This is a genomic window from Rhizobium sp. CB3171, assembly GCF_029714265.1.
In the GTDB taxonomy this organism is placed as follows: Bacteria; Pseudomonadota; Alphaproteobacteria; order Rhizobiales; family Rhizobiaceae; genus Rhizobium.
Genome location: NZ_CP121652.1, coordinates 513,543 through 567,562, shown reverse-complemented (window position 1 = coordinate 567,562; position 54,020 = coordinate 513,543). Strand labels below are relative to the sequence as shown.

Genomic DNA, 54,020 nt, shown 5'->3' with positions numbered 1-54,020 from the left:
GGCGCATCCTCTAGTTCGATACGGGCATTTTCATCTTGCACCGCCACCTCTTCCATCTGCGCCTGCAGATGGCTGGCAGCTTCCGTGATGACATCGCGACGGCGGATCAGATCGCCGGAGGCGCGCTCGGCCATCGCCAATGCTTCGCGAGCTTCCGCAAGGTGGCGGGCAGCGAGCCGGCTGGTATCACGCGCAACGACAAGACGGGATTCCTCGGCCCGGATCGCGTCGCCGGCAATCGCCAAACGCTCCTCAGCCTCAGCCAGGATATCGCGCGCCACCTCGGCTTCGGCCTCAAGCTCCGCAAGACGATTCTTCTGTGCCAGCCGCAGAGCCGCCGCGCTGGGAGCGTCTGCCCCGGTCACATGCCCGTCCCAACGAAATACGGCGCCGTCCTTCGTCACCAGCCGCTGGCCTGGCTTCAATGCCGGCATGAGGCGCATAGCGTCTGCGGCAGTGACAAGGCCGATCTGGCGCAAGCGTCGCGTCAATGCCGCCGGTGCGCCCACATACGAAATCAGTGGCACGACATCGTCCGGCAGGGCAGGATCGGCCGCGCCGCTGCCATTGTCGGACCAGTGGGCGGGCGCTTGCGGATCCAGCGGCGATTCCAGATCGTCGCCAAGAGCTGCGCCGAGCGCGGTCTCGAAGCCACGGTCGACGCGCAGCTCTTCCGCAACGGGTGCAAATGCGCCCGAGGTGGCTCCCGCCGCGAGCATATTGGAGATCGTGCGCGCTTCCGTTTCCAAGGCATTCAGCCGCGAACGGGCTTCATCGACCGGCGCGCGCGATAAAGCCTCCGTCTCGCGAGCTTTGGAGAGGGCCGCCTCAACGAACTGGATCGCCACCTCAGTATCGGCGACGACATTTTCAGCGGCTTCGACCACGTCGCGCTTTTCGCCAGGATCCGGCAGGGCGGCTATCTTTTCATCGATCGCAGCGAGCTCCCCGTTGGCCTCATCCATCTGCCGTTCCAGCCGCATCTTCCGGTCGGCAAGATCGCGGATGGCGCGCTCGAGCTGATTGCGGGCGGCGGCGGCCTCGGCGCGCTCGGCAGTCAGCGCGGTAAAGATACGCTCGCTATCGGCTAGCTTCGCGGCAGCCTCCTCGAAAGCCTCGCGCGTTTCCTCGGCAAGCCGGCCGGAATCGGCGAGAATATCGGCAATATCGGCCTCCTCCGCATCGAGCTTTGCCAGGATTTGGGCATTATCGGCAACGAGGCGCTCTTCACGGCTGATGTCTTCGGCCAGTTGCGCCAACCGCCGGGTCAGCTCGTCTCGACGCCGCAGAATGCGATTGGCATCCTCTTCAAGCTGGGTGCGAGCAATTTGCAGACGCTGCAATGCGGCGGCGGCCTTCGCCTCTTCTTCGCGCAGGTCCGGCAGCTTGAAGCTGGCAATGCCCTGCGTCTTCGCCGCCTCCATCTGTATCTGCGCCTTTTCAGCGACCAGAACGGTTGCCTGCTTGAGCGCGTTGTCGGCCTCCGCTTCCGCCTCCTTCGCCTGCACCCAATGAATATGCAGGAGCATCGCCTCGCGGGCGCGGATGTCGGCGGACAACATCTTGAACCGGTTGGCCTGACGCGCCTGGCGCTTCAGGCTTTCGATCTGGCTTTCAAGCTGCGAGGTCACGTCGTCGAGACGCTCGAGGTTGCCTTCGGCAGCGCGCAGACGAAGCTCCGCCTCATGCCGGCGCGAATGCAGGCCGGAGATACCGGCCGCCTCTTCCAAAAGCTGGCGCCGGGCCTGTGGCTTGGCCTGGATCAGCTCGCCGATGCGCCCCTGCCCGACCATCGACGGCGAACGCGCGCCGGTCGAGGCATCGGCGAACAGCAGTTGCACATCCTTGGCACGGGCCTCCTTGCCGTTGATGCGATAAAGCGAGCCCTGCTCGCGCTCGATGCGGCGGGTGACCTGGATTTCGTCGCTGTCGTTAAAGGCGGCGGGTGCAGTGCGGTCGCTATTGTCGAGATAGAGGCCGACTTCCGCGGTATTACGCGCGGGACGATTGCCGGAACCGGAGAAAATGACGTCGTCCATGCCGGAAGCGCGCATGTTCTTGTAGGAGTTCTCGCCCATCACCCAGCGCAGCGCTTCGACCAAGTTGGACTTGCCGCAACCGTTCGGGCCGACGACGCCGGTCAAGCCGCGTTCGATGACAAATTCCGCCGGCTCCACGAAGGATTTGAAGCCGACGAGACGAAGCCTGTTGAACTTCATAAGCGCCACTCCCCCTCTCCGCGACAGCGGGGGAAGGAAGAAACCCCTTTAGAAGTGAGGCACAAAAAAACGGGCGCGCGGGTTTCCCCGCCGCCCGCCGTTTCGAAAAGGCACGGATCAGAGAAGGCTATCGATGAGCTTCGACATGGCACCAACCGACATGTCCCCTGCATAACGCTTGCCGTTGATCAAGAAGGTCGGCGTAGCATTGACGCCGAAGTCTTTGGCTGCGCGTTCCCTAACTGAGTTGACATCATCCAGAAGCTTCTGGTTCGTCAAGCATTTCGTAAAGCTATCCTCAGTAAAACCGGCAAGTTTCGACATTTGCAGCAGCGCGGCACGGCCATCGACATCCGGCGAAGCCCAGGCGATTTGCTGTTTGAACAGCATATCGACCATCGGCAAGTACTGTTCCTGCGGCGCGCAACGGGCCAGCATGAAGGCGGCGGCAGCGCGCGGATCGAAGGGGAATTCGCGGATGATGAAGCGAACCTTGCCGGTGTCGACGTATTTCTGCTTGATCGCGTCGAAGGTGGTAACGGCGAAATGCGCGCAGTGCGGGCAGGTCAGCGACATGTATTCGACGATCTTGACCGGCGCGTCTTCCTTGCCGAGTGCGATTTCCGGCAAGGGGCCGGGCTTCAGCACCTCGTTCATGTCGACATTGCCTTCCGACGACGGGACTTCATCCTCCGGCGAGGCAGCGGTATTGGTGGTCTCCTGCGCACCACCGACCGTGGTGGCGTTTGCGGCGGATGCGGTGTCGGCAAAGGCAGCGAACGCCATAGAGAGGGCCGCAACGGCGGTGCCGCCCAGCAGGTGGCGTTTGGTCAAGAGCATGTCGGACATCGGCATATAGTCACCCGTCGTTTAAGAGGTCTTTGAATGGTTCACTGCGATATAACGGCTAGTTGCTGCGAACAAGGCACGGTTGACCAACTTTCTTCAAAGAATTGTGACCTACCGAAGACAACGAGGTTAAATTATCGTCAGAATTCGCAGGGATGGGCAGACGGCCGTGAAGATGAGCCACTATGCGGCACTATCTTCGATAAATCTCACGGCGATTTTCGATTCGAACAATCAGAATTCGTATAGCGCTATCTTCGATGTGCGCGATTACCCGGCAGTCTCAGACCCGATATTTCCAAAAGTCACCAAGATCAGAACCTTTCAAGGCCTCGCCGATGGAGCGCGGATTGTCCAGCTTGGAAACACGCTCATGGAGAAATTTAAGAATGCGTCGCGAAGTCTCATGTCCGAGCTTTTCGAGTTCGCGCTCCGCAGATCGCTGAAACTCAATCGTCCACGCCATAGCGCGCCATTAACTCAGCCAAAGAAACAGTATCGCTCTCGCCCCGGCGAAACTCTTCCAGGCGTTTCTCCGCAAGATAGATATCCTCAAGATCGTCCAGGTGCTCGAGGATTGCCTCACGAGCATAAAAGCTTTTGCTGCGCCCGGTGCGCTTGGCAAGCGCATCGAGCCTTGCTTCAATTTCCGGCGGAAGCCGCAGGGCCAACATCATCTTATCTCCCAAAATAGAGCTATCTTTTACCCCGCTTCCAAACCATCGCGGTGCCCAATCTCTGAATTGCCGCACGCAGTTTGTCGTCCTCGATCCCGTCCATCATGTCTTCCAGCTTTCGCGCCGCCTCGCCCTTTAGCGGCGGGGGAGTGCGGGAGCGTTTTGAAGTGATGGAAACAGGCTTTTGGACGATGCGGATCTGGCTGACGGCATGGAAGCCGAAGAAGCCGTTGATGCGCTGGATCAGTTCGCCCTGCGCATGGGTCAGGAACAGGGCGCGGGCGCCCTCGCAGGCGACGGTCAGCACGCCGGGCTGGTAACCGCCGTCCTCGCCCGAACCGCCGCGTTTGGCCCAGGCAATCTTTTCCGGCCGCGTGCATTCGGCAAAATCCTCGCCTGCGATCTCGTCCCAGGAGCCAAGCAGCGCCGTGTTGATGCCAGCGCGCTTGGCCAAGACGGGATCGACGATGCCGTTGGTCAGCTCGGAAATCTGCTTTTCGCCACGACGCGGCATTTTTGACAGGCGATATTCGCTCATTTTGAGGCTATAGTTCGCTCCCCAGCGTCTCAACGAAGCATTGGCGCAGCAGGAATGTCAAAGAGAACCGCCTTTTCTGTTCTGTAAAAGAGCGTGAAATGATCTCCACTCCTGCACTGCATTGTTACGCATCAGCCCCGCTACAACAAGACCAAGAAGGAAAAACCCCAAAGCCAATAGCTGTAGAGGGAACACATCCTTCTGACCGGTATGCCAGGCAGCAACGAGCAATACGACCGAGGAAGCGGCATATACGCATACCGCCATCATGAGGAAGAAAAACACACCAAATGCATGATAAATCAACTGCGAACGACGAGAGCGCTTCGTTCGTTGCGGCTGAAATTCCTGCTTGAGATAGACGGTAAGAAATTTGAATGGCTGCGTGTGCAACAACTTCCACATCGCGTAGTAGACAAGCGACAAGAAAAGAATTTCCGCTGCGCAGATATTCAGAAGCCCCAGGTTGGGACTCGCATTCAGTAGACGATCGAAAAGCTCGATAAGCATGATGAATTCTCCTTGATGGCTGACTTCTAGGCAGCCCAATATTTTCCGACTTCCGTTTCCAGCATAGTTGCGTCTAGAGAGTTGGATGTAATCGCTTGATCGAAGGAAATTATGGACCTTTCATCGCAAATATCCTCCCTGTCTGGAAAGCTGCTTGCCTGGTACGACCGCCATCACCGCGACCTGCCCTGGCGCGTCTCGCCGCCGATGGCAGCGCGCGGCATCCGGCCCGATCCCTATCATATCTGGCTCTCCGAGGTAATGTTGCAGCAGACCACCGTGCCGGCGGTCAAAGCCTATTTCGCCAAATTCCTGGAGCGCTGGCCGACGGTTGATGATCTTGCGGCGGCGCCCACCGACGATGTCATGGCCGCCTGGGCCGGGCTCGGCTATTACGCCCGCGCCCGCAACCTGAAGAAATGCGCGGAGGCTGTGGCGGCGGAACATGACGGTCGGTTTCCCGACACCGAGGACGGGCTGCGGGCCTTGCCCGGAATCGGCGACTATACCGCAGCGGCGGTCGCGGCCATTGCATTCAACCGGCGGGCGGCTGTCATGGACGGCAATGTCGAGCGGGTTATCTCCAGGCTGTATGCCATTGCCATGCCATTGCCCACCGCGAAGCCATTGATGAAGCAGAAGGTGGCGTCGCTGACGCCAGCCGATCGTCCCGGCGATTTCGCGCAGGCGATGATGGATCTGGGGGCGACGATCTGCACGCCGAAACGGCCGGCCTGTTCGCTCTGTCCCTTCAACAATGCTTGCGAGGCCTTGCGGCTGCACGATCCCGAACATTTTCCGGTCAAGGCGGCAAAGAAGGAAAAGCCGGTACGCCAGGGTGCCGCTTTCGTGGCGGTGAATGACGATGGCGAGATTTATCTGCGCCGGCGCATCGCCAGCGGCCTGCTCGGCGGCATGACCGAAGTGCCGACCACCGGCTGGACAGCACGGCTTGACGGCGAGACCAGTGCTGCGGCCGCCCCCTTCCCGGCCGACTGGCAGGCGGCGGGGAGCGTGACGCATGTCTTTACTCACTTCGAACTGCGGCTATCGATCTATCGCGCTCAAGTGGCATCGAACACTACCCACAATGACGGATGGTGGGAGCCGGTTACAAATCTTGAAGCCCAGGCGCTGCCCACCGTCATGAAAAAAGCGATCATTCAGGCTATTCCACGCGCATTCACAAAGACCAAGACATTCGAAAAGGCAGGACATAATTCATGACGACGGAAATCCGGCACATTGTCTTCGACATCGGCAAAGTGCTTCTTCACTATGATCCGAGCATTCCTTATGGCCGCCTCATCCCCGATGAAGCAGAGCGAACCTGGTTCTTCGCCAATGTCTGCACAAATGAATGGAACATCGAGCAGGATCGCGGCCGGACGTGGGAAGAAGCCGAAGCGCTGCTGATCGCCGACCATCCCGAGCGCGAGGAACAGATCCGTGCCTTCCGCAAATATTGGCACGATATGGTGCCGCATGCCTATGACGATAGCGTCGCCATCATGGAGAAGCTGATTGCCGAGGGCCGTGACGTCACCATGCTGACCAACTTTGCCTCCGATACGTTTCGTGAAGCGCAGACGCGCTTCGATTTCCTCTCCAAGCCGCGCGGCGTCACTGTGTCCGGCGACATCGGCCTGATCAAGCCGGACGTTGCAATCTATGAGGCGCATGTGAAAAGTTTCGAGCTCGATCCGGCCTCGACCATCTTCATCGACGATTCGCTTGCCAACGTCGAAGGTGCGAAAGCTGCGGGTTGGAATGCAGTCCATTTCACCGGCGCCGCGAAGCTGCGCAGCGATCTCGCCGCCTACGGCATCCAGGTTTGAGCCCATGATTTTCGATCCGGCAGAACGCATCACCCTCTTTCATGACGCGATCAACAGGCTCGATTTCGAAGCAATCGAGGATTTCTTCGCGGAGAACGCCACCTATGTCTCGAACGGCGTCGGCAGCCTCGCAGGTCGCGAGGCAATCATGGAGGCCTTCCATGGCTATTTCGATACCTATCCGGATCAAACCGCAATCAATTCATTGGTGGAAACGCTGACGCCGCTTTCCGGCCGGAGTGTCTGGTCCGTACGGGCAACGAACAGCAAAACCGGTAAGCCGCTGATCCGCGAGGGCGAAGAGACGATCACCTTCGACGAAGACGGACGCGTCGTCCGGGTCGAAGTGACGGACTATCAGGAATTCTAAGCCGTCAGGCAAAAAAATGGCGCCCAGGATTCGAGAATCCTGGGCGTCTCGCCTTCCTCCCTAACTGGAGGTACTCGACGGAAGAAGGCGGATATGCGGATCCGGCCGCGGCACGATCCCGATAGTCGGGAAAGGCTCTCGGAGAAGATTATGCCGCTGAAATAGTTGGAATTATTCCACCTTGGCCAGATCATTGCGGACGATCGAACGCAGGTCGTCGATCGGGCGCAGGGAATGCCCATCGTCGAAGTGCCAAAACGTCCATCCGTTGCATGCATCAAGGCCCTGGACTTTCGCACCGAGGCGATGAATGGAGCCCGCTTCGCCACCGGAGGCGACCGTGCCATCGGCGCGCACGATGGCACTGTAGCGACGCCTCGCATCCGTCAGCACCTGGCCGGGCTTGATGAGGCCACTTTCGATCAAAACGTTGAAGGCAACGCGAACTTCAGCCTTCTTGCCTGTCATGACGGTCAGTTCCGCCTTACCGAGCGGCTCGACGGCGGCGATGCGGGCGCTGGCCGCATCGATGTAATCCTGCTCGCGTTCGATGCCGACGAAGTGACGGCCGAGACGCTTGGCGACGGCACCGGTGGTCCCAGAGCCGAAGAAGGGGTCGAGGATGATGTCGCCGGGCTTGGACGATGCCATGATGACACGGGCAAGCAGGGCTTCTGGCTTCTGCGTCGGATGCGCCTTCTTGCCGTCCTGATCCTTCAACCGCTCGCCGCCGCTGCAGATCGGGAACAGCCAATCGGAGCGCATCTGCACATCGTCATTGGCAGCCTTCATGGCGTCGTAGTTGAAGGTGTAGCCCTTGGCCTTGGCGTTCGGGCTCGCCCAGATCATCGTTTCATGGGCGTTCTGGAAACGACGTCCCTTGAAATTCGGCATCGGATTGGTCTTGCGCCAGACGATGTCGTTGAGGATCCAGAAGTTCAGATCCTGCATCGTAGCGCCGACGCGGAAAATATTGTGATAGGAGCCGATGACCCAGATGGTGCCCGTCGGCTTCAGCACGCGACGGCAGGCGAGAAGCCAGGCGCGGGTAAAGGCATCATAAGCCTCGAAGGAGGCAAACTGGTCCCATTCGTCGTCAACGGCGTCGACAAGCGATTGATCGGGGCGATGCAGCGTACCGCCGAGCTGCAAATTGTAAGGCGGGTCCGCGAAGATGACGTCGACGGAATGGGTGGGCAGTGCTTCAAGAGCGGCTACGCAATCGCCCTTGATGATCGTGTCGACCCAAGAGCCCGGCGTTGCGGAAGTCCTGAGGTCGGCAAGCGGGAAAACTGACGCCATGTGATACTCGCTGTTACACTTACTCGATACGATTAACTGAGTGTTATGGTTACCTAAGTTGGTTACCAAAGGCTAAAGCGGCGGGCGATTTGAGAAATTATTCGCGGCATAGAAAAATAACAGCGAATGCGATAGAACATTCTCATGGACCGAAACGAAACGATAACGCGGCTTAAAAACAACGCGGACGCCATCCGGGCGCTCGGTGCAACGTCGCTTTACCTTTTCGGCTCTGTTTCCCGGAATGAGGCGCAACCATCGAGTGATGTGGATATTTTTGTCGACTATGACCCGGCTAGTCGTTTCAATGCTTTCGATCTGATCAGTATCAAGTTCTTGCTCGAAGAAGATCTTCATGCGCCCGTCGACATTACGACCAGAGATGGGCTACATCCCCGCCTGAGACCGGCGATCGAACGCTCGGCGACGCGGGTATTTTGATGCCGCGGGAATTTAGACACGCGCTCGAGGACATACGCGCAGAACTCCGCGGTATCAGCAAAGCCGCCATGGGAAAAACACTGGACGACTACCGTAGCGATTGGCTGTTTCAACACGCCGTCCAGCGCGCCATAGAAATCATTTCGGAGGCAAGTCGGGCCATGCCCGACGATATCAAAGCTCTGAGGCCGGAGATTCCGTGGCAACAAGTCAAGACCATAGGAAACATATTGCGTCATCAATATCATGGCCTATCCGACCAGATCATCTGGGGCGTGGTCGTCGACGAGCTACCGGCCCTAGAAATTGCTATTGATGCCCTTTGCCTGCGGTTCGGTGTTGATTAGCTCGTCATGCACCGCGCGGCTATCCGCCGGTGCCTCTTCCCTCTCATTCATTCCGTAATCACGCACCACATGGGCTATGCGCAGCCGATAGTCGGCAAATATTACCCCTCGCCCGGCCTTTTGCGCCGCCCGGTGCGTTTCACGATTGCGCCATTCCTTGACCGCCGCCTCATCGCGCCAGAAGGAAAGCGAGAGAAGCTTACCGCGTTGTGTCAGGCTCTCGAAGCGTTCGATGGAGATGAAACCGTCGATCGTTTCGAGTTCTGCGCGCAGCTTGCCGGCAAGATCAAGATAGTGATGACGCTCGCCGAGATAGGGAATGACTTCGAAAATGACGGCGATCATGGCGTCACCTTTGGGCCGTGCGGTAGAGACACGTTTTTCAGGAAGATGCGATCTTCCCTGATGATGAAGCGTTCGTGGCGGGAGAAATCGTAATTCGCCTTGCCGAGCGGATCGGCTGCGAGGCGGGCGCGATAGGCTTCATAGGCAGCCAGGCTCTCGACATTGTAGACACCATAAGCGGTCGTCGCCGAGCCCTCGTGCGGGGCAAAATAGCCAATGAGGTCCGCGCCGTTGCGTGGGATGACCTGGCCCCAGGCCCTGGCATATTCGGCAAAGGCGTCCTTTTTGAAGGGATCGATCTCATAGCGGATGAAACAGGTGATCATGGTTGTCTCCTTTGGTGATGGAGATGTTGTCGCACATTGCGCGACGTCTATGCTTCGGTTACGATCGAAGTATGAAGGAAGGTCCTGACATCGCGCAGATAGGTGCGCTCATTGGCGATCCGGCGCGGGCGAATATGCTGACCGCGCTGATGGGCGGCCGTGCCCTGACTGCAACGGAGTTGGCGGCGGCCGGCGGTATCACGCTGCAGACGGCGAGCACGCATCTGTCGAAGCTCGAAGCAGGCGGGTTGCTCGCGCAACGCAAACAAGGCCGGCACCGCTATTTCGCGCTGGCCGATGACGGCGTCGGCAAGCTGCTCGAAAGTATCATGGGCTTCGCCGCTACGCGAGGGCACCTGCGCCACCGCCCCGGTCCGAAAGAGCCGGCCCTTCGCAAGGCACGCATCTGCTACGACCATCTCGCCGGTGATTACGGTGTACGCATGCTCGACAGCCTGATTGCGGCCGGTGCGATCTCGGCTCTCGATGACGGCTTGAGCCTGACGGAGCGCGGCGAAAAGCATCTCACCTCGATCGGCATTGATGTGAATGGGCTGCGCTCGACGCGGCGCCCGCTCTGCCGCTCCTGCCTCGATTGGAGCGAACGCCGGGCGCACCTCGCCGGCAGCCTCGGCAAGGCGCTGCTTTCCAACTTCTTCGACAAGGGCTGGGCGCGGCGATCGGAAAACAGCCGCTCGATCCTGTTTACATCAGAAGGCGAACGCCGGTTTCTGGCGCTTTTTCCCATCGACGCGGATGCGACGAACCAAGAACGCGACGGTGTCGACGCCTGAGTGTTGAGACGTCGCTCCAATGAAGGGCGCAACATCATCGGCGCCAGAACATCCAAACTATGATTTACCCAACGATCGCAAAAGCTTCGCGCGTCGAACCCGAAGGCGTCCGTACGGGGGATCGGCCGATCCACTGCACATGTTTCTGCAGGATAGACGCCGCCTCCTCCGTCCGCCCCTGGCGCAGGGCCGCAAGGATGGCGCGATGGTCGTGGTCGGTGCGTTTTTCCCAGCCCGATTGCCAGGCGGAGAAGAGGAAGCGAGCGCTGGCGGCATGCAGATCGTCGATCGATGCGAGCAGCCGCGGCATGCCGCAGGGCGCGAGGATCAGGCGGTGAAAGCGGCGGTTCGCCTCTTCCCAGGCGCGGACATCGGCAGCCGCATCCCCTTCCCGCGTCGCCTCTTCGGCGGCATCGAGAATTGCCGGCGTCAGGTGCTGCGCGGCATGCTTCAGCGCCAGCCCCTCGAGGGCAGCCCGCATTTCCGCGACTTCGCGAACTTCCTTGAGATCGAAGGAGGCGACGCGAACACCACGGCGGGGCACGTTGATCGCCAGGCCTTGAGCCTCCAGCCGCCGGAATGCCTCGCGCACCGGCACATGGCTGGCACCGAACTCCTCGGCAATATGATCCTGCCGCAACCGCGCATCGGGTGCGATCTCGCCGCGGATGATGCGGTCGGCAAGCACCCGGCTGATACGGCTGGCAATCGTGTCGTCGCGCTCTTTGGCCATGGCCGATCCTTAAAGATGACGATCGGCCTTGTCGAGCCATCCTGATCAAGCGCGGTGACAACTTGACTTGGTGCATATGCACAAGCATAGTAAGTTCATGCAAACCGAAGACGATCTTGGTCCCCTTGCGTGCCATTGCCTGGCGACTCGGCAACTGGCGAGGCACGTCTCGAAACTCTACGAGCGCCATATGGCGCCAACCGGCATAACCAGCACTCAGTTTTCACTCCTGAATTTCCTCCGCCAGAATGAGCGGATGACCATGAACGAACTGGCGGCAGCAATGCTAATGGACCGCACGACCCTGCTGCGGGCCGTAAAGCCGCTGCAACAACAGGGGCTGATCATCAGCGCGCCCGAAACAGAAGGGAGCCGTCGGCTGCTGTTGGAGCTATCGCCGGCCGGGGAAAGCAAGATTGCAGAGGCGGAGCCCTGCTGGCGGGCGGCTCAAGAGGAATATGAGTCGCAGGTTGGCCAACTGCACGCAAAAAGCCTGCGCAGCGACTTTTTCAACATGACCCACCACGGTTGACCCTTCAAATCACGCCCGAGCCCCGGCCATCCTTTCCGCCAATGCATTACTGCCATGTCTGCTCATTGGTTGAGCTTTGCCGGAGCATCGTGTAAAGCCGCACGATCCATTTCAGAGCAGGCCCCAAAAAGTGCGAAGCGGTTTTGCACAAGGCCATGCCAATCAAGAGCCCCTTCAAAGGCAGTGTATTCTCATGAGCAATGGCTTCGATCTCATCATCTTCGACTGCGACGGCGTTCTGGTCGATTCGGAAATCATCGCAGCGGATGTTGAATCCAAGCTCCTGACGGAAGCGGGTTACCCGATCAGCGCCGAAGAAATGGGCGAGCGTTTTTCCGGCATGACCTGGCAGAACATTTTGTTTGAAGTCGAGCGCGAGGCGAGCATTCCGCTGTCGGCATCGCTGCTCGACAAGTCCGAGAAGCTACTCGACTTGCGGCTCGCCAATGACGTCAAGGCTATCCCGGGCGTTCCTCTGGCCCTGTCGCGCTTGCCGATGCCGCGTTGCATCTGCTCGAATTCCAGCTCCGCACGGATCGACATGATGCTTTCCAAGGTCGGCTACAAGGAGCTGTTTGCGCCACATATCTATTCCGCCAAGGATCTCGGCGCAGATCGCGTCAAGCCGAAGCCGGATATTTTCCTGCACGGTGCCAAGCAGATGAACGTTCCGCCGGCCAACGTCATCGTCGTCGAAGACTCGGTCCATGGCGTCCAAGCAGCGCGTGCCGCCGGCATGCGCGTCATCGGCTTCACCGGCGCTTCGCACACCTACCCTTCGCATGCCGACCGGCTGACGGATGCGGGTGCAGAAACAGTCATCGCCCGGATGATGGATCTGCCCGGCGTGGTCATGGCGCTGGCGGAGTGGGAAGGGGTTTTGTGAGGCAATAGGCAATAGGCAATAGGCAATAGGCAATAGGCAATAGGCAATAGATGTTGCAGCTATATTGCCGGCAGCAGCAAGGACAAGGTGACCTTTTACTACTGCCTACTGCCTACTGCCTACTGCCTACTGCCTGATCCCAACCCTACTGATGCTTCTTGCGAACGGGCTTCTGGCCCTTTTCGGCCTTCTGCGGCCCCTGATCGAAGCTGATCTGAACAACCGTGAAGCCACCGGAGCCGCCGGCGACGTTGATGTCGTTGTCGGTGAAGAGGAACTGCGTCGTGGTTTCGCCCGGCGGGATTTCGGCGGTGAAATTGACGGTCTTGCTATAGAGCGCGGTGTTGTTGTCCATGACGGCGACATGGATCGGCATGGTCACCTTGCCGGGGCCGCCCACCGGGCCGGCGACAAGACGGCCCTGCGCAACGATATTGATGCTGAGGCTGGTGCCGTCGGTCGTGCACTGGCGCGTCGCCTGGGCGAGCGATGCCTGATAGGTCAACTGGTTCGGATCGTCCTTGGCGCCCTTGGCGTAGGTGCGGTAGCTGGACGCCTCATCGCGGATGACGACTTGTGGGCATTTGCCGGCGACATAGGATTGGCCGCCGGTCACCTGCGGCGCGGGGCTGGCGGCGGATGGATTGCCCGCCGCTGCCTGCGGCGCCACCGTCACATCCGTTCCGGACTGCTTGTCGCTACCGCCGAAACCAAGAGAACTACAACCAGCCAACAATGCCAGAAGCGAAGCGGAAAAAAGACGACGCGAAACCCTGCCAAACACTATATATTCCACCCTCTGCAATAATTTACATTATCGGCCTGCAGCCTGTTCGACGGGCCTTTTATGACACTTGGCGATGGTCTATACCAGCGGCGCAGCGAAAAATCGATTGGGTAGGCACCGTTTTGGCTCACTTTTCGACCTCGACAGATTGGCGCAAGCCGCCGCCCACCGGACGGGGCCGGGCGGGCATTGCGCAAACGCGAAAACCACGCGGCTGATCCGACGCAAAAAGACGGGCTGCCATCGCTTCGTTCTTTTACTCTCTCACCTCACCACTCCGGCAATTTTGCGACCAAAGGAATTCTAGACCGTGGACTATATCTCAACGCGGGGAGAAGCCCCTGCCCTTGGCTTCTGCGACGCCCTTCTGGCCGGCCTTGCTCGTGATGGCGGGCTCTATGTACCCCGTGAATGGCCGACGCTTAAGAAAAAAGAGATTCGCGCTTTCCGTGGCAAGAGCTATCAGGACGTCGCCTTCGCCGTGCTGTCGCCTTTCACCAACGGCGAAATTCCGGATGACGTCTTCCGCGGCATGATCGATGAAGCCTATGCCACCTTCCGCCATCCCGCCGTGACGCCGCTGGTGCAGACAGGTCCGAACAGCTTCGTGATGGAGCTTTTCCACGGCACGACGCTTGCCTTCAAGGATGTCGCCATGCAGTTGCTCGCACGGCTGATGGATTATGCCCTGGAAAAGCGCGGGCAAAGGGCAACCATCGTCGGCGCCACCTCGGGCGACACCGGCGGAGCGGCGATCGATGCCTTTGCCGGACGCGAACGCACCGACATCTTCATCCTCTTCCCGCATGGCAAGGTCTCGCCGGTGCAGCAACGGCAGATGACCACCTCGACGGCGGCCAATGTGCATGCGCTGGCGATCAACGGCAATTTCGATGATTGCCAGAATCTGGTCAAAGCCATGTTCAACGACACCGCCTTCCGCGACCGCGTCAAGCTTTCGGGCGTCAACTCGATCAACTGGGCGCGCATCATGGCGCAGGTGGTCTACTACTTCACTACTGCCGTCGCGCTCGGCGGCCCCGACCGGAAGATTTCCTTCACCGTTCCGACCGGCAATTTCGGCGATATTTTCGCCGGCTACGTCGCAAAGCGCATGGGCCTGCCGATCGACCGGCTGGTGATCGCCACCAATGAGAACGACATCCTAGCTCGCACGCTGAAAACCGGGCGCTACGAGATGCGCGAGGTCAAGGCCACCACCGCGCCGTCGATGGACATCCAGATCTCCTCCAACTTCGAACGGCTGCTGTTCGAAGCCCATGACCGCGACGCGTCGAAGGTGCGCGCCGCGATGGAAAGCCTGAAACAATCGAAGGGCTTTTCGATCAGCGAAAGCGCTCTGAAGACCATCAAGAAGGACTTCCGCGCCGGCCGCGCCAGCGAAAAACAGGTCGCCGCGACGATCCGCAAAACACTCGACAACACCGGCTATCTGATCGACCCGCACACCGCCATCGGCGTCTTTGTGGCGGAGAAAAACGAGAAGCCGGCGAGCCCGATGGTGACGCTCGCGACCGCACATCCGGCAAAATTCCCCGCCGCAGTAAAATCGGCGTGTGGTATTGACCCGGCGCTTCCGACGTGGCTTGCTGGACTGATGAACAGGGAGGAGCGTTTCGACGTCCTCGATCCCGAGCTGAAAGCCGTTGAAACTTTCATCGGCAAACATGCCCGGGCGGGGGAATGATAAACGCAGAAAGACAGACGATGACAGTGGAGTGCACCCGGCTTGCGTCCGGGCTGACAGTAGCGACCCAGACGATGCCACACCTCGAAAGCGTGGCACTCGGCGTCTGGATCAAATCGGGTTCGCGCAATGAAACCGAAGCGGAACACGGCATCGCGCATCTGCTGGAACACATGGCGTTCAAGGGCACGGCCCGTCGCACGGCGCGTGAGATCGCCGAGGAAATCGAGAATGTCGGCGGCGAGGTCAATGCCGCCACGTCGACCGAGACAACCTCCTATTATGCCCGCGTGCTGAAGGATCATGTGCCGCTCGCCGTCGATATCCTCGCCGATATCCTGACCGAATCCGCTTTCGACGAGGATGAATTGCAGCGCGAAAAGCAGGTCATCCTGCAGGAAATCAACGCTGCAAACGACACGCCCGACGATGTGGTCTTCGACAAATTTTCCGAAGTCGCCTATCGCGGCCAGACGCTCGGCCGGGCGATTCTCGGCACGCCGGAAACCGTCGTCTCCTTCACGCCGGGACAAATCCGCGGTTATCTCAGCCGCAACTACACGACCGACCGCATGTTCGTGGTGGCCGCGGGCGCTGTCGATCACGAAAGCTTCGTGCGCCAGGTCGAAGAGCGCTTCTCCACCCTGCCGACACAGCCGTCGGCGCCGCCCGTCATCGAGCCTGCGCGTTATATCGGCGGCAATATCCGCGAGACGCGCGACCTGATGGATGCGCAGATCCTGCTCGGCTTCGAGGGACGCGCCTATCACACGCGCGATTTCTATTGTTCGCAGATCCTTGCCAACATCCTCGGCGGCGGCATGTCCTCGCGGCTGTTCCAGGAAGTGCGCGAATTCCGCGGGCTCTGTTACTCCGTCTATGCCTTCCATTGGGGCTTTTCCGACACCGGCATTTTCGGCATCCATGCCGCGACCGGCGGCGAAAACCTGCCGGAGCTGCTGCCGGTCATCGTCGACGAGCTGCACAAATCCTCCCACAAGATCGAACAGCAGGAAATCGAGCGTGCCCGCGCCCAGATCCGCGCGCAGTTGCTGATGGGTCAGGAAAGCCCGGCGGCGCGCGCCGGCCAGATCGCGCGACAGATGATGCTCTACGGCCGACCGATCCCGAACCAGGAAATGCTGGAACGGTTGCAGGGCATTACCATCGATCGGCTGACGGATCTTGCCGGCCGCCTGTTCTTCGACACGGTGCCGACGCTGTCGGCGATCGGGCCTTTGGAGCAGTTGGCGCCGATGGAAGATATCGTGACATCCTTATCATCGTCGACCCCAGCCTCCATAAGCGCGAGCGGCTAAAACCGCATCGCGCGCCGATGGGTTCAATCTTCCGGGGAGTACTGGGCGGAATGCAAAAATCGGTCTTTCGGTTTCTGTCACGTCATCCGGACGCGGTTGAACTCGAAAACGCGACCTATCTGCTGCGTCTGCCACGCTATTCCGATTTCAATCAATGGCACCGGTTGCGAGCCGAAAGCCGGCGCTTCCTGGAACCCTGGGAGCCGACCTGGCGACATGACGAACTGACCGAGGGCGCCTACCGCGCCCGTGTTATCAGGGGAAAACAGGAATACAGTTCCGGTCAGGCGATTCCACTTTTTATTTTCCTTAAAGAGAATATGACCTTGCTCGGCGGCATTACGATTGGTTACATCCGTCGTGGCGCTGCACAAAGCTGCATGATTGGCTATTGGATGGGTGAGCGGCATTCAGGCCAGGGCCATATGTTCGCCGCACTTCAGTTGGTTATACCCTATATCTTTTCCGGACTTGAGTTGCACCGTATTGAAGCAGCCTGTATTCCGGATAATGAGCGTAGCATGCGGCTTTTGGAAAAGGCCGGTTTCCAGCGAGAAGGTCATTTGCGCGGTTATCTAAAAATTAACGGTCAGTGGCGTGATCACGTGATGTTTTCCCGGTTGGCGTCCGACGCCGACCCGATTAGAAAATCCGACAAGCGATGACGGCCGATCTCCCGCCTGCCCCGCCGTTGACGAAATGGTTGTCCGCGATCGTCGCGACGCTCGCGGCTGCCATGCTGTTCCTTCTTGCAGGCATGGCGCATGCAGCCGAACCCGTGAAGATTTCACGCGACGATACCGCGCTTGACCTGACGGCGACGACCGAGATCTACACCAATCAGGGCGAGGCCTTCCAAGTCTCCACCGCTGCCGGCGCCGACGGTATTCGCCGCCGTATTGAGGTACGATCCTCGTCGCCGAACCATCAGGGCGACTGGGCCGTCTTTGCGCTCGCCAATGTCTCGGAAGAACAGCTCGAACGCGTCATCGTCGCGCCCCACTTCCGTCTGGTGAATTCGAAATTGTTCTGGCCGGATCTCGGCTCGCAACGCATCATCGCGATTACGCCGAGCGAAGGCTTTGCTCTCGACCGGCAGCCGAGCGACGAGGCGGATGTCTTCCGCATCACACTGAACCCCGGCGCAGTCGTCACCTTTGTCGCCGAACTCTCCTCGCCGAACCTGCCGCAGCTCTATCTGTGGGAGCCGAACGCCTACAAGGACACGGTCAACGCCTTCACGCTCTATCGCGGCATCGTGCTTGGCATTGCCGGTCTGCTGGCGGTGTTCCTGACCATTCTCTTTGTTGTCAAAGGCACTTCAATGCTGCCAGCGACAGCGGCGCTTGCCTGGGCGGTGCTCGGCTATATCTGCGTCGATTTTGGTTTTCTCGGCAAACTCATCAGCATCACCTCCAGCGATCAGCGAATATGGCGCGCCTGTGCGGAGGTGGCGCTCGCATCGAGCCTGGTGATTTTCCTGTTCACCTATCTGAACCTCAATCGCTGGCATGCGCATCTGGGCTATGTGACCCTTGCCTGGGTGCTCGGCCTTGCCCTTCTCTTCGGCGTTGCGATCTATGATCCGTCGATCGCAGCCGGCGTCGCGCGGCTATCGCTGGCACTGACAGCAACTGCGGGCCTGCTGCTGATCATCTATCTCGGCTTCAGCCGCTATGACCGCGCCATTCTGCTGGTGCCCGCCTGGGCGCTGATCCTGGTCTGGCTGTTCGGCGCCTGGATGACAATTACGGGCAAGCTCGACAACGACATCATCCAGCCGGCGCTTGGCGGCGGCCTCGTTCTGATCGTGCTCCTGATCGGTTTCACGGTGATGCAGCATGCCTTTGCCGGCGGCGCCTTTCAGCAAGGCCTGTTTTCCGATCTCGAGCGGCAATCCCTGGCGCTCACCGGCTCCGGCGATACCGTTTGGGATTGGGACGTGGCGCGCGACCGTGTGGTGACGACGCCGGATATCTCGATGAAACTCGGCCTGTCGCCCGGCACCATGCATGGCGCGGCGCGTAACTGGCTGCCGCGCTTGCACCCCGACGACCGTGATCGTTTTCGCGCGACGCTCGACGTGCTCCTCGAACACCGCCGCGGCCGGCTGAATCATGAATTCCGCATCCGCGCCGAGGATGGGCATTTCCACTGGTTGTCGATCCGCGCCCGGCCGGTGCTTGGCTCGAACGGCGAAATCATCCGCTGCGTCGGTACCGTCGTCGATGTCACAGAGCAGAAGAATTCGATCGAGCGCCTGTTGCACGATGCGCTGCACGACAATCTGACCGGCCTGCCGAACCGCCAGGTTTTCATCGACCGTCTGCAGGCCGTTCTCACTTTGGCGCCGGAAGGCAATCAGGTGCGTCCGACGGTGATGGTGATCGACATCGACCGCTACAAGCTGGTCAACGATACGCTCGGCGTCGCTGCCGGCGACAATATCCTGATCGCGCTGACGCGGCGCCTGCGCCGCCTGATGAAGCCGCAGGACACGCTGGCGCGGCTCTCCGGCGATCAGTTCGGCCTAATCCTCGTTTCCGAGCGCGACCCGGCCAAGGTCGCCGATTTCGCCGATGCGATCAGCAAGGCGATCATGGTGCCGATCAATTTCGCCAACCGCGAAATCATCCTGACGGCGTCGATCGGACTGACGTCCTGGGTCGACCAGCAGGAAAGCGCTATGGGTCTCTTGAGCGATGCCGAACTCGCTATGTACCGCGCCAAGCGCGCCGGCGGCAATCGTGTCGAGCCTTTCCAGCCTGCATTCCGCAGCTTCGGCACCGATCGTCTTCAGCTCGAGACGGATCTTCGCCGCGCCGTCGAGCGCAAGGAACTGTCACTGGTCTATCAGCCGATCGTTCGGCTGGAAGACGCCGAAGTCGCCGGTTTCGAGGCGCTGATGCGCTGGGAGCATCCGAAACGCGGCAATATTCCGCCATCGGAATTCATCCCGATCGCCGAGGCTTCCGACATCATCGGCCCGCTCGGCATGTTCGCGATGGAGCAGGCAACCAACGACCTGATGGCCTGGCAGCGCCAGACCGGCGACCTGCCGCTCTTCGTTTCCATCAACCTGTCCAGCGTGCAGCTCCTCAATAACGAGCTCTACGATGATGTTCGCGCCCTGCTCGCCAAAACCCATTGCGAGCCGAACCGCATCAAGCTCGAATTGACGGAATCGCAGGTGATGGAGAATCCGGAACAGGCCCGCCTCGTGCTCGGCAAACTGCGCGAAGCCGGCATCGGCCTGGCGCTCGACGATTTCGGCACCGGCTATTCCTCGCTCTCCTATCTCACCCGCTTCCCGTTCGATACGATCAAGCTCGACAAGGCGATGGTGCGTGATGAAAGCGACAAGAAGGCCGTACTTTTGCGTTCGGTGATTTCCATGGCGCGCGAGCTCAACATGCGCGTGGTCGCCGAAGGCATCGAGTCGGAAGAGGATGCGCTGGAGCTCGCCAAGATGGGCTGCGCCTATGGCCAGAGCTTCATCTTCGGCCCACCCATGGGCTCGGACTCGGTGCTGCGGCTGCTGAAGGAACGCTTTCCGCTGACAAAGCGCGCATAGCCGATAACCTCCCCCTGGGAAAGGTTGTGCGGCGCTCGCGCATCAGACGCCCTCCTCCTTTGGAGAGAAGGCAGAATCATGCCTCGCCAATCACTCGCCGTATATATTCCAGCTTGGTCACGACCGGCGGCGACAGGATGAAGGGATAGGAATCCGGCTGCCCCATGCTGCGCTGGATGGAATTGATCGCGACGCTCAGCGGTATCCAGGCGCTGACGAGCTGTTCGGCGCTTTCGGCTTTATAAGGATTGAAATCCACCTCCGCCGCCATTTCGTGATAGCCACGGGGATCGACCGCCAAGCCGAAGGAACGGGCGGTCTCCAGCGTATCGACGATGTGAAGATAGTGCGCGAAACATTCGGCAAAATCTTCCCAGGGGTGGGCGCTGGCATAAGCGCTGATAAAACTTTCCTGCCAATTCGGCGGCGGGCCTTGATCGTAGTGTTGCTGCAGGGCCGCGCCGTAATCTACGCGCTCATCGCCGAAGACGGCGCGGAAGGCGTCGAACCGATTGCGGTCGCGGATCAATTTGTTCCAGATGAAATGGCCGGTCTCGTGGCGAAAATGGCCGAGCAGCGTGCGGTAAGGCTCGTTCATCGACGTGCGTGCCTGTTCGCGCGTCACATCATCGGCCTCAGCGGCGCGGATGGTGATGAGCCCCTCCTCGTGGCCGGTCGTCGCCGGCACAACGGTGCCGCCCTGCACCTCGTCCTCGAGGAAATCGAAAACCAGCCCACCCTCGGAATCCTGTTGGCGATTGGGATGCGGCAGGTTCCAGCGCAACAGTGAATAGAACAGATGCCGCTCGGCCTGGCCGATGCGGCGCCAGCGGTCTATGCCCTGCTGGGTATCTGTATTCGGCACCAGCCGGTTATGACGACAGGCAATGCAAAAGGGTTCGGGATCTCCGGCTTCGACCATCCAATTGCAGATATCGAGCGCGGCATTGGCGCAGAAGCGGACGATAAACGTCGGCTCGGCAACAAGACGCCAATTCGGCGCCTCATCAACCTCCAGCGCATGCATCGCAAGACGCTCGGGAACAAAGCCGAGCTGATAGCCGCAGCGCACGCATTGCCGGTTATCGAAATGCACTGGCTGGCCACAATGGTCGCAGGCGAAAAGCCTCATGGAAAGCTCTCCAAAACTTGGCCACGACGGGTATAAAAGACGAGCATAAAAAGAGCCTGTCGCGAATTCGTGACAGGCTCTTTTACTGCGCCGCGCGTTTGACGGCACGCGAAAGGGCGCAGCACTTGACTTGTCGCATACCGAACCGCTGGATTACATGCGGTCTACTGCGCCCTTGGCTTTATCCTTGGCCTTGCCAACAGCTACCTGGGCCTTACCTTTGGCCTTCTGGGCCGTGCCTTCGGCGCGCATGCTCTTGCTCTTCGTAGCCTTGCCGGCAACCTGTTTGGCCTTACCAGCCGCCTCGTTGGCTTTGCCGGATACCTTGTCACTCATGCTGCCCATAGCGAACGCCTCCTCATTCGGCACCGGCGGAGTTGTCGGTGCGGTGACAAGGAAACGTCATTAACAATATTTCGTTCCACAAGGGCGTGGACGGCTCAGGCATGCCCCGCATGCGGCGACAACATGGCGGCATTGATGCCCATCAAGGCCAGGGCACGTTCATACTTATCGTCAAGGCTGCGATCGAAGATCAGCTCCTCATTGGCCGGGCAGTTGAGCCAGCCATTATTGCTGATTTCCGCTTCCAACTGACCCGCGCCCCAACCGGCATAGCCGAGCAGCATGGTAGCGCGCCGCGGCCCGCCACCCTTGGAGATGGCGCGCACGATGTCCAAGGTCGCCGTCAGGCTGATATCGTCGCTCACCGGAATGCTGCTGTCGCTGATATAGTCATCGGAATGCAGGACGAAGCCGCGGCCGCTTTCGACCGGGCCCCCGGTCTGGATCGGGAAATCACGAGCGACCGGCGGCAGAAGAATAGCGTCGTCATCCTTGATCATTTCGAGATGCAGCAGCACGTCGGTAAAGGTCAGGTTCTGCGCACGATTGATGACGAAGCCCATGGCGCCGGCGGCGGAATGAGCACAGATATAGATCACTGTGCGATTGAAATTCCGGTCTTCCATACCAGGCATGGCAATCAGGAACTGGCCGTCGAGAAAACCTCTTTCGCTTCTATTCTTCAGCGTCGATAGGGACATCGTACCTCCTGACTGCAGTCTGTAACTGCGCCCCTCGAAAAGAAGATGGGGCAATGTCATAAATCAATCAACTGAAAATGATCATTTCTTTTTCGCGCCGTTCTGGCACAGGTCTGCGCCATCCGGTAAATCCTTGTTCCATGATCGGAAAACTCTCTTTTATCCCATTGTTGACAATGCTGGCCGCCGCAACGCTGACCGACGGCACCGCCCATGCCGCCATGAGCGACTGGGCCGACAACGAGGGCGGCCGCATGCGATTGGTGGCGCTGGCGCCGGATGCTCTGGGCCATATCCGCGCCGCGCTGCAGATCGAGCCCGCACCCGGCTGGATCACCTATTGGCGCGAACCAGGCGAAAGCGGAATTGCGCCGCAGGTAAGCCCAGCGCCCGATAGCGGCATTACGCTGGAAAAGACCAGCTACCCCACGCCCAAGCCGATCACCGTCGGTAAGGTCCAGGAAATCGGCTATGATGCGCCGGTGACATTGCCGCTCGATTTCCGTGTCAACGGCAAACAGCCGGCGACACTCTACCTCACCGCCTTCATCGGACTCTGCAAGGACATCTGTATTCCCTTCCAGACCCAATTCTCTCTGCCGTTATCGGCTGCCGGCCAATCGACGCCGCACGAACAAGCCCTGTTGGATGCCGCCGATGCGTCGCTGCCGCAGGCTCCTTCCTCGGATTTTGCCGTCGAAAATCACCAACTTTCGCCCGATGCAAAAACTCTTTCACTGCGCCTGACGCTGCCGGAGGCAACAGGAAGCACTCCATTGATCTATGTCACCGGCCCGTCCGGGTATGTCTTTTTCAAACAGGCCAACGGCACACGCGACGGCAGGACTTTTGCGACCGACATCGCGATCGGCAAGCTTCCGAAGAATTACGATATTAAAGGCAAAAGCTGGGGCATCCTCGTCATCGACGGTGAACGCGCCATGGAAACCACGCTTGCGTTCGAATAGCGCGGATCTATAGTTTCGCCCAACCATTTTCACTCAAAGGGCGGCGGTTCAGCCGCTCCAAATTGCGACCCAAGGAGAGTGCCATGACCATCGCTATCGGCGATAAACTGCCTGCAGCCACCTTCAAGGAAAAGACCGCCGACGGCCCGGTGGAACTGACCACCGAACAGCTTTTTGCCGGCAAGCGTGTCGTGCTTTTCGCCGTCCCCGGTGCCTTTACGCCGACCTGCTCGCTGAACCATCTGCCGGGCTATCTGGAAAACCGTGATGCCATCCTCGCCAAGGGCGTCGACGACATCGCTGTCGTTGCCGTCAACGATTGGCATGTCATGGGCGCGTGGGCGCAATCCTCCGGCGGCATGGGCAAAATCCACTTCCTCGCCGACTGGGACGCCTCTTTCGCCAAGGCGCTCGGCCTCGATATCGACCTTTCCGCCGGCGGCCTCGGCATCCGCTCGAAGCGCTATTCTATGCTGGTGGAAGACGGCGTGGTGAAGACGCTCAACATCGAGGAAAGCCCCGGCCAGGCAACCGTGTCGGGCGCGGCAGCAATGATCGAGCAGCTTTAAACGAAAAAACAAAGGGCGCCATGCGGGCGCCCTTTGTTCGCACTAGCGATCCCCGTCGAAATGACTTTCAAGGTCTCGATGACCTTCGATGATGTTCACAACTTCAAAAACATCATCCACGTAGCGGAAGAAGATCACATAGCCGCGAAATGCAAAACTGCGAACATCGGTAAGCAATTCCGGTCTTGCACGACCCATTTGACCAGGTAGCTCTGCCAAATTACGACATTTGCCACGAAGTCTGCCGATAAAATTTCGAGCGCTTTCTGCGCTCCCGCCTTCTTGTCTGATATATCGATAGATACTATCGAAATCGGCTCTGGCGCTCGCTAGATACCGAATGCGCAGCACATCAATAGCCTTCTTGTTTTAGCTGGGCTTCCACCGCATCCAGCGATGCATCCAGCTCCTCATCAGATATGTCGCCCCCGCTCGCAATTGATGCCTCCAGGGTGAGCCGTAACGATGCGATTTTCGCCTCACGCTCCTCTACGAGACGGAGACCTTCGCGGACGACCTCGCTGGCAGAGCTGTAGCGCCCTTCTTCGACTGTTTTTTCGATGAACTTTTCCCAACGATCACCAATCGAGACGTTCATAGGGATCATCCTTCTTGCAGTTTCGGTCCTTAGCCAAATAACACATAATGCGCAGTATATAGCATTCGGCTGCATCGGTGCAAATCGCAACACATTTGCCAGCGATGAATGACATATGCTCACCACCCGCCTCTTTTTCGCCGCATTCTGCCCTTTACAAGCGTAATGTTATTACATTATGGAAACCACCCATGCCCTTTAACAACAATCCCTTCGCCGCATCCCTGATCGGGCGGTCGGCCTTGATGCGCCTCGCCTTCGTTGCAATCGGCATCGCAATTCTCTGGGCCACGATCGGCTGGGCGGTGGCGTTGGCATGAGTGCTCAGATCCGTCTCGACAACCTCACCGTCACCTATGAACGCCATCCAGCCGTGCATCACGTTTCTGGTGCCTTCCAGGCCGGCAGCCTGACGGCGATTGCCGGACCGAACGGGGCGGGCAAGTCGACGCTCCTGAAGGCGATCATCGGCGAATTGAGACCGGCGGAAGGCTCGATCGATCGAGGCGCGCTGACGCGCAATGATTTCGGCTATCTGCCGCAGGCGGCCGATATCGTCAGACGTTTTCCGATCTCGGTGGCCGATACCATCATGCTCGGCGCCTGGAAAAATTCCGGCGCCTTCAGGCGTTTCTCACACGCGGATGCCGAGCGTGCCCGTGATGCGCTGGCGGTCGTGGGCCTGGCGGGCTTCGAGCGTCGGCACATCGGCTCACTCTCGGCCGGGCAATTCCAGCGCGTACTTTTTGCGCGGCTGCTGCTGCAAGATGCCCGCGTCATCCTTCTCGACGAGCCCTTTACCGCCATAGACCAGCGCACGACACGCGACCTGCTCGATATTGTCTTACGTTGGCACAGTGACGGGCGCACGGTGATTGCGGTGCTGCATGATTTCGATCAGGTGCGCGCGCATTTTCCGGAGACGCTGCTGATCGCCCGTGAACTCGTCGGTTGGGGCCGGACAGAGGATGTGATGAGCTCCGATAATCTCATCAAGGCGCGGGCCATGGCGGAGCGTTGGGACGAGGACGCCGAAGACTGCTTGCCGGAGCGGGCGCCTACCCATCGGGGGTTAGCGAAGCGGGAGCCGGCCGAATGACGGCCTATGACATCTTCCTCGCGCCCTTTGCCGATTACGGTTTCATGCGGCGCGCGCTCATCGCCTGCCTTTGTCTCGGGCTCGGCTCCGGACCGATCGGCGTCTTCCTGATGCTTCGGCGGATGAGCCTGATGGGCGACGCCATGAGCCATGCCGTGCTGCCGGGCGCGGCCATCGGCTATCTGATTGCCGGCTCGTTGTCGCTGACGGCCATGGGTCTTGGGGGGCTTGTCGCCGGCCTGTCGGTGGCGCTGCTCTCGGGACTCGTCAGCCGCATGACAGTGCTGCAGGAGGATGCGAGTTTCGCCAGCTTCTATCTGACGTCACTCGCGCTCGGTGTGCTCATCGTATCACTGCGCGGCTCCAATATCGATCTTCTGCATGTGCTCTTCGGCACCATCCTCGCGATCGACGCCCCTGCCCTCTACCAAATCGGCGCAATCACCACGGTGACGCTCCTGGCGCTCGCCGTCATCTATCGGCCATTGGTGGTGGAATGCTTCGATCCCGGTTTCCTCCGCGCCGTCGGTGGCCGGGGAGCGGTCTATCATTTCCTCTTTCTGCTGCTGGTGGTGCTCAATCTCGTCGCCAGCTTCCAGGCACTCGGCACGCTGATGGCGGTCGGGTTGATGATGCTGCCGGCGGCGATCGCGCAGCTTTGGTCGCGCAGCCTGCCGGCGATGATGGCGATCGCAGCGGCAACCGCGACGGCGTCGGGCTATATCGGGCTGATCGCCTCCTATCACCTCGAATTCGCTTCCGGTCCGACCATCATCATCACGGCGAGCCTGATCTACGGCTTTTCCATTCTCTTCGCACCCTCGGGCCTCGCCCGCCGGTTTATTCCCCGTCCCCATCTCAGGGGCTAATTTTGATCAAGGAGATTATCGTGACCAGACACAGACTGCTTCTCTCCGCTGCGCTGCCGGCCTTCATCGCCTTCGGCATCGCGGCGCCCGCTTCGGCGGAAACCTTGGACGTCGTCGCCTCCTTCACCGTGCTTGCCGATGTCGTCAAGCAGGTTGGCGGCGAGCATGTGAAGGTGTCGAGCCTTGTCGGCCCGAACGGCGACCCCCATGAATTCGAGCCTTCGCCGACCGATGCCAAGAGGCTCAATGCCGCCAAGGTCACCTTCGTTAGCGGCGAAGGTCTGGAAGGCTGGATGGATCGGTTGATCAAGGCTTCCGGCTACAAGGGCACGCCGATCGTCGTCTCTGACGGCATCAATACCCGCACCATGGTCGACGACGGCAAGACCATCACCGATCCGCATGTCTGGAACAGCCCGGTCAATGTGAAGATCTGGGTCGCCAATATCGAAAAGGCGCTATCCGCCGCCGATCCGGCCGACGCCGCCGATTTCAAGGCCAATGCTGAGCGCTATACCAAGACGCTGACGGATCTCGACGCCTATGCGCACAGCAAGTTCGACAAGATTGCAGAGGATCGCCGTAAGATCCTGACCAGCCACGACGCGTTCGGCTATTTCGGGCGTGAATACAACGTCACCTTCCTGTCGCCGCTCGGCGTCTCGACAGAGACCGAAGCCTCGGCCGCCGGCGTCGCCAAGCTGATCGAGCAGATCAAGACCGAGCATGTGAAGATCTACTTCTTCGAGAACTCGAACGATCCGCGCCTGGTCAAGCAGGTCGCCAAGGCCACCGGCGCGCAGCCCGGCGGCGAACTCTATGTCGAGGCCCTTTCCAAGGCCAATGGGCCGGCTGCGACATATGAAAAAATGTTCCGTTATAACGTTGATCAACTTGCCGCGGCGATGGCGAAATCGAGCTGAGGAAACCGGATAAATATAGCCGCGGGCGTGTGCCTGCGGCCTCTTTTCATTCCAAGATCGAGAGCGAAGACCAGCAGGACGGGGACGCGCCGCTTGACCACGATTTCATAACAATTTATATAACTAGTTATGCAAATTGAAACAGGAAAGCGGCGTGGCTGAAGATATCGTGAAATCGCTGGGTTTCCTCTGCCTCGGCAGCCGCTTTCGCCGCATCGGCGAGCGCCTTCAGGCCGATACCCAGCAGATTATGGGAGAGCTCGGCGTCTCCCTCCAATCCGCCCAATATCCCTTCCTCGCGGCGATCGACCGCGCTGGCCCGCTTACCATCGGTGAGCTTGCCCAGGCTGTCGGCATCACCCAGCCAGGGGCCACGCGGACCGTCTCGCAGCTTCTGGAACTGGGTTACGTCGACATGCAGGCCTCACCCGAGGATCAGCGCCGAAGACTGGTTTCCCTAACACCGGAAGGACAGGAACTCGTCGATTACTCGAAACGATCAGTCTGGCCGCGCATCGAACAGGCTGTCATCGAGCTCTGCGGCGAGAGTTCCGGGCCGATCCTGGAACAGCTTACTGCAATCGAGAACGGGCTTGCCGAAGCGCCGCTTGCCCGTCGAGGCAAACTCGACAAGGAGCAGAAACCATGAGCCATATTCTCGACCGCCCGGCTTGGAACGCCCTTCGAACTGCCCATGCGACACTGGCGGAAGGCAACGAGCGCGCCCGCCGCTATCCGCCCTCCATCGTGCCCTTCGCAGCCCCCGCCGATGATACGGCGGAAAGCCTCGAGGCTCTGGAAAATCTGCCGGCCGCCGACGAGGCCATGGCGCTCGTCGAAGCCAATCCCATTGCGATCCCACCGGGACTGATGGTCGTCTCCGAAGGCAAGCTGGTGCAGATGATCGCCGAACGGCCTTATCAGCAGATCTCGGACAGCAGGATCGAGCCGCTGACTGAAGCCGATGCAGCGGAGATGCTCGCCTTGGCCACGCTGACCAAGCCCGGTCCCTTTACCCTGCGCGCCCAAAGCCTTGGCACCTTTTGGGGCGTGAAGACTGACGGCCGCCTCGTCGCCATGGCTGGCCAGCGCATGCGCCAGCCAGGTTTTGCCGAACTCAGCGGCCTTTGTACCCATCCCGATTTTCGGGGACGCGGCCTCGGCACCCTGCTCTTCCGCTTCGTTGCCGGCGAGATCTCCGCGAGGAACGAAACCGCTTATCTGCATGCATATGCAACGAACGCGCCGGCCATCTCGCTTTACAAGGCGATGGGTTTTCGCCTGCGTTCCGAGATGAATCTCACCATCGTCACGCCCCGGCAGTCAGCGTGATCAGGGCCTGTCCCTCTAGTTAAATATTGAGATCGAAGACCAGCAGGCCGGCAAGTCCGCCATCGGTCGAGGAGACGAGACGCTCACCGACGGCAACGTGTTCGGGATGCACGAGATAGGCGTCGCGCGCTTCAGGGCTCTCGAACGTCACCACAAAGCCATCAACGAAGCCGCCATGCAGCCCCTCCGGCGAGACATTCGGCCCGTATTTGACATCGAGAATGCCGGGAATGACCTGCTGCAAGGCGGCGACGGATTCGAAAAGCTCCTTTTTCTCATCCTGTGTCATGGCGGATTTGAGCCGCAGGAAAACGCAATGCAGGATCATATTTATCTCCCTAGCTGTTTTGGCGCAGCATAGAGGGAAAGGATCGATGGGCAAGGCATCGCGTTCGGCAATTTAGCGATTTGGGCGGCGACCACCATGACGGCTCCGACGTGAGTGCCGAAAGCGTCTGCTTAGATCGGTACGAATCTCATGAGATCCAAACCTACTTCCGCTTAAACGGCTCCATGCCCTTGCGCGCCAGTTCGTCGGCGCGCTCGTTTTCCGGATGCCCGGCATGGCCTTTGACCCAATGCAATGTCACCTGATGGCGGTTGCGGGCTTCCTCCAGCGCTTGCCAGAGTTCGGCGTTTTTCACCGGCTTCTTGTCGGCGGTTTTCCAACCGTTTTTCTTCCAGCCGAAAATCCATTTGGAGATGCCGTCTTTGACATAGACGCTGTCCGTGTAGAGATCGACCTCGCATGGCGTCTTCAGCGCGCCGAGCGCGGAGATCGCCGCCATCAGCTCCATGCGGTTGTTGGTCGTCTCCTGTTCGCCGCCGAAAAGCTCCTTTTCGACATCGCCATAACGCAGCACCGCACCCCAGCCGCCAGGACCGGGATTGCCGGAGCAAGCGCCGTCGGTGAAGATATCGACGTGTTTCATGCCTTCAGCCCATATTCGGCGCTGGAGGCGATCTGGCGGTGGAAGCGCAGCTTGCGCAGATATTCGATCGGGTCCTTCTTGGTGACCAAGGCGCCGGCCGGCGTCGTCAGCCAATCATAGAGGCGGGTCAGGAAGAAGCGCAGCGCCGAGCCACGCGACAGCGTCGGCAGGGCGGCGATTTCCGCATCGTTCAGCGGCCGCACGCTCTGATAGCCTTCCAGGAGCGCCATGCCCTTGGTGATATTGTAAGCGCCGTCCTTCTCAAAGCACCAGGCATTGAGGCAGATCGAGACGTCGTAGGCGAGCAGATCGTTGCAGGCGAAATAGAAATCGATCAGGCCGGAAAGCTCGTCGCCGAGGAAGAAGACGTTGTCGGGAAACAGATCCGCATGAATGACGCCATCCGGCAGGTCCGTCGGCCAATGCGCCGCCAAGAAATCGAGTTCGCCGCGGATTTCGTCCTGCAGGCCTGGTTCGACCTCATCGGCGCGGGCCTCGGATTTTTCCCAGAGCCCCTGCCAGCCTTCAAGCGACAGTGCATTCGGCCGCTTAATGGCGAAGCCTTCACCGGCGACATGCATCGCGGCCAGCGCCTTGCCGACTTCGCGGCAATGTTTTGCCTCGGGCTTGCGCAGCCACATCCCTTCGAGAAAGGAGATCAGCGCGGCCGGGCGGCCCGAGAGATGGCCGAGCAACGCGCCATCCTTGCGCGGCAAGGGCAACGGGCAGGACAGGCCGCGGCTTGCCAGATGCTGCATCAAACCGAGGAAAAACGGCAGGTCGCTCTTCTCCACACGCTTCTCATAGAGCGTCAGGATCAGCGGCTCGCGCGACGTATGCAGCAGGAAGTTGGAGTTTTCGACGCCCTCGGCAATGCCCTTGTAGGAGAGCAACGTGCCGACATCATATTCCGTCAGGAACCACTTCAGATCGTCTTCAGTAATATCGGTATAAACGGCCACGAATTATTCCCTTTGATACATGCCGGCCACCGTAGCCACCCGCCCTCGTGGTTCGAGACGGCCCCTTTCGACAAGCTTAGCAGGGCCTCCTCACCATGAGGGCTGATTCGGTACCTGGCGGCGAACTCTCTTCACCTCATCCCGAGGCACCTTGCCGCTGCAGCGTCAGCGCAAGCGGCAAGACCTCGAAGGACAGGCGACCATTCTTCAATCTCCATTGACGAAGGCCATGTCGGCAACCGTCAGTTCAATGTTGCGCAGCTCGCGATTGACGAGGAAATTCTCGGTTTCCTTGACCGTTTCGGCAAGCTCCACCACGGCATTGTAGCGGGCGCGGAAAGCCTCGATGATCTCGTTGACGATGACCTCTGGTGCCGATGCGCCGGCAGAGAGGCCGACGGTTTTGATATCGCCGATATCGTCCCAATCAATTTCGGAGGCGCGCTGGACAAGCACGGATTTCTTGGCCCCTGCCCGGAGCGCGACTTCGACGAGACGCTTGGAATTGGACGAATTCGGCGCGCCGACGACGATGAAGAGATCGCAGCCCGGAGCGGCTTCCTTCACCACTTCCTGGCGGTTGGTCGTGGCATAGCAGATCGAATCGGCGGCCGGCGCGGTGAGATTCGGGAAACGCTGCTGCAGCCGTGCGATGACGCCGGCCGTGTCGTCGACCGAAAGCGTCGTCTGCGTGACGAAACCGAGATTGTCGGGATCGACCGGCTGATAGGCGTCGGCATCCTCCACCGTCTCGATCAGAGACACGGAACCCTCCGGAAGCTGGCCCATGGTGCCGATCACTTCCGGATGGCCGGCATGGCCGATGAGGATGACATGGCGGCCGAGGCGGTTATGCCGCATGGCCTGCTTGTGCACCTTGGACACCAGCGGGCAAGTGGCATCGAGATAAAAGAGATTGCGCGCGTCCGCATCCGCCGGCACGGACTTCGGAACGCCATGGGCGGAAAAGACGACGGGCTGGGCGCGATGCTCGGTGGGGATTTCGTCCAGCTCCTCCACGAAGACGGCGCCCTTGGCCTCCAGCCCTTCGACGACATAGCGATTATGCACGATCTCATGACGGACATAGACCGGCGCGCCATAGGCCTTCAGCGCCAGCACGACGATCTGGATGGCACGATCGACACCGGCACAGAAGCCACGCGGACCGCAGAGCCGGATGGTCAGGTCAGGTTTGGAAACCGCTATATTCATGTCTCTTCCGAAATCCGGGACGATGGCAAGGCTATAGATAGGTTCGCCTTGCCGCTTACTCATGTAGTCCGCATGATCTTATCCAAAAACCACTGCGCACTTTTTGGGATCATGCTCTAGCCGAATATTCCATCGAAATGAAGCTATTCTATTGCGCGAAACTATTGCGTGGGGGTGCCCGGATGGCGTTTGCGCCACCAGGAGATGGCGACGATGGCGACCAGCGCCGCCGCCAGGCCATACCAGGTCACGGCATATTGCAGGTGATTGTTCGGCAAATCGACGATGGTGACGCCGCCGATCGGCAGGCCCTGAGGATTGGGGGTCTTGTCGGCATCGACGAAGAAGGGCAGTACTTTATCCCGCGGAAGCCCATCGCTATCGGCCATGGCATCCAGGTCTTTCCAATAGAATATGTTCTTCGCCAGATCATTGTCCGGCATGCCCGAGGGCTGGCCGGCAAGCTTGGCGCGGGCAAGGCCGGTGACGGTCTGTTCGTCCGTCAATTGCCCCTGCATGCGCATTTCCGGCTCCTTGGCGTCGTAGGGCACGAAGCCTCTGTTGACGAAGAGGTAGCGCCCGTCCGCAAGCTGCAGCGGCGTATAGATATCGAAGCCGGAAGCGCCGTCGAAGGTTGCGAAGAAATGCCGTTCCTTGTTGTTGAGGTAACGACCGGTCGCTGTGACGACGCGATATTCGATATCGCCGCCGGATGCGGCCATGGCCTCGATCGTCGATAGCGGCACAGGGGCCGCGGCCTGGCGCTCGGCAATGTCGGCAAGCAGGCCTTCCTTCCAGTGCAGCCGCTCGACCTGCCAGGTGCCGAGAGCCAGCAGGATACCAAGCGCCACGAGCAGGATCAGCACCTTGCCAAACTGCCAGAAAGGGTTGGCGCGGCGAGCGGGCATGGCGGCCTCAGTCACGATGAAGGCGCCCTTCGCTGGCATTGTTGCGATATTGCAGCGCGATCAGGATGCCCTTGCACCAGCGTAGCGACAGAAGCGACAGGATGATGGTCAAGGGGCCGAACAGCAGGATATGCACCCAGATCGGCGGCGCATAGTTGACCTGCAGCCATAGCACCGAGCCGATGACGATGAAGCCGACGATGAGGATGACGAAGACCGCCGGGCCATCGCCCGCATCGGCAAAGGCATAGTCGAGCCCACAAGCTGCGCAACGCGGCTTCAGCGAGAGCAGACCGTCGAAGAGCTTGCCGTGACCGCAACGCGGGCAGCATCCTTGGATGCCGACCCGGAACGGATCGACGGGTGGAAAGAGGGCACTGTCACCATTTGCCCCTTGATTTGGGTCTGTCCCATGACCTGGGGCTGTGTCTTGCTCTGGGCTCAAGGTTTGATCTCGATCGATTGCCATTCACGACGAGCATCCGGGTCTCGTCCTGTCATCATCAGTAACCGCGACGCGGCCATCCGTCCAATTCAAAAGCATGGTGACGTCAGCATAGCAGCCGAACAAGGCCCCAATCCCGCATCATGATGTCGCGGCCGTCTCCTCCAGGCCGCTTGAAAAACGCCATCGCGGCCATAGAAAGAGGGTATGAACAATAAGCAAGACACGAAGGCCGGCCAGATCATCATTCTGAACGGCGCGCCCCGATCCGGAAAATCGAGCATCGTCGAGGCCATCCAGGCAGGTTTCGACGGCCCATGGATGAATCTGGGCGTCGACGCCTATGTGCGGCATATCACGCCACCGCGTTACCGGCCGGGGATCGGTGTGCGGCCTGGTGGCGAGCGGCCTGATCTGGAACCGCTGGTTCCGACATTCTATGCGGCGCTCTATGCCTCGATTGCAGCGCATAGCCGCCTTGGGCTCAATGTCATTGCCGAATTCGGCCATCATGACGCCTATTCAAAGCCGCTCGGAATCCTTTCGGATTGCGCCCGCCAACTTATCGGCCTGCCCGTCCTTTTCGTCGGGGTGCACTGCCCGATCGATACCATCATGCAGCGACGTTTGGCGGAAGGCGCTGAAAGGCGCAATGATTACGTCAGCGTCTCTGCCGATGCACCGATCCCCGCTCCCGTCATTGCCTGGCAAGAACAGGTGCATCAGCCCGGCGTCTACGATCTGGAAGTGGATACATCCGTGCAAAGTCCACAGGCCTGCGCCGAACAGATGCGGCAATTGTTGGATCGAGGGGTTCCGCGCCCAACAGCCTTCGAGCGGCTTGCCGCCGGCGCCTGAGAGGCCCCGCAATGAAAGAGGCGGGCGCCGAAGCACCCGCCTTCTATCTCAATTCTGCCTTGGCTCAACCGGCCGCGACCGGCGCACCCCAGCTTCCCCAGATATAGATGCAGAAGAACAGGAACAGCCAGACGACGTCGACGAAGTGCCAATACCAGGCGGCCGCTTCGAAGCCGAAATGCTGCTTTGGCGTGAAATCGCCGCCGATCGAGCGGATGAGGCAGACCAGCAGGAAGATCGTGCCGATCAGCACGTGGAAACCATGGAAACCGGTCGCCATGAAGAAGGTAGCGCCATAGATCGAGTTTTTGAACTCGAAGGGCGCATGCGCATATTCATAGGCCTGCACGCAGGAGAACAGCGCACCGAGCAGCACGGTCAAAACCAATCCCTGGATCAGGCCCTTGCGGTCATTGTGCAGCAGCGCGTGGTGCGCCCAGGTGACCGTCGTGCCCGAGAGCAGCAGGATAATGGTGTTGTAGATCGGCAAATGCCAGGGATTAAGGACTTCGATGCCCTTGGGCGGGAACTGGCCGCCGAGGAAGGCCGTCCGCGAAGCCTGTATGGCTTCGTTCGGGAAGAGGCTGACGTCAAAATAGGCCCAGAACCAGGCGACGAAGAACATCACCTCGGAGGCGATGAACATGATCATGCCATAGCGCAGATGCAGTGAGACGACGCGGGTATGCGCGCCCTCATGCGCTTCCTTCACCGTATCCGACCACCAGCCGTACATGACGTAGAGGATCACGGCCAGGCCGATGAAGAACAGCCAGGGCTGTGCGAAGTTGATCCCGAACAGATGCACCGCGCCGCCGTTCAGGTAGCGCATGAAGCAGACGCCGCCAAAGGTAATGACAAAGGCCCCGAAGGCCGCGATGATCGGCCACGGGCTGGGATCGATAATGTGGTAATCGTGTTTCTTGGTATGCGCCTCTGCCATGTCAGCAATCCCCGAATGACTTTTCCCATATCGCCTCCGGCTGAGCCGAAAGCACTCTCCATCAAAGTTTCTTTTCCACCGCCTTCGCTGCGCCCTCGTTGGAAGCCACAGGTTTCGCGCCGTCGCGCGGATAGAAGGTGTAGGATAGTGTCAGCGCCGTGATCGTCTTGGTCTCTTCCGCCTTGGTGATCTCAGGATCGACGTAGAAAACCACCGGCATCTCGCGCTTTTCCCCCGGTGCCAGATCGGTCTCGTTAAAGCAGAAGCATTGCACCTTGTTGAAATAGGCGCCCGCTTCCACCGGCGAGACGTTGAAAATAGCCTGTCCACGCGTCGGCTGGTCGGACTTGTTCTCGACCAGGAACTTGATCTCGACCGTTTCGCCGATCTTGGGGGAGACTTCCTTCTGCATCGGCTTGAAGTCCCAGGGGATCCCCGGGGCAACATTGGCGTCGAAGGAGACCTTGATCGGCCTGTCAAGAATGATGCTGGAGGCCTGATCGACGCGCTGCGTCGTGCCGTTGAAGCCGGTTACCTCGCAGAAGATGCGATAGAGCGGCACGGCGGCGGCGCACATGGCGCTCATGCCGACCACGAAGCTCAGGCACATGGCAACCACCAGGCCGTTGTTGCGGCCGGCGTTTCTTGCCTTGTTTGTTGTCCCCTCCTCCATCACGCCTCCTCAAACGTGTCCGGTGCCGACCTTGATGATGGTGATCGCGTAGAACAGGATCACCAGGCCGGCGAGCACCAAACCGAGCGCGATGTTGCGCCCTCGCCGTGATTTCTTTTGGGCTTCCGTGAGCTTGACGAGTTCGATCACAGCCAGCCTCCCGCACCGCCTGATATCAGCACTATCACGAGCCGGTCGATCAGCAGTGCCGAAAAGATTGCGAAGAGATAGAAGATCGAGAAGGCGAAAAGTTTCTTCGCCGGGATCATCTTGACATCGCCATCCGGCATGCGCCGGACGGCGATGGAACAGTATATGAAGATTGCGCCGAGCGCGACGGCGACGGCACCATAGCCGAAGCTCGCAAAGCCCATGAATGCCGGCACAACACCGATGATGGCCGTCAGCACCGCATAGGCGACGATCTGATTCTTGGTGGCCGGCACGCCGGCGACATTCGGCAGCATGGGGACGCCGACGGCTTCGTAGTCACGCATCTTGAACAGCGCCAGCGCCCAGAAATGGGCCGGCGTCCACAGGAAGATGATCAGGAAGAGCACGATGCTCTCGATCGTCACGTTTCCGGTGACACAGGCCCAGCCGATGACCGGCGGGAAAGCGCCGGCAGCGCCGCCAATGACGATGTTCTGCGGCGTCGAGCGCTTCAGCCACATCGTATAGATGACGACGTAGAAGAAAATGGTGAAGGCGAGGATCGCGGCCGAAAGCCAGTTGACGGCGAGGCCAAGGATCGTCACCGAAAAGCCCGACAGCACCAAGCCGAAGGCAAGCGCATCGGAAGCCTTGACGCGGCCGGCGGGAATCGGACGGCGCGCCGTACGGCTCATGACCGCGTCGATATCGGCATCGTACCACATGTTCAGCGCGCCGGAAGCGCCGGCGCCGACGGCGATGCAGAGAATGGCGATCAAGCCGAGAATGGGGTTGATGTGGCCCGGCGCCAGCACCAGGCCGGCAAAAGCGGTGAAGACAACCAGCGACATGACCCGCGGCTTCAAAAGCTCGAAATAATCGCGCGCACTCGCTTCAGACAGGCCGGTTTCGCCTTTCTTCGCGAGTACTTCGTGATTGTCGATCACCGTCATTCTTTCATCCAATGTCCGTTAAGCCGGACGCCGTTTATCACGGCGTCCGGAAATAAGCTACTTGATGCGCGGCAGCTCTTCCCACTGGTGGTAAGGCGGCGGCGAAGGAAGCTGCCATTCCAGAGTGGTCGCACCCTCGCCCCAGGGATTGTTGCCGGCGACGCGCTTCCTCACGAACGCATCGATGACACCCCAGAAGAAGAAGCAGAGGCCGACGGCTGCGACATAGGAGCCGATCGAGGAAACGAAGTTCCAGCCGGCGAAGGCGTCCGGATAGTCGATGTAACGGCGCGGCATGCCAGCACGACCGAGGAAGTGCTGCGGGAAGAATATCATGTTGACACCGATGAAGGTGATCCAGAAATGCCAGTTGCCGATCTTCTCGTTGTACATGTAGCCGGTCATCTTCGGGAACCAGTAGTACCAGGCAGCGAAGATGGCGAAGACGGCGCCGAGCGACAAAACGTAGTGGAAGTGCGCGACGACGTAATAGGTATCCTGCCATACGCGGTCGAGACCGGCATTGGCGAGCTGCACGCCGGTGACGCCGCCCACCGTGAACAGGAAGATGAAGCCGATCGCCCAGATCATCGGCGTGCGGAACTCGATCGAGCCGCCCCACATCGTCGCGATCCAGGAGAAGATCTTCACGCCAGTCGGAACGGCGATGACCATCGTCGCGAAGACGAAATAACGCTGCGTATCGAGCGAAAGGCCGACCGTGTACATGTGGTGAGCCCAGACGACGAAGCCAACGGCGCCGATCGCGACCATGGCGTAGGCCATGCCGAGATAGCCGAAGATCGGCTTGCGCGAGAAGGTCGAGATGATGTGGCTGATCATGCCGAAGCCCGGCAGGATCAGGATGTAGACTTCGGGATGACCGAAGAACCAGAACAGATGCTGGTAAAGGATCGGGTCACCGCCACCTTCCGGCGCGAAGAAGGTCGTGCCGAAGTTGCGGTCGGTCAGCACCATGGTGATGGCACCGGCGAGAACCGGCAGCGACAGGAGCAGCAGGAAGGCCGTGATCAGCACCGACCAGGCAAACAGCGGCATCTTGTGCAGCGTCATGCCCGGGGCGCGCATGTTGAGGATGGTGGTGATGAAGTTGATCGCACCGAGGATGGACGAGGCGCCGGCAATATGCAGTGCGAAGATCACCAGGTCGACCGCCGGGCCGGGATGACCGACGAGGCCTGACAGCGGCGGATACAGCGTCCAGCCGCCGCCCGCGCCGTAGGCACCGGCCGGGCCTTCGACGAACATCGACAGGATCAGCAGCAGGAAGGCGGGAACGATCAGCCAGAAGGAAATGTTGTTCAGGCGCGGGAAAGCCATGTCCGGCGCGCCGATCATGATCGGCACCATCCAGTTGGCGAAACCGCCGATCATCGCAGGCATGACCATGAAGAAGATCATGATCAGCGCATGAGCGGTGACGAAGACGTTGTACATCTGCTTGCCGCCATCGATGGAGGCGTCGCCCGAATAGCCGTAGACCATGGAAGCCAGACCGCTGAAGATCTGGATGCCCGGCTCCTGCAATTCCATGCGGATCGCAACGGACAGCAGGAAGCCAATGATACCGGCAAAGATCGCAAAGATCAGATAGAGGGTGCCGATGTCCTTGTGGTTGGTCGAGAAGAGCCAGCGGTTCGCGAAACTGGGCTTGTGAGCATGATGGTCGTCATGCGCGTGAGCGTCATGAAGAGCGTGCGAATGATCGTCGTGTGCCGTAGATCCAGCCATTATCCCTATCCCTCTTACTCAGCCGTGTTTGCAGCGACGTTGACAGTAGCCGGCTGATCGACGGCAGCCATCAGGGCCTTGTTTGCCTTGCTCAGGTCGCCGGCAGCAGTGGTCAGCCACTGCTGGTATTGATCCTGAGAGACGATGCGGATGGCGATCGGCATGAATGCATGGTCCTTGCCGCAAAGCTCGGAACACTGGCCGTAGTACAGGCCCTCATTGTCGGCCTTGAACCAGGTTTCGTTCAAACGGCCCGGAACGGCGTCAATCTTGACGCCGAAGGACGGCATCGCGAAGGAATGGATGACATCCGTCGGTGCGGCGGTAACAAGGACGCGCACGACCTTGCCCACGGGCAGCACCAGCTCGTTGTCGACGGCGAGAAGCCGCGGATATTTCGATTTGTCTTCCTTGCCGGCCGCAGCGCGGTCCTGATCCTTCAGCAGGAAGGAATCAAAAGCCAGAGGCGTGTTGCCGCTGTTTTCATATTCATAGTTCCACTGCCACTGCGTCGCCGTCGCCTTGACGGTCACGTCAGGATTTTGCGGGAACGTTAGCTGCGCGGTCAGAAGATCGAAGGACGGAACAGCCAGGAACAGAAGAATGAGGACTGGACCCACGGTCCAGATGACCTCGATCAGCGTGTTATGGCTCGTTCTGGAGGGCACCGGATTTCGCGATGCCCGGAACTTGACCATGACGACGATCAAAAGGACGAGCACCAGCAGCGTAATGGGAACGATAAACCAAAGCGTGTATGCTTCGAACCAGCGTATTTGATGCATGTTGCCGGTTGCTGCCTCTTGCAGGCCGGTTTCCCATGGTTTTGGCTGATCGGCATAGCTGCCGGTCGCAAAAAGCAGACAGGCGATAGCCGCCAGAGCTGCGTAAGCCCTCTTAATCACGATGTCTCTCCCTCCAGCGTTTGATCCCAGATCACTCAAACGCAGTATCCCTACATTCCATTGCGCTTCAAACCACAGTTTGGAGCACTCCGCAACAACTCACAAGCGTTGTCCGTGCGGCATTTTTGCGCGAAGTATATTCCCCCGGCCCGCCGAAACATGGCAAGCATTTCATCATCATACGAAAAATTGCATCGTGGTCCATCGCATTGCCGGGACAAAATGGGATAGAGGTCGTATTTCCGCCGCAGTCGGTTGGAATTCAGCATGCGGGGCTTTTCATTTGCCGGCATGGGCTTCAACAATAACAGCACTGATTCGAATCTAGAGGTTTTCATGGGTTTTCGTTCCCTCGCCCGGCTTTGGCTTGTCACCGCCAGCATCGCTGCTGCGGCTGCAGCACCCGTTCTGGCGCAGCAGGCACAGCAAACACAGCCGGCGCCGCAGGCTCAGCAACTGCAAACCCAGCAACCGCCGCAGTCAGGCCAACAGCCGCCAGCCCATACCCAGCAGCTTCCGACCAACCAGGTTCCACAACCACCGGGTACGGTGCGCTCCAGCCATGGTGCATGGTCCGTGGTCTGCGACAAGCCGGCCGGCGCATCGACCGAACAATGCGCGCTGATGCAGAACGTCATTGCCGAGGACCGGCCGGAAGTCGGTCTTTCGGTCGTCGTGCTGAAGACCGCCGATCGCAAGTCGAAGATTCTTCGCGTGCTGGCGCCGCTCGGCGTGCTGCTGCCGAACGGGCTCGGCCTTAATGTCGACGGCAAGGATATCGGCCGCGCCTATTTCGTGCGCTGCTTCTCGGACGGCTGCTATGCCGAAGTGGTGCTTGAGGACGAGTTGCTGAAAACGCTGCGCAGCGGCGCGACGGCCACCTTCATCGTCTTCCAGTCGCCGGAAGAAGGCATCGGCATTCCTGTCGACCTCAAGGGCTTTGCCGAAGGCTACGACGCGCTTCCGTAAATCGACAGGGCTTGCTCTCTCGCCGTCCGAAACCTACATCGGCTCTGAACGGAGCACTTGATCCATGAATACCGATCTTCTTACCTTGTTCGATACCGACGAAACCAAGCTGCGCGGCATCGTTGCCGAAGCACTGGCCGGCGCTGACGATGGCGAGCTTTTCGTCGAGCATGTCCAGGCGGAATCGCTGACCTTCGACAACGGACGCATGAAGGGCGGCAGCTTCAACACCGAACAGGGTTTCGGCCTGCGCGCCGTCGCCGGCGAAGCGGTGGGTTATGCGCATGCGGGCGATCTCTCCGAAGCCGCGCTGAAGCGCGCCGCCGATGCGGTGCGCGCGGTCACGAGCGGCTATGCGGGTTCCTACGCCGCCGCGCCTCAGCGCACCAATAAAGTACTCTATAGCGACGAAAACCCGATTGGGAGCCCAAGCTTCGAGGACAAGGCGAGGCTGCTGCAGGAGATCGACAGCTATCTGCGCGACAAGGATGGCAAGGTGCGTCAGGTCACGGCCTCCATTGCCGCGAGCTGGCAGGTGGTCGATATCCTGCGCGCCGACGGCCATCGCGTTCGCGACATCAGGCCGATGACGCGCGTCAATATCTCGGTGATGGTCGGCGAAGGCGACCGGCAGGAATCAGGTTCCTTCGGAACCGGTGGCCGCGTCGGCTTCGGCGATTTCGTCACGGAAGAGAACTGGCGCCGCGGCGCTGACGAAGCTTTGCGCCAGGCATTGGTCAATCTCGAGGCGATCGATGCGCCGGCCGGCACGATGGACGTCGTTCTCGGCTCCGGCTGGCCGGGCGTCATGCTGCACGAAGCCGTCGGCCACGGGCTAGAAGGCGATTTCAACCGCAAGAAGACCTCGGCTTTCGCAGGGCTGCTCGGCCAGATGGTCGCCGCTCCCGGCGTGACCGTCGTCGATGACGGCACGATCGAAAACCGCCGTGGCTCGATCACCGTCGACGATGAGGGCACGCCTTCGGCCTACAATGTGCTGATCGAGAACGGCAAGCTGGTCGGCTATATGCAGGACCGGCAGAATGCCCGCCTGATGGGCATGAAGGCAACCGGCAACGGCCGCCGCCAAGGCTATGCCCACACGCCGATGCCGCGTATGACCAACACCTATATGCTTGGCGGCGACAAGACACCTGAAGAGATCATCGCCTCGGTGAAGAAGGGCATCTATGCCGTTTCCTTCGGCGGTGGCCAGGTCGACATCACTTCCGGCAAATTCGTCTTCGGCTGCACCGAAGCCTATCTGATCGAAGACGGCAAGGTCGGCGCACCGATCAAGGGCGCCATGCTCATCGGCAACGGCCCAGAAGCGATGAAGCGCGTCTCCATGATCGGCAACGACATGAAACTCGACACCGGCATCGGCAATTGCGGCAAAGGCGGCCAATGGGTCCCCGTCGGCGTCGGCCAGCCGCATCTGCGGATGGATCAGGTGACGGTCGGCGGGACGAAGGCTTGAAGTCTGCCTAAAGCTATGCCCATAGCAGTGGCCATCAGCCTTCGACGGAGGCTGATGCTGTTGATAGCTTTTGACCGAAGAGGACCTCCATGCGCTTGCTGTCACGCTGGCAGAATTCCGCAGGCGAAAGGGTGCGTATAGCACTTTACCTCAAAGGTATTCCGTTCACTTATACACCGGTAAGCTCATTGGCGCCCGGCGAATATGAGCGATTGAACCCTCAAGGTCTTCTACCTGCTCTCGACATCGGCGGACGTATCATCGCGCAATCGTCTGCTATCCTGGATTATCTTGAGGAAGCGTATCCAGCGCCAAGTCCGCTGCCTTCCGATCCCGTCGTCCGCGCGGAGGCAAAAGCGTTTGCCGGGCTCATCACATCGGAAATGCATTCTCTGACCGTTCTGCGTGTCAGACGCTTTTTGAAATCGGACATAGGTGCCGACGATCATCAAGTTTCGGTCTGGGTCAGCCACTGGCTGGCTCTAGGCCTTGACGCCCTGGAGGAAACCCTACGGCGCCGACCGATCCAATGGCCGTATTGCTTCAGCGTAGAAGCGGGATGGGCGGACCTGCATCTTGTGCCGCAACTAAACGCCTCCCGCCGTCTTGGCGTAGATCTATCCCGTTATTCCACACTCCTGGCAGTCGAAGAACGCTGCAACGAACTCGAAGCCTTTCGGCTTGCACGCCCGGAAGCACAGGTCGACTTCTCTCATTCTTGAACGTGGCAACCAGTGGCCGCTCTCACCCCTCCTCCGGCCGGAACCGCCATTTCCGCTCGACGGCGGCGGCAAGATCGAGGCTGTTGCGGTGGGCGAAGAGGAGGATGTGGCCGAGCACGTCGGCCGTCTCGTCGGCCAGCGCCGTTGCGAGATCCTCGTCCGACATGCCCTTGCGTCTTCCGCGGCCGGTCGTTTTGTTCCAGATCTGGGTGAGTTCGCCCATCTCCTCCAGCAATTTCAAAACAAACCAGTCGGCATCGCGCTCCAATCCGTTGGCGGCGGCATAGGTGGCGGAAGCCTTTTCGAACTGCTGGATCAGATCGGATAACATCAATATCGTTCCCTGTATGTTCTTAACAGAAGTGAACGATTCTGCCGGAAATAGCAAGACGGCGGAGCTTGTGCCCCGCCGTCTTGCTAGTTTCAAAACTTGATTTCTGCTCAGCCCTTGGTCGGCAACAGCATGCAGTTGAAATCTTTGCGCTTCAGCGCAGCGCAGGCGGAATTCGCATCATCGCGGCTGCCGAAGCCGACGAAACGGGCGCGATAGACTGTGTTGCTGCCCTTGCCGACGGCTTCGGTATAGGGCGAAGCGTTGGCAAGAGCGCCGCCTGCCTTGGATTGAGCTTCGGACAGCAGGTCCTTGGCGGCCTGCGCCGTCGGCGTAGCTGCGATCTGCACCTGCCAGCCGCCGGTCGCCGGCTTGCCGGCATTTTGGATTTCATCCATCGCCATCGGGCGATCCATCGGCACGGTCACATTTGTCGTGGCGGCATAGGCGAGCGGGGCCGGAGCCGGAGTGAACTCGGCGCGCTTGCGCGTCGCCGTGGCCGTGGTTTGCGCGTCGACATCGACAGCAACATCATCCTTCGCCGAAGCCACTTCGACCTGCTTTGCACCGCCAATGCTTGCCACGAGACGCGACGATTCAGCGGAGGTCGCTTTCGGCACATAACGATTGAGAAGCGAAGCCATGAAAGCATCGCGGCCGCGGGCAGTCGCTCCGCCCATGACGACGCCGATAACGCGGCGGTTGCCCTGGCGCACGGCGCTGACGATGTTGAAGCCGGAGGCGTTGGTGTAGCCGGTCTTGATGCCGTCCATGCCTTCGTAGCGATACATCAGATTGTTATGGCCACGGACGCGGCTGCCGCGATAGGTGAAACTCGACTGCGAAAAGAGCCGATATTCCTGAGGATAATTGTTGATGAGCGCAACGGCGAGCGTCGACATGTCGCGCGCGGTCGTCACCTGCTCCATGCTCGGCAAGCCCGATGGATTGGTGAAGACAGTGCGGCGCATGCCGAGTTCGCGCGCCTTCTGCGTCATGATGCGGGCAAAGCCGCTTTCGCTACCGCCCAGCGCTTCGCCCATGGCAGTGGCGGCATCGTTGGCGGACTTGATGATCATGCCGTTGACGGCATCGCGGACGGTGATGGTGCTGCCCGGCTTCAGGCCGAGCTTGGTCGGGCTCTTGCCGGAGGCGTTGCTCGAGACCGGAATCGCCGTGTTCCAACCCAGCTTACCGCGATGGATAGCCTCAAACGTCAGGTACAGCGTCATCATCTTGGTCAGCGAGGCAGGGTGGTTGAGATCATCGGCATTATCCGAAGCCAGCACCCTACCGGATTTCGCGTCCATGATGAAATAGGCGCTACCCGCAAAGCTCGCTACCGGTGCGCTCAACAGCAAGACGGCCGCAGAAAGGGCCATCAAAAGTTTTTTCATATTCGTCCCCAACTGAAACAAATGCCGATACACCGCATCAACCTGTTGTGCGCATTTGCGACAAGAGCCTGATTTCGGTGCGATATTGAGGCAACACCCTCGACAGAATTCCAATTTTGCCTTTGCTGGTAAAATAACGGTTAACACATTGAAAAGATGGTGCAGATTCAGCAAGACTTAACGGCGGATGGGCTAGAGCATGGGCATTCTTCAACCGGGTCAATCCCTATGGAACAGGGCATCAGAATTCGTCTCAAGCGCGCGGCGATCTCCGGCGGTCTGGAAACCGCCGCAATTCTGAAAAACCTCGGCCTGATGCGCGACGTCGCCGGCCTCGGTGCCATCTTCACCCTGCATCATGTCCGCCCTCCCTTGCCCCGAACCTTTGCCCCGAATGCGCATCTAGAAATTTCGCCCGAATTCCTCGACAGCGCGATCACGCGACTGAAACGGGATGGTTATGAATTCATTTCTCTTGATGCGTTGCCGGACCGTATCGCAAGTGATCGCAACAAGCCACCCTTTGCTGCTTTCACACTCGACGACGGTAATCGCGACAATTTCGATTATGCGCTGCCGGTCTTTGCCCGCCACGGCACGCCCTTCACGATCTTCGTCACCCAAGGCCTGTCGGAGAGGACGCACAGCATATGGTGGGAAACGCTGGCTGAGCTGCTAGTCCAGCGGGACCACCTAACGTTCGACTTTGGCATGGGCACAGAGAGTTTCGATCTCAACAAGGCCGGCCAACGGCCTGCCGTCTTTGCCCGGTTTGCCGCCTATGTCCATGCCCATGACGAGATGGAGGCCGTTGCCCGGATCGACGAGCTCGCCCGATGGAACGGCCTGGAGCCGCTGGATCTCGTGCGCACGACAATCATGGACCGCGGGGAATTGAGGCAGCTTGTCCGTCACCCCCTTGCCTCGCTCGGCGCCCACACGGTCAGCCACCGGGCGCTTGCTCGTCTGCCGGAAGCGGAAGCGGCGGCGGAAATGGCGTTGTCGGCGGATTATGTCGCCGACATCATCGGAAGGCGGCCAGCGGCAATCGCTTATCCCTACGGCACGGCCGATGCGGTCTCTCCTCGCGAAGCTCGGCTTGCAGCGGAACTCGGCTTTTCCGTCGGCGTTACGACCCGGCCCGGGACGATCGGAAAGGCAAGTGCCGCCACGATCACCCATTTGCCGCGGCTGTCATTGAACGGTCACTACCAGAAGGCCCGGTATGCATCGGCACTTGCCTCCGGCATCCCCATGAGGCTGATGGGGCGCCGGGCCTCACCATAGTTCCGTTACGGATACATCCGCACCTTTTCCCAGGCGCCCTCCGGCACGTCGCGGCGGAATTCGACGCGGTCGTGCAAGCGGAACTGGCGATCGTGCCAGAACTCGATCGACAGCGGCCGGATGCGGAAGCCGGACCAATAGGCAGGGCGTGGAATTTCGCCAATGGCGTAGCGGGCCGTATATTCGGCGACCGCCTTTTCCAGGGCGAAGCGGCCCTCGAGCGGACGCGACTGCTTCGACGCCCAGGCGCCGATGCGGCTGCCGCGGGCACGCGTCTTGAAATATTCATCAGCTTCGTTGTCGCTGACCACTTCAACCAGGCCGCGCAGCCTTACCTGACGCCGGAGCGACTTCCAGTGGAAGCACATGGCCGCTTTCTTTTGGGAAAGAATTTCTTGGCCTTTCTGGCTTTCGAAATTTGTATAGAATACGAATCCCTGACTATCGAAACCTTTCAGAAGAACCATGCGGACATTTGGCAATCCATCCTTATCAACCGTTGCCAAGGCAACCGCATTCGGATCATTCGGCTCATTGGCTTCAGCGTCGCGCAGCCAGGAAGCGAAAAGCGCGAAGGGCTCGTTCTGCTCGGTGAAGTCACCGCTTGTTAACTCGTTTTCCGACATATTAGCTCAAATTCTCCGCATTTCCTAAAATCGCCAGCCCCAACACTGGCCAAGATACTCGGGTGGAAGTCATAGCAAAGTCGACGGTTCATACAAAGCGCAAGCTTGCAAAAGGCGCGACGATGGCGATTGCCATTTTCTCCCTTTTCTCCCTTGGCGGCTGCGTCGGCGGCGGCATGGACATGCTGAGTTCGACGAAGGTGGATCGGAGCGTTTCAACCGGCACCATCCCGACCGCTCCTGTGACAACCGACAGCGTTTCGGACGAGACCACCGTGCGCAATGCCGTGACTTCGGCAGATCTCAACAAGCTGAACGGACAGCCCGTCCCCTGGGCGAATGCGTCGACGGGAAGCGCCGGCGTCATCGACACGATCGTCGAAAACAACGCCTCGGGACAGGTCTGCCGCCAGTTCCGCACCACCCGCCACTCCTATGACGGCATCGCCAATTTCTTCGGCAAGACCTGCCTTATCGGCCAGGGCGAATGGCAATTGCTGAGCTTCCAGCAGGACGGCTGATCGCCTCTTCTCTTTCTTATTTCATACTCAGAAGCGGGCCGATCAGCGTGCCCGCCGCAATGCAATCCGCAAGCGCGTAGATGTCGTTGCTGGGCGAACGGTCCACATCTAGCGGTGGGGCTATCGAGCGGACAACGGTAAACAGCATCCCGGTCCCCTCACCCAACTTGATTGCGCCTCGCAGATCGATGGCCCGCGCGGCTATGATCAGTTCGATCGCCGTCAGATATCGCAGCTTCACCGCCAGCCGTCCGGTCTTGTCGATCACCGACATGGCAAGCGATGCATAATCCTCGACGCGATCGGCGACGGGCGTCACAGCAAAGGGCATGGGCATCGCCAGGTGGCCGATCTCCGCCGTCAGCGCCGCAACGGTCTTCTGCAAGGCGCCAAAGCCGTTGGCGCCGACACCTTCCGGCGCCAGAAAACGCGGCAGATCGGAGAAGCCCGGCGACAGCAACTTCATGATTCGCTCGGCCGCCATAGCCGCAAGGCGGGCGAGCGCCAGCCCCAGCGTGTCGAAGGCCAGCACCATATGGGTGGGATTGAAATTGCCGGTCGGCAGCACGACATCCTCATCGGCAAGAACCGATGGGTTGTCGTCACTGGAGCCCAGTTCCAGCTCGGTAGCAGTCCACGCCGCTCTCAGCGCATGTAATGCGGCGCCGGAGACCGATGGCACGCAGCGAAGGCTGAGCGGGTCTTGAAGGCGCCGCGCTGCCCCCGGCTTCATCAGATCGCCGCCTTCGAGGAGTGAGCGGACGGCTGCCGCGACTTCGCCCTGGCCGGGGCCGGGCCGCAAGCGACTTGCCAGCGGATCGAGCGGATCAAGGCTGGCGCGAAATCCTTCATAGGATAGCGCTGCCGCACCGATATGCGCATCGAAAATACGCCTAATATCCTGCAGCATCAGGCACGCAAGGCCGACGGATGCGGCGTTGGACGAGATCAGCGACAGTCCATCCTTTATGCCGAAGGACGGCTGCACAAGGCTGGCCGCCGCCAAGGCATCGGCGCCGGAGACCTCACGCCCATCCGGAAGAATGGCCCTCCCCTCGCCGACCAATACCAAGGCGATATGCGCAAGCGGCGGGAGATCCGCCTCGCCGATCGAGCCGGTCATCGGCACCTTCGGATGGACGGAACAATTGAGCATGCCGGCAAGCGCTTGCGCCACCTCTGGCGATACACCCGAATAGCCGAGGCAGAAGCGGGCTAGGCGCGCCGCCATCATGGCGCGGACCTCGTCCGCTTCGGCAAAGCGCCCGACGCCGACGGCGCGGGGGCGCGGAATGCGATGTTGCCCGGAATCCTTCGCGGGATCGAGGCGCGTATCGACAGCGGCACCCAAACCGGTGCTGACTCCATAGATCGCCTTGCCCGCGCCCGCATGGCGGAGGAGACAGGCATAGGCGGCTTCGATGCCGGCGATCGCATCGGCGCCGATCGCGACCTCGGCGCCATTGCGAGCCACGGCGCAGATCGCGTCGATATCCGCGCCGGACGCATCGAAGATCACGCTTTTGGCGTCAGCACCCATCCGTCTGTCCGTTTCTCAAACCGTCCGTTTCAAGCAAAGCGCAGGCGCTGGCCGATATTCATCCGCTTCGCCTTGTCGACCATGGCAGCCCCCAGCGCAACGTCCGTGGTACTGAGACCGCGATGCCAGAAGAGAATGGTCTCGTCGTCGCTTTCGCGGCCAGGCCGCGCACCGCAGACGATCTGGCCGATTTCGGCATGCAGTGTCTCCGCCGTCACCTTGCCCTCATCGACATGCCGGCGCAATGCGCCAAAGGGACGACCGGGGCCGCATTGACCCCAATCGTCGACGACGACTTTGTCCATGATGTCGGTCAGATCGAATTCCAGCGCGCTCATCGTGCCATAAGGAACGACGAAAGCTCCCTTCTTGACCCAGGCGGTCTTGAAGAGCGGCGTCGGCTCAGGCAGGCGGCTGGCCTCGACCATGATGTCGGCGTCCTTCAGGCAGTCTTCCCAATTGTCGGTGACGATGATCTTCTTGCCGAGATCCTTTTCCAATCGGGCGGCGAAGGCATCGCGGCTTTCCGGCCGGCGGGAATGGACGCGGATTTCCTCGAAGTCGAAGAGATGGTCGAGCAGGCGGACATTCCAATAGGAGGTGCCGCGCGCGCCGATATGGCCGAGCACCTTGCTATCCTTGCGGGCGAGATGGCGGGCACCGATCGCGGTGACCGCGCCCGTGCGCATATCGGTGATCGCGGTGGCATCGATGATCGCCTTCGGCATGCCGGTGCGCGGATCGAAAAGGTTGAGCACGGCCATTTCAGAAGGAAGACCCTGCTTGTAGTTATCGACGAAATCGCCGACCACTTTGACACCAGCATAGTCGAGAGGCTTCACATAGCCGCGCAGCACATTGAAATGGCCCTTGTCGGAACTTTCGGGCACGAGATGCACGCGCGGTTCGATCACCGTTTCGCCACGTCCCTGCGCATCCAAAGCTTTGCTGACGGCATCGAGGATTTCGTCGTTGGTCAGCGCCAGCGCCTTGGTATCGATGGCGTTCAGATAGTCGATCCAAATTTCCTGCATGGGATGCCCTGACCCTTCCGCTTGTCGCTATGCTCGCCTCATCATGAAATGAGTTGTCTATACTTATTGTCAAGGCAAATCCGGTGCGAAAGCCGTGCCTTCAGTCTTAAGCAGGGCTTGGCTTCCTTAGCGAACGGCTAACCATTGCGGCAGATCGAACCGTTGCCGCCAGCCGGGCGTAACAACTGATTAGCAACTGCTCGCGCAGGATCACACCATATGCGCGTCAACCTTCTTGCTTCCGGGGGAGTGAGGATACGGCGCGATCCATATGTTTTCTTCCTTTTGGGGTGCCGCAACGAGGCCGGGCACACCCTTCAAAACGGTGGTTATAATGATGCGCGATCCTTACAAGGTGCTTGGCGTAAAGCGGGATGCCGGGGCGGACGAAATCAAGGCGGCATGGCGCAACCTGGCCAAGGCCGTACATCCCGATCACAACATCGGCGATCCCACGGCAACGGAGCGCTTTGCCGAGATCGGCCGCGCCTATGAAACGCTGAAGGACCCGCAGAAGCGCAGCCGTTACGATCAAGTGGCGCGCATGGCCGAGGCGAAGGGCCAAAGCACAGAGCAGACCATCATGCAGCAGCGTCAGGCTGCCCGCGAAGCAGCGGAGCGTGCCAAGGCCGCACGCGCCAACGCCGAAAAGATCATGGAAGAACTCGCCCGCGCCAATGCCCAGAAGGCGCAGAAGGCTGCGTCGGCCGCCAACCCGCAGGCGGCCGGCGCCGAGTCACCCGAGGATATGGTCGAGCGCATTTTCGGCGCCAAGGCCGCCCGTGCCGCACCCAACCAGGCAGAGACCGCCGCCAGTGCCGCGGAGACGGAAAAGCCACGCGAACCGGAGAGCGGCGAGACGGAAGAAAACTTTGCCGAAGAGGAGCAGCTTGCGACGGGCACCGGCTCAACCGTCTTCCGCTCGCGCTTCGGCATTCTTGGCTCGCTCGTGCGCCGCTTTACGGGCGGCAGCGTTCAGGACAAAGTGCCGGAGAAAACACCGGAGATCGCTGCCGAAGCGACCGTCACCCTCGATGACATGTTGAAGGGAAACTGGATTGCCGTACCGCTGTCCGACGGACGGGAGGCGCGCTTTCAGGCGACGACGGATATCAGCAACGGCCAGGTGGTGCATCTGAAGGGCCAGGGGATGAAATTGCAGGGGATGCTGCGCGGCGATGTCGCGATCACCATCCATCTCTCCACCGACAGCCGCTTCACGCTTAATGGCCTCGACGTCCACACGACCCTTCCCGTGACCATCGAAAATGCGGTGCTCGGTTATGAGACAACGGTCGAGGGATTGAGCGGGCCGGTCAGGCTGACAGTCCCCCCCTGGTCCGGTTCGGATCAGGTCATCCGAATCTCTGACCAGGGACTACCGGACGGGCATGGCGGAAAAGGCAATCTCGTGGTGGAATTGCGCCTGATGCTGTGGGAAAAACCGGACGACAAAGTTACCGATTTGATGCGCAGCATGCGCGAGGGGCTTTTTTTGTGAAATTTCAGTGACAACCGCACCCTTTGTTACGATCCCTAACAGTTGATGATCTTTCCGATGCTTGAACAGGGGATCGGCCTATGCCATAGGCAGGATCATTCGAAAGTTCAAGGGAGCAGAATATGGCTCAAGCCACTGGCCTCATGGCAGGCAAGCGCGGCGTCATCCTCGGCGTTGCAAACAACCGTTCCATAGCGTGGGGTATTGCCAAGGCCTGTTCCGAAGCCGGTGCCGAAATCGCGTTGACGTGGCAGGGCGACGCTCTGAAGAAGCGCGTCGAGCCGCTCGCCCAGGAACTCGGCGCCTTCATGGCAGGCCATTGCGACGTTACGGAACCCGCGACGATCGACGCCGTCATCGACTCGCTGGAAGCCAAATGGGGCAAGATCGATTTCGTCGTGCATGCCATTGCCTTCTCCGACAAGGATGAGCTGACCGGCCGCTATGTCGACACCAGCCGCGATAATTTCGCGCGCACCATGGACATCTCCGTCTATTCGCTGCTCGCCGTCGCCCAGCGCGCCGAGCGCATCATGAACGATGGCGGCTCGATCATCACGCTGACCTATTACGGCGCGGAAAAGGTCATGCCGAATTACAACGTTATGGGCGTCGCCAAGGCTGCGCTCGAAGCAAGCGTGCGCTACCTTGCCGTCGACCTCGGCGGTCGCGGCATTCGCGTCAACGCCATTTCGGCCGGCCCGATCAAGACGCTGGCCGCCGCCGGCATCGGCGACTTCCGCTATATTCTGAAATGGAACGAATATAACGCGCCGCTAAAGCGCACGGTTTCGATCGACGAAGTCGGCAACTCCGCGCTTTATCTGCTCTCCGATCTTTCCACCGCCGTCACCGGCGAAGTGCACCATGTCGATTCGGGCTATCACGCCATCGGCATGAAGGCCGTCGATGCGCCTGACATCGCCGTCATCAAGGATTGATCAACAGGAAACCTGACCGTGCCGCCTCTTTATGTGATACGCCACGGTCAGACGGACTGGAATGCCGAGCGCCGGTTGCAGGGACAGAAGGATATCGATCTCAACGCCATCGGTCGCGCGCAGGCGCGGCAGAATGGTGTTGAGCTCGGCGAAATCCTCACCTTTGAAAACCAGCCTTTCGACTTTGTCGCAAGTCCGCTCAGGCGCACCCGCGAAACCATGGAAATCGCGCGCGAAGCCATGGGCCTGCCACCCAAGGACTACCGCACGGACGAACGGCTGGTCGAAGTCTCTTTCGGTGCCTGGGAAGGTTTCACCCTCAAGGAGCTGAAGGCGACCGAGGCCGAACGTCTTGCCGAGCGCAACGCCGGCAAGTGGGACTTCATCCCGCCCGGCGATGATGCAGAGAGCTACGAAATCCTCTCCTGGCGCGTCGGCTCCTGGCTGACTTCGGTCGATCGGCCGACCGTCTGCGTCACCCATGGCGGCGTCATCCGCTCGCTGTTCCGGTTGATCGCTGATGTCTCGAAAGAGGATGCCGCGGAAGCGGAAATCCCGCAGGATCGCATTTTGAAGGTCGATACGCAGTTGAACATCATCGGCTGGATCTAAAGCCGCCGGCTAAAGGAATAATCCCCGTTCCCTACTGCACGATATCGAGATCGTTGATGACGCGCTTGCCGTCGACCTCGGTATAGAAGACGACCACTTTGACGCCGGCCTTCAGACCCGTGAAATCGAAATCCTGCGGCGCCTGATAATTCTTGCCGTCATCCAGCGTGATGCTGAAATTCTTCTCATCGACCTTCTTGATCGTAGCCTCGACGTCAGCGCTTTCGGCAAAGCCGGCGACGGGGGCGAGGAGACTTGCCGTGGCCAGGAGCGTCGCAACAAAGAAGCGCATCGGGAGTACCCTTTAATCTCATTATCGGTGCTAAATTTGATTGTCCCAAGGTAACGCTTTGAATATGGCGGAAGTTGCCCGCAACAATGGCTTTCGTCGCCTAATTGATGAATGTGTTTTCACGATCCACAGCATGGATTAATCTTCGTTTACCATATCGGGCGTTTGCGGGTTCCCGCCCTGCGGGATCATCACGGAAAGAAAGATTTGCCTCGGCAGCTTTTTGGCCTATGAGTGTGCCGCAATTCCAAGAGACAAAGGCGCGGCCGCCGCCGGGCCACAGTAATCCGGTCGTTTCCCATGTCGCACAATACATTCGGTCATCTCTTCCGCGTCACCACCTGGGGCGAAAGCCACGGGCCGGCGCTCGGCTGCGTCGTCGACGGCTGCCCCCCGGGGCTCCGTTTCAAGCTTGAGGACATTCAGGTCTGGCTCGACAAGCGCAAGCCAGGACAGTCGCGCTTCGTGACGCAGCGCCGCGAAGATGATCTCGTCAAGGTACTGTCCGGCGTGATGCTGGATGAAGACGGCGAGACGATGATTTCGACGGGCACGCCGATCTCGATGCTGATCGAAAACACCGACCAGCGTTCCAAGGATTACGGCGAGATCGCGCGGCGTTATCGCCCCGGCCATGCCGACTATACCTATGACGTCAAATACGGCATTCGCGACTATCGCGGTGGCGGCCGTTCGTCGGCCCGCGAGACCGCGGCGCGTGTCGCCGCCGGCGGTATTGCCCGCCTCGTCGTGCCCGGCGTCACCGTGCGCGGCGCGCTGGTGCAGATCGGAAAGCACAAGATCAATCGCGCCAATTGGGACTGGGCACAGGTCGATCAGAACCCGTTCTTCTCGCCGGATCCGGAAATCGTGCCGGTCTGGGAGGAATATCTCGACGGCATCCGCAAGGCCGGCTCCTCGATCGGCGCCGTTGTCGAAGTCATTGCCGAAGGCGTGCCCGCCGGTCTTGGCGCACCGATCTACAGCAAGCTCGATCAGGATATCGCCTCGCTGCTGATGTCGATCAACGCCGTCAAGGGCGTCGAGATCGGCAATGGCTTTGCTGCCGCCGAAATGAGCGGCGAGGAAAACGCCGACGAAATGCGCATGGGCAATGACGGCAACCGCATCTTCCTATCCAACCATGCCGGCGGCATATTGGGCGGCATTTCCACCGGCGAGCCGGTCATCGCCCGCTTCGCCATCAAGCCGACCTCGTCGATCCTGACCGAGCGCCGATCGATCGATGCCGACGGCAACAATGTCGATGTCCGCACCAAGGGCCGCCATGACCCTTGCGTCGGCATTCGCGCCGTGCCGATCGGCGAGGCGATGGTTGCCTGCGCCATAGCCGATCATTACCTTAGGGATCGCGGCCAGACCGGCCGGCTGAAATAAGGACGTTTTCATGCCCTATGATCAGAAGCGCGTCGTGGA

65 protein-coding genes (2 of these 65 cut by a window edge) are annotated in these 54,020 nt (G+C 60.0%); 31 read left to right on the top strand and 34 right to left on the bottom strand.

What is annotated here, in order from left to right:
* The 6 genes from QA648_RS02790 to QA648_RS02765 all read right to left on the bottom strand — a co-directional run.
* Positions 1–2,219, bottom strand: the 5' portion of a protein-coding gene (locus tag QA648_RS02790; RefSeq protein ID WP_283051194.1) for a chromosome segregation SMC family protein. Its footprint begins 1,243 nt before the window's first position; only the first 2,219 of its 3,462 coding nucleotides appear in the window; its start codon is at positions 2,217–2,219; its stop codon lies beyond the left edge, outside the window.
* Between the two features lie 117 nt (positions 2,220–2,336).
* Positions 2,337–3,074, bottom strand: a complete 738-nt coding sequence (locus QA648_RS02785) for a DsbA family protein (RefSeq protein ID WP_104822271.1) — start codon at positions 3,072–3,074, stop codon at positions 2,337–2,339.
* 277 nt (positions 3,075–3,351) lie between these two features.
* A complete protein-coding gene (locus QA648_RS02780) occupies positions 3,352–3,534 on the bottom strand; it encodes a type II toxin-antitoxin system RelE/ParE family toxin (RefSeq protein ID WP_311319437.1) in 183 nt (60 codons plus the stop codon).
* On the bottom strand, positions 3,518–3,742 hold the full coding sequence (locus QA648_RS02775; RefSeq protein ID WP_104825010.1) for a DUF6290 family protein: 225 nt from the start codon (positions 3,740–3,742) through the stop codon (positions 3,518–3,520). Before QA648_RS02775 ends, QA648_RS02780 begins: the two co-directional genes overlap by 17 nt.
* Before the next feature lie 22 nt (positions 3,743–3,764).
* Positions 3,765–4,283, bottom strand: a complete 519-nt coding sequence (locus QA648_RS02770; protein ID WP_245463930.1) for a DUF721 domain-containing protein — start codon at positions 4,281–4,283, stop codon at positions 3,765–3,767.
* Between the two features lie 57 nt (positions 4,284–4,340).
* Positions 4,341–4,793 carry a hypothetical protein gene (locus tag QA648_RS02765; RefSeq protein WP_104822270.1) on the bottom strand — a complete coding sequence of 151 codons (453 nt, stop codon included), beginning with the start codon at positions 4,791–4,793 and terminating at the stop codon, positions 4,341–4,343.
* Positions 4,794–4,904: 111 nt separating this feature from the next.
* Here QA648_RS02765 and mutY point away from each other — a divergent pair, with 111 nt between their 5' ends.
* Genes mutY through QA648_RS02750 form a run of 3 tightly spaced genes read left to right on the top strand, consistent with a single transcriptional unit; the run spans position 4,905 to position 7,001 of the window.
* Complete coding sequence (gene mutY, locus QA648_RS02760) at positions 4,905–6,020, top strand: A/G-specific adenine glycosylase (RefSeq protein WP_283049498.1); 1,116 nt, start codon at positions 4,905–4,907, stop codon at positions 6,018–6,020.
* Positions 6,017–6,631: an HAD family phosphatase gene (locus QA648_RS02755; protein WP_104822268.1), complete on the top strand. Its 615-nt coding sequence runs from the start codon at positions 6,017–6,019 to the stop codon at positions 6,629–6,631. The genes mutY and QA648_RS02755 overlap by 4 nt, the downstream gene beginning before the upstream one ends.
* A gap of 4 nt (positions 6,632–6,635) precedes the next feature.
* Positions 6,636–7,001: a nuclear transport factor 2 family protein gene (locus QA648_RS02750; RefSeq protein WP_283049495.1), complete on the top strand. Its 366-nt coding sequence runs from the start codon at positions 6,636–6,638 to the stop codon at positions 6,999–7,001.
* A gap of 171 nt (positions 7,002–7,172) precedes the next feature.
* Here QA648_RS02750 and QA648_RS02745 read toward each other — a convergent pair whose 3' ends face one another.
* Complete coding sequence (locus QA648_RS02745; RefSeq protein WP_104822266.1) at positions 7,173–8,303, bottom strand: site-specific DNA-methyltransferase; 1,131 nt, start codon at positions 8,301–8,303, stop codon at positions 7,173–7,175.
* A gap of 144 nt (positions 8,304–8,447) precedes the next feature.
* Between QA648_RS02745 and QA648_RS02740 the strand changes: the two genes are divergently transcribed.
* Both QA648_RS02740 and QA648_RS02735 read left to right on the top strand, forming a co-directional pair.
* Positions 8,448–8,744 (top strand): nucleotidyltransferase domain-containing protein, encoded by a 297-nt coding sequence (locus tag QA648_RS02740; protein ID WP_104822265.1) that lies wholly within the window; start codon positions 8,448–8,450, stop codon positions 8,742–8,744.
* Positions 8,744–9,091 (top strand): HepT-like ribonuclease domain-containing protein, encoded by a 348-nt coding sequence (locus QA648_RS02735; protein WP_245463929.1) that lies wholly within the window; start codon positions 8,744–8,746, stop codon positions 9,089–9,091. Before QA648_RS02740 ends, QA648_RS02735 begins: the two co-directional genes overlap by 1 nt.
* Here QA648_RS02735 and QA648_RS02730 read toward each other — a convergent pair.
* Both QA648_RS02730 and QA648_RS02725 read right to left on the bottom strand, forming a co-directional pair.
* On the bottom strand, positions 9,044–9,436 hold the full coding sequence (locus tag QA648_RS02730; RefSeq protein WP_104822263.1) for an antibiotic biosynthesis monooxygenase: 393 nt from the start codon (positions 9,434–9,436) through the stop codon (positions 9,044–9,046). The two genes, QA648_RS02735 and QA648_RS02730, sit on opposite strands and share 48 nt — an antisense overlap.
* Positions 9,433–9,762, bottom strand: a complete 330-nt coding sequence (locus QA648_RS02725) for an NIPSNAP family protein (protein WP_104822262.1) — start codon at positions 9,760–9,762, stop codon at positions 9,433–9,435. The genes QA648_RS02730 and QA648_RS02725 overlap by 4 nt, the downstream gene beginning before the upstream one ends.
* 71 nt (positions 9,763–9,833) lie before the next feature.
* Between QA648_RS02725 and QA648_RS02720 the strand changes: the two genes are divergently transcribed.
* A complete protein-coding gene (locus QA648_RS02720; protein WP_104822261.1) occupies positions 9,834–10,556 on the top strand; it encodes a helix-turn-helix transcriptional regulator in 723 nt (240 codons plus the stop codon).
* Positions 10,557–10,620: 64 nt separating this feature from the next.
* On the opposite strand, the gene QA648_RS02715 is transcribed toward QA648_RS02720, so the two are convergent.
* Entirely contained in the window at positions 10,621–11,289 is a 669-nt protein-coding gene (locus QA648_RS02715) for a GntR family transcriptional regulator (RefSeq protein ID WP_104822260.1), read from the bottom strand.
* Between the two features lie 97 nt (positions 11,290–11,386).
* On the opposite strand from QA648_RS02715, the gene QA648_RS02710 reads away from it, so the two are divergent.
* The gene (locus QA648_RS02710; protein WP_158704418.1) at positions 11,387–11,821 is read left to right on the top strand and encodes a MarR family winged helix-turn-helix transcriptional regulator; all 435 of its coding nucleotides are present in this window, start codon (positions 11,387–11,389) and stop codon (positions 11,819–11,821) included.
* Between the two features lie 193 nt (positions 11,822–12,014).
* On the top strand, positions 12,015–12,707 hold the full coding sequence (locus QA648_RS02705) for an HAD-IA family hydrolase (RefSeq protein ID WP_283049491.1): 693 nt from the start codon (positions 12,015–12,017) through the stop codon (positions 12,705–12,707).
* Between the two features lie 145 nt (positions 12,708–12,852).
* Here QA648_RS02705 and QA648_RS02700 read toward each other — a convergent pair whose 3' ends face one another.
* A complete protein-coding gene (locus QA648_RS02700) occupies positions 12,853–13,491 on the bottom strand; it encodes a hypothetical protein (protein WP_283049489.1) in 639 nt (212 codons plus the stop codon).
* Between the two features lie 313 nt (positions 13,492–13,804).
* Between QA648_RS02700 and thrC the strand changes: the two genes are divergently transcribed.
* Genes thrC through QA648_RS02680 form a run of 4 tightly spaced genes read left to right on the top strand, consistent with a single transcriptional unit; the run spans position 13,805 to position 20,095 of the window.
* The gene (thrC, locus tag QA648_RS02695; RefSeq protein WP_283049488.1) at positions 13,805–15,202 is read left to right on the top strand and encodes a threonine synthase; all 1,398 of its coding nucleotides are present in this window, start codon (positions 13,805–13,807) and stop codon (positions 15,200–15,202) included.
* Positions 15,203–15,222: 20 nt separating this feature from the next.
* Positions 15,223–16,521: a pitrilysin family protein gene (locus QA648_RS02690; RefSeq protein ID WP_104825008.1), complete on the top strand. Its 1,299-nt coding sequence runs from the start codon at positions 15,223–15,225 to the stop codon at positions 16,519–16,521.
* Positions 16,522–16,571: 50 nt separating this feature from the next.
* Positions 16,572–17,186 (top strand): GNAT family protein, encoded by a 615-nt coding sequence (locus QA648_RS02685; protein WP_104822255.1) that lies wholly within the window; start codon positions 16,572–16,574, stop codon positions 17,184–17,186.
* Positions 17,183–20,095 (top strand): sensor domain-containing phosphodiesterase, encoded by a 2,913-nt coding sequence (locus QA648_RS02680; protein ID WP_104822254.1) that lies wholly within the window; start codon positions 17,183–17,185, stop codon positions 20,093–20,095. The genes QA648_RS02685 and QA648_RS02680 overlap by 4 nt, the downstream gene beginning before the upstream one ends.
* A 76-nt stretch (positions 20,096–20,171) precedes the next feature.
* Here QA648_RS02680 and QA648_RS02675 read toward each other — a convergent pair whose 3' ends face one another.
* The 3 genes from QA648_RS02675 to QA648_RS02665 form a co-directional block, all read right to left on the bottom strand.
* Positions 20,172–21,227, bottom strand: a complete 1,056-nt coding sequence (locus QA648_RS02675) for a putative zinc-binding metallopeptidase (protein WP_283049486.1) — start codon at positions 21,225–21,227, stop codon at positions 20,172–20,174.
* A 153-nt stretch (positions 21,228–21,380) separates the two neighbouring features.
* Positions 21,381–21,572 carry a CsbD family protein gene (locus tag QA648_RS02670; RefSeq protein WP_104822252.1) on the bottom strand — a complete coding sequence of 64 codons (192 nt, stop codon included), beginning with the start codon at positions 21,570–21,572 and terminating at the stop codon, positions 21,381–21,383.
* Between the two features lie 95 nt (positions 21,573–21,667).
* Positions 21,668–22,273 carry a YqgE/AlgH family protein gene (locus QA648_RS02665; RefSeq protein ID WP_104822251.1) on the bottom strand — a complete coding sequence of 202 codons (606 nt, stop codon included), beginning with the start codon at positions 22,271–22,273 and terminating at the stop codon, positions 21,668–21,670.
* Positions 22,274–22,449: 176 nt separating this feature from the next.
* On the opposite strand from QA648_RS02665, the gene QA648_RS02660 reads away from it, so the two are divergent.
* Both QA648_RS02660 and QA648_RS02655 read left to right on the top strand, forming a co-directional pair.
* The gene (locus QA648_RS02660; protein ID WP_283051191.1) at positions 22,450–23,241 is read left to right on the top strand and encodes a protein-disulfide reductase DsbD domain-containing protein; all 792 of its coding nucleotides are present in this window, start codon (positions 22,450–22,452) and stop codon (positions 23,239–23,241) included.
* A gap of 83 nt (positions 23,242–23,324) precedes the next feature.
* On the top strand, positions 23,325–23,810 hold the full coding sequence (locus tag QA648_RS02655; RefSeq protein WP_283049484.1) for a peroxiredoxin: 486 nt from the start codon (positions 23,325–23,327) through the stop codon (positions 23,808–23,810).
* Positions 23,811–23,852: 42 nt separating this feature from the next.
* Here QA648_RS02655 and QA648_RS02650 read toward each other — a convergent pair whose 3' ends face one another.
* Together QA648_RS02650 and QA648_RS02645 are read right to left on the bottom strand one after the other, a co-directional pair.
* Positions 23,853–24,161, bottom strand: a complete 309-nt coding sequence (locus QA648_RS02650) for a type II toxin-antitoxin system RelE/ParE family toxin (protein ID WP_283049482.1) — start codon at positions 24,159–24,161, stop codon at positions 23,853–23,855.
* Position 24,162: 1 nt separating this feature from the next.
* Positions 24,163–24,408, bottom strand: a complete 246-nt coding sequence (locus QA648_RS02645; RefSeq protein ID WP_104822247.1) for a type II toxin-antitoxin system ParD family antitoxin — start codon at positions 24,406–24,408, stop codon at positions 24,163–24,165.
* A 191-nt stretch (positions 24,409–24,599) separates the two neighbouring features.
* Here QA648_RS02645 and QA648_RS02640 point away from each other — a divergent pair, with 191 nt between their 5' ends.
* From QA648_RS02640 to QA648_RS02615, 6 genes are all read left to right on the top strand, one after another.
* Positions 24,600–24,728, top strand: coding sequence for a hypothetical protein (locus QA648_RS02640; protein WP_260303398.1), 129 nt, complete (start codon positions 24,600–24,602; stop codon positions 24,726–24,728).
* Entirely contained in the window at positions 24,725–25,507 is a 783-nt protein-coding gene (locus QA648_RS02635) for an ABC transporter ATP-binding protein (RefSeq protein ID WP_283049481.1), read from the top strand. Before QA648_RS02640 ends, QA648_RS02635 begins: the two co-directional genes overlap by 4 nt.
* Positions 25,504–26,376 (top strand): metal ABC transporter permease, encoded by an 873-nt coding sequence (locus tag QA648_RS02630; protein WP_283049479.1) that lies wholly within the window; start codon positions 25,504–25,506, stop codon positions 26,374–26,376. Before QA648_RS02635 ends, QA648_RS02630 begins: the two co-directional genes overlap by 4 nt.
* A 20-nt stretch (positions 26,377–26,396) precedes the next feature.
* Positions 26,397–27,299, top strand: a complete 903-nt coding sequence (locus QA648_RS02625) for a zinc ABC transporter substrate-binding protein (protein WP_283049477.1) — start codon at positions 26,397–26,399, stop codon at positions 27,297–27,299.
* A gap of 154 nt (positions 27,300–27,453) precedes the next feature.
* Complete coding sequence (locus QA648_RS02620) at positions 27,454–27,948, top strand: MarR family transcriptional regulator (RefSeq protein WP_104822243.1); 495 nt, start codon at positions 27,454–27,456, stop codon at positions 27,946–27,948.
* Positions 27,945–28,631 carry a GNAT family N-acetyltransferase gene (locus tag QA648_RS02615; RefSeq protein ID WP_283049475.1) on the top strand — a complete coding sequence of 229 codons (687 nt, stop codon included), beginning with the start codon at positions 27,945–27,947 and terminating at the stop codon, positions 28,629–28,631. The genes QA648_RS02620 and QA648_RS02615 overlap by 4 nt, the downstream gene beginning before the upstream one ends.
* A gap of 19 nt (positions 28,632–28,650) precedes the next feature.
* On the opposite strand, the gene QA648_RS02610 is transcribed toward QA648_RS02615, so the two are convergent.
* From QA648_RS02610 to QA648_RS02585, 6 genes are all read right to left on the bottom strand, one after another.
* Entirely contained in the window at positions 28,651–28,959 is a 309-nt protein-coding gene (locus tag QA648_RS02610) for a Dabb family protein (protein ID WP_104822241.1), read from the bottom strand.
* Positions 28,960–29,122: 163 nt separating this feature from the next.
* Positions 29,123–29,563, bottom strand: coding sequence for a ribonuclease HI (gene rnhA / locus QA648_RS02605; protein WP_283049473.1), 441 nt, complete (start codon positions 29,561–29,563; stop codon positions 29,123–29,125).
* Entirely contained in the window at positions 29,560–30,525 is a 966-nt protein-coding gene (locus QA648_RS02600) for a homoserine kinase (protein ID WP_283049472.1), read from the bottom strand. The genes rnhA and QA648_RS02600 overlap by 4 nt, the downstream gene beginning before the upstream one ends.
* A gap of 207 nt (positions 30,526–30,732) precedes the next feature.
* Entirely contained in the window at positions 30,733–31,740 is a 1,008-nt protein-coding gene (gene ispH / locus QA648_RS02595) for a 4-hydroxy-3-methylbut-2-enyl diphosphate reductase (RefSeq protein WP_283049471.1), read from the bottom strand.
* Between the two features lie 161 nt (positions 31,741–31,901).
* The gene (locus QA648_RS02590) at positions 31,902–32,648 is read right to left on the bottom strand and encodes an SURF1 family protein (RefSeq protein WP_283051189.1); all 747 of its coding nucleotides are present in this window, start codon (positions 32,646–32,648) and stop codon (positions 31,902–31,904) included.
* Positions 32,649–32,655: 7 nt separating this feature from the next.
* Positions 32,656–32,988, bottom strand: a complete 333-nt coding sequence (locus QA648_RS02585; protein ID WP_283051186.1) for a DUF983 domain-containing protein — start codon at positions 32,986–32,988, stop codon at positions 32,656–32,658.
* Positions 32,989–33,300: 312 nt separating this feature from the next.
* Here QA648_RS02585 and QA648_RS02580 point away from each other — a divergent pair, with 312 nt between their 5' ends.
* A complete protein-coding gene (locus tag QA648_RS02580; protein ID WP_283049469.1) occupies positions 33,301–33,951 on the top strand; it encodes a chloramphenicol phosphotransferase in 651 nt (216 codons plus the stop codon).
* Between the two features lie 64 nt (positions 33,952–34,015).
* On the opposite strand, the gene QA648_RS02575 is transcribed toward QA648_RS02580, so the two are convergent.
* From QA648_RS02575 to coxB, 6 genes are all read right to left on the bottom strand, one after another.
* On the bottom strand, positions 34,016–34,894 hold the full coding sequence (locus QA648_RS02575; protein ID WP_104822234.1) for a cytochrome c oxidase subunit 3: 879 nt from the start codon (positions 34,892–34,894) through the stop codon (positions 34,016–34,018).
* A gap of 61 nt (positions 34,895–34,955) precedes the next feature.
* Entirely contained in the window at positions 34,956–35,567 is a 612-nt protein-coding gene (locus QA648_RS02570; RefSeq protein WP_283049467.1) for a cytochrome c oxidase assembly protein, read from the bottom strand.
* A 9-nt stretch (positions 35,568–35,576) separates the two neighbouring features.
* Positions 35,577–35,717, bottom strand: a complete 141-nt coding sequence (locus tag QA648_RS02565; RefSeq protein WP_034488087.1) for a hypothetical protein — start codon at positions 35,715–35,717, stop codon at positions 35,577–35,579.
* Positions 35,714–36,673, bottom strand: a complete 960-nt coding sequence (locus QA648_RS02560) for a heme o synthase (RefSeq protein ID WP_283049466.1) — start codon at positions 36,671–36,673, stop codon at positions 35,714–35,716. The genes QA648_RS02565 and QA648_RS02560 overlap by 4 nt, the downstream gene beginning before the upstream one ends.
* Before the next feature lie 57 nt (positions 36,674–36,730).
* Positions 36,731–38,425 (bottom strand): cytochrome c oxidase subunit I, encoded by a 1,695-nt coding sequence (gene ctaD / locus QA648_RS02555; protein WP_283049465.1) that lies wholly within the window; start codon positions 38,423–38,425, stop codon positions 36,731–36,733.
* Positions 38,426–38,439: 14 nt separating this feature from the next.
* Complete coding sequence (gene coxB / locus QA648_RS02550; protein WP_104822230.1) at positions 38,440–39,330, bottom strand: cytochrome c oxidase subunit II; 891 nt, start codon at positions 39,328–39,330, stop codon at positions 38,440–38,442.
* A gap of 336 nt (positions 39,331–39,666) precedes the next feature.
* Between coxB and QA648_RS02545 the strand changes: the two genes are divergently transcribed.
* From QA648_RS02545 to maiA, 3 genes are all read left to right on the top strand, one after another.
* Positions 39,667–40,299, top strand: coding sequence for an invasion associated locus B family protein (locus tag QA648_RS02545; protein ID WP_104825006.1), 633 nt, complete (start codon positions 39,667–39,669; stop codon positions 40,297–40,299).
* Positions 40,300–40,363: 64 nt separating this feature from the next.
* Positions 40,364–41,779, top strand: a complete 1,416-nt coding sequence (gene tldD, locus QA648_RS02540) for a metalloprotease TldD (protein ID WP_283049462.1) — start codon at positions 40,364–40,366, stop codon at positions 41,777–41,779.
* Positions 41,780–41,868: 89 nt separating this feature from the next.
* Positions 41,869–42,501: a maleylacetoacetate isomerase gene (gene maiA, locus QA648_RS02535; protein ID WP_283049460.1), complete on the top strand. Its 633-nt coding sequence runs from the start codon at positions 41,869–41,871 to the stop codon at positions 42,499–42,501.
* 22 nt (positions 42,502–42,523) lie between these two features.
* Here maiA and QA648_RS02530 read toward each other — a convergent pair whose 3' ends face one another.
* Together QA648_RS02530 and QA648_RS02525 are read right to left on the bottom strand one after the other, a co-directional pair.
* Positions 42,524–42,832 (bottom strand): pyrophosphatase, encoded by a 309-nt coding sequence (locus QA648_RS02530; RefSeq protein WP_283049458.1) that lies wholly within the window; start codon positions 42,830–42,832, stop codon positions 42,524–42,526.
* Positions 42,833–42,942: 110 nt separating this feature from the next.
* The gene (locus QA648_RS02525; RefSeq protein ID WP_283049456.1) at positions 42,943–44,229 is read right to left on the bottom strand and encodes a D-alanyl-D-alanine carboxypeptidase family protein; all 1,287 of its coding nucleotides are present in this window, start codon (positions 44,227–44,229) and stop codon (positions 42,943–42,945) included.
* 228 nt (positions 44,230–44,457) lie between these two features.
* Here QA648_RS02525 and QA648_RS02520 point away from each other — a divergent pair, with 228 nt between their 5' ends.
* A complete protein-coding gene (locus QA648_RS02520) occupies positions 44,458–45,516 on the top strand; it encodes a polysaccharide deacetylase family protein (protein ID WP_283049455.1) in 1,059 nt (352 codons plus the stop codon).
* 5 nt (positions 45,517–45,521) lie between these two features.
* Here the strand turns inward: QA648_RS02520 and pdxH are convergent, their stop codons facing one another.
* Positions 45,522–46,142 carry a pyridoxamine 5'-phosphate oxidase gene (gene pdxH / locus QA648_RS02515; RefSeq protein WP_104822224.1) on the bottom strand — a complete coding sequence of 207 codons (621 nt, stop codon included), beginning with the start codon at positions 46,140–46,142 and terminating at the stop codon, positions 45,522–45,524.
* Between the two features lie 62 nt (positions 46,143–46,204).
* Here pdxH and QA648_RS02510 point away from each other — a divergent pair, with 62 nt between their 5' ends.
* Entirely contained in the window at positions 46,205–46,663 is a 459-nt protein-coding gene (locus QA648_RS02510; protein WP_104822223.1) for an RT0821/Lpp0805 family surface protein, read from the top strand.
* A 16-nt stretch (positions 46,664–46,679) separates the two neighbouring features.
* Here QA648_RS02510 and QA648_RS02505 read toward each other — a convergent pair whose 3' ends face one another.
* Both QA648_RS02505 and QA648_RS02500 read right to left on the bottom strand, forming a co-directional pair.
* Complete coding sequence (locus tag QA648_RS02505; protein ID WP_283049453.1) at positions 46,680–48,203, bottom strand: aromatic amino acid ammonia-lyase; 1,524 nt, start codon at positions 48,201–48,203, stop codon at positions 46,680–46,682.
* A 29-nt stretch (positions 48,204–48,232) separates the two neighbouring features.
* Positions 48,233–49,237: an ornithine cyclodeaminase family protein gene (locus QA648_RS02500; RefSeq protein ID WP_104822221.1), complete on the bottom strand. Its 1,005-nt coding sequence runs from the start codon at positions 49,235–49,237 to the stop codon at positions 48,233–48,235.
* Positions 49,238–49,574: 337 nt separating this feature from the next.
* On the opposite strand from QA648_RS02500, the gene QA648_RS02495 reads away from it, so the two are divergent.
* The 3 genes from QA648_RS02495 (at position 49,575) to QA648_RS02485 (ending at position 52,291) form a co-directional block, all read left to right on the top strand.
* Positions 49,575–50,738 (top strand): DnaJ domain-containing protein, encoded by a 1,164-nt coding sequence (locus tag QA648_RS02495; RefSeq protein WP_104825005.1) that lies wholly within the window; start codon positions 49,575–49,577, stop codon positions 50,736–50,738.
* A gap of 122 nt (positions 50,739–50,860) precedes the next feature.
* On the top strand, positions 50,861–51,679 hold the full coding sequence (gene fabI, locus QA648_RS02490) for an enoyl-ACP reductase FabI (RefSeq protein WP_104822220.1): 819 nt from the start codon (positions 50,861–50,863) through the stop codon (positions 51,677–51,679).
* Between the two features lie 18 nt (positions 51,680–51,697).
* Positions 51,698–52,291 (top strand): histidine phosphatase family protein, encoded by a 594-nt coding sequence (locus QA648_RS02485; RefSeq protein ID WP_283049452.1) that lies wholly within the window; start codon positions 51,698–51,700, stop codon positions 52,289–52,291.
* A gap of 31 nt (positions 52,292–52,322) precedes the next feature.
* On the opposite strand, the gene QA648_RS02480 is transcribed toward QA648_RS02485, so the two are convergent.
* Positions 52,323–52,583 carry a DUF1344 domain-containing protein gene (locus tag QA648_RS02480; RefSeq protein ID WP_104822218.1) on the bottom strand — a complete coding sequence of 87 codons (261 nt, stop codon included), beginning with the start codon at positions 52,581–52,583 and terminating at the stop codon, positions 52,323–52,325.
* A 300-nt stretch (positions 52,584–52,883) separates the two neighbouring features.
* On the opposite strand from QA648_RS02480, the gene aroC reads away from it, so the two are divergent.
* Complete coding sequence (gene aroC / locus QA648_RS02475) at positions 52,884–53,981, top strand: chorismate synthase (RefSeq protein WP_104822217.1); 1,098 nt, start codon at positions 52,884–52,886, stop codon at positions 53,979–53,981.
* Positions 53,982–53,991: 10 nt separating this feature from the next.
* Positions 53,992–54,020, top strand: the start of a protein-coding gene (ribB, locus tag QA648_RS02470; protein ID WP_283049450.1) for a 3,4-dihydroxy-2-butanone-4-phosphate synthase. 1,075 nt of this gene lie beyond the right edge of the window; 29 of the gene's 1,104 nt are visible here — the first part of the coding sequence; its start codon is at positions 53,992–53,994; its stop codon lies beyond the right edge, outside the window.

Excerpts from the sequence above, each read along its gene's own strand:
- QA648_RS02545 (WP_104825006.1), top strand. The coding sequence starts at position 39,667 with ATGGGTTTTCGTTCCCTCGCCCGGCTTTGGCTTGTCACCGCCAGCATC.
- QA648_RS02580 (WP_283049469.1), top strand. The coding sequence starts at position 33,301 with ATGAACAATAAGCAAGACACGAAGGCCGGCCAGATCATCATTCTGAAC.
- aroC (WP_104822217.1), top strand. The coding sequence starts at position 52,884 with ATGTCGCACAATACATTCGGTCATCTCTTCCGCGTCACCACCTGGGGC.
- QA648_RS02670 (WP_104822252.1), bottom strand. The coding sequence starts at position 21,572 with ATGGGCAGCATGAGTGACAAGGTATCCGGCAAAGCCAACGAGGCGGCT.
- fabI (WP_104822220.1), top strand. The coding sequence starts at position 50,861 with ATGGCTCAAGCCACTGGCCTCATGGCAGGCAAGCGCGGCGTCATCCTC.
- QA648_RS02480 (WP_104822218.1), bottom strand. The coding sequence starts at position 52,583 with ATGCGCTTCTTTGTTGCGACGCTCCTGGCCACGGCAAGTCTCCTCGCC.
- QA648_RS02750 (WP_283049495.1), top strand. The coding sequence starts at position 6,636 with ATGATTTTCGATCCGGCAGAACGCATCACCCTCTTTCATGACGCGATC.
- maiA (WP_283049460.1), top strand. The coding sequence starts at position 41,869 with ATGCGCTTGCTGTCACGCTGGCAGAATTCCGCAGGCGAAAGGGTGCGT.
- QA648_RS02575 (WP_104822234.1), bottom strand. The coding sequence starts at position 34,894 with ATGGCAGAGGCGCATACCAAGAAACACGATTACCACATTATCGATCCC.
- QA648_RS02660 (WP_283051191.1), top strand. The coding sequence starts at position 22,450 with ATGCTGGCCGCCGCAACGCTGACCGACGGCACCGCCCATGCCGCCATG.
- QA648_RS02705 (WP_283049491.1), top strand. The coding sequence starts at position 12,015 with ATGAGCAATGGCTTCGATCTCATCATCTTCGACTGCGACGGCGTTCTG.
- QA648_RS02525 (WP_283049456.1), bottom strand. The coding sequence starts at position 44,229 with ATGAAAAAACTTTTGATGGCCCTTTCTGCGGCCGTCTTGCTGTTGAGC.
- QA648_RS02785 (WP_104822271.1), bottom strand. The coding sequence starts at position 3,074 with ATGCCGATGTCCGACATGCTCTTGACCAAACGCCACCTGCTGGGCGGC.
- QA648_RS02590 (WP_283051189.1), bottom strand. The coding sequence starts at position 32,648 with ATGCCCGCTCGCCGCGCCAACCCTTTCTGGCAGTTTGGCAAGGTGCTG.
- QA648_RS02615 (WP_283049475.1), top strand. The coding sequence starts at position 27,945 with ATGAGCCATATTCTCGACCGCCCGGCTTGGAACGCCCTTCGAACTGCC.
- QA648_RS02520 (WP_283049455.1), top strand. The coding sequence starts at position 44,458 with ATGGAACAGGGCATCAGAATTCGTCTCAAGCGCGCGGCGATCTCCGGC.
- QA648_RS02655 (WP_283049484.1), top strand. The coding sequence starts at position 23,325 with ATGACCATCGCTATCGGCGATAAACTGCCTGCAGCCACCTTCAAGGAA.
- QA648_RS02740 (WP_104822265.1), top strand. The coding sequence starts at position 8,448 with ATGGACCGAAACGAAACGATAACGCGGCTTAAAAACAACGCGGACGCC.
- QA648_RS02745 (WP_104822266.1), bottom strand. The coding sequence starts at position 8,303 with ATGGCGTCAGTTTTCCCGCTTGCCGACCTCAGGACTTCCGCAACGCCG.
- QA648_RS02530 (WP_283049458.1), bottom strand. The coding sequence starts at position 42,832 with ATGTTATCCGATCTGATCCAGCAGTTCGAAAAGGCTTCCGCCACCTAT.
- QA648_RS02645 (WP_104822247.1), bottom strand. The coding sequence starts at position 24,408 with ATGAACGTCTCGATTGGTGATCGTTGGGAAAAGTTCATCGAAAAAACA.
- QA648_RS02715 (WP_104822260.1), bottom strand. The coding sequence starts at position 11,289 with ATGGCCAAAGAGCGCGACGACACGATTGCCAGCCGTATCAGCCGGGTG.
- ctaD (WP_283049465.1), bottom strand. The coding sequence starts at position 38,425 with ATGGCTGGATCTACGGCACACGACGATCATTCGCACGCTCTTCATGAC.
- QA648_RS02690 (WP_104825008.1), top strand. The coding sequence starts at position 15,223 with ATGACAGTGGAGTGCACCCGGCTTGCGTCCGGGCTGACAGTAGCGACC.
- QA648_RS02635 (WP_283049481.1), top strand. The coding sequence starts at position 24,725 with ATGAGTGCTCAGATCCGTCTCGACAACCTCACCGTCACCTATGAACGC.
- QA648_RS02505 (WP_283049453.1), bottom strand. The coding sequence starts at position 48,203 with ATGGGTGCTGACGCCAAAAGCGTGATCTTCGATGCGTCCGGCGCGGAT.
- QA648_RS02610 (WP_104822241.1), bottom strand. The coding sequence starts at position 28,959 with ATGATCCTGCATTGCGTTTTCCTGCGGCTCAAATCCGCCATGACACAG.
- mutY (WP_283049498.1), top strand. The coding sequence starts at position 4,905 with ATGGACCTTTCATCGCAAATATCCTCCCTGTCTGGAAAGCTGCTTGCC.
- QA648_RS02720 (WP_104822261.1), top strand. The coding sequence starts at position 9,834 with ATGAAGGAAGGTCCTGACATCGCGCAGATAGGTGCGCTCATTGGCGAT.
- rnhA (WP_283049473.1), bottom strand. The coding sequence starts at position 29,563 with ATGAAACACGTCGATATCTTCACCGACGGCGCTTGCTCCGGCAATCCC.
- QA648_RS02640 (WP_260303398.1), top strand. The coding sequence starts at position 24,600 with ATGCCCTTTAACAACAATCCCTTCGCCGCATCCCTGATCGGGCGGTCG.
- QA648_RS02755 (WP_104822268.1), top strand. The coding sequence starts at position 6,017 with ATGACGACGGAAATCCGGCACATTGTCTTCGACATCGGCAAAGTGCTT.
- QA648_RS02500 (WP_104822221.1), bottom strand. The coding sequence starts at position 49,237 with ATGCAGGAAATTTGGATCGACTATCTGAACGCCATCGATACCAAGGCG.
- QA648_RS02665 (WP_104822251.1), bottom strand. The coding sequence starts at position 22,273 with ATGTCCCTATCGACGCTGAAGAATAGAAGCGAAAGAGGTTTTCTCGAC.
- QA648_RS02780 (WP_311319437.1), bottom strand. The coding sequence starts at position 3,534 with ATGGCGTGGACGATTGAGTTTCAGCGATCTGCGGAGCGCGAACTCGAA.
- QA648_RS02680 (WP_104822254.1), top strand. The coding sequence starts at position 17,183 with ATGACGGCCGATCTCCCGCCTGCCCCGCCGTTGACGAAATGGTTGTCC.
- QA648_RS02570 (WP_283049467.1), bottom strand. The coding sequence starts at position 35,567 with ATGGAGGAGGGGACAACAAACAAGGCAAGAAACGCCGGCCGCAACAAC.
- ispH (WP_283049471.1), bottom strand. The coding sequence starts at position 31,740 with ATGAATATAGCGGTTTCCAAACCTGACCTGACCATCCGGCTCTGCGGT.
- QA648_RS02495 (WP_104825005.1), top strand. The coding sequence starts at position 49,575 with ATGCGCGATCCTTACAAGGTGCTTGGCGTAAAGCGGGATGCCGGGGCG.
- QA648_RS02775 (WP_104825010.1), bottom strand. The coding sequence starts at position 3,742 with ATGTTGGCCCTGCGGCTTCCGCCGGAAATTGAAGCAAGGCTCGATGCG.
- QA648_RS02630 (WP_283049479.1), top strand. The coding sequence starts at position 25,504 with ATGACGGCCTATGACATCTTCCTCGCGCCCTTTGCCGATTACGGTTTC.
- QA648_RS02730 (WP_104822263.1), bottom strand. The coding sequence starts at position 9,436 with ATGATCGCCGTCATTTTCGAAGTCATTCCCTATCTCGGCGAGCGTCAT.
- QA648_RS02685 (WP_104822255.1), top strand. The coding sequence starts at position 16,572 with ATGCAAAAATCGGTCTTTCGGTTTCTGTCACGTCATCCGGACGCGGTT.
- QA648_RS02735 (WP_245463929.1), top strand. The coding sequence starts at position 8,744 with ATGCCGCGGGAATTTAGACACGCGCTCGAGGACATACGCGCAGAACTC.
- tldD (WP_283049462.1), top strand. The coding sequence starts at position 40,364 with ATGAATACCGATCTTCTTACCTTGTTCGATACCGACGAAACCAAGCTG.
- QA648_RS02770 (WP_245463930.1), bottom strand. The coding sequence starts at position 4,283 with ATGAGCGAATATCGCCTGTCAAAAATGCCGCGTCGTGGCGAAAAGCAG.
- QA648_RS02560 (WP_283049466.1), bottom strand. The coding sequence starts at position 36,673 with ATGACGGTGATCGACAATCACGAAGTACTCGCGAAGAAAGGCGAAACC.
- QA648_RS02710 (WP_158704418.1), top strand. The coding sequence starts at position 11,387 with ATGCAAACCGAAGACGATCTTGGTCCCCTTGCGTGCCATTGCCTGGCG.
- QA648_RS02675 (WP_283049486.1), bottom strand. The coding sequence starts at position 21,227 with ATGAGGCTTTTCGCCTGCGACCATTGTGGCCAGCCAGTGCATTTCGAT.
- QA648_RS02765 (WP_104822270.1), bottom strand. The coding sequence starts at position 4,793 with ATGCTTATCGAGCTTTTCGATCGTCTACTGAATGCGAGTCCCAACCTG.
- pdxH (WP_104822224.1), bottom strand. The coding sequence starts at position 46,142 with ATGTCGGAAAACGAGTTAACAAGCGGTGACTTCACCGAGCAGAACGAG.
- QA648_RS02725 (WP_104822262.1), bottom strand. The coding sequence starts at position 9,762 with ATGATCACCTGTTTCATCCGCTATGAGATCGATCCCTTCAAAAAGGAC.